Annotated in this window: 59 protein-coding genes and 1 pseudogene (1 of these 60 only partly in view); 33 read left to right on the plus strand and 27 right to left on the minus strand. The window is 61.0% G+C overall.

Annotated features, from left to right (window positions below):
• From ASD02_RS39515 to ASD02_RS05620, 3 genes and pseudogenes are all read left to right on the plus strand, one after another.
• Positions 1-440, plus strand: a 440-nt coding sequence (locus tag ASD02_RS39515) for a porin (protein ID WP_244494177.1), incomplete at both ends; no start/stop codon positions are given.
• A gap of 1 nt (position 441) precedes the next feature.
• Positions 442-708: pseudogene (locus ASD02_RS39520) on the plus strand (porin); the annotation flags it as partial.
• A gap of 279 nt (positions 709-987) precedes the next feature.
• Positions 988-1,920: a site-specific integrase gene (locus tag ASD02_RS05620; RefSeq protein WP_082555454.1), complete on the plus strand. Its 933-nt coding sequence runs from the start codon at positions 988-990 to the stop codon at positions 1,918-1,920.
• A 295-nt stretch (positions 1,921-2,215) separates the two neighbouring features.
• Here the strand turns inward: ASD02_RS05620 and ASD02_RS05625 are convergent, their stop codons facing one another.
• Both ASD02_RS05625 and ASD02_RS05630 read right to left on the minus strand, forming a co-directional pair.
• Positions 2,216-2,494, minus strand: a complete 279-nt coding sequence (locus ASD02_RS05625) for a hypothetical protein (RefSeq protein ID WP_057220281.1) — start codon at positions 2,492-2,494, stop codon at positions 2,216-2,218.
• A gap of 103 nt (positions 2,495-2,597) precedes the next feature.
• Entirely contained in the window at positions 2,598-3,701 is a 1,104-nt protein-coding gene (locus tag ASD02_RS05630) for a DUF475 domain-containing protein (RefSeq protein ID WP_057220282.1), read from the minus strand.
• A gap of 449 nt (positions 3,702-4,150) precedes the next feature.
• On the opposite strand from ASD02_RS05630, the gene ASD02_RS05635 reads away from it, so the two are divergent.
• The 3 genes from ASD02_RS05635 to ASD02_RS05645 all read left to right on the plus strand — a co-directional run bounded on the left by ASD02_RS05635 (position 4,151) and on the right by ASD02_RS05645 (position 6,453).
• A complete protein-coding gene (locus ASD02_RS05635; protein ID WP_057220283.1) occupies positions 4,151-5,059 on the plus strand; it encodes a DMT family transporter in 909 nt (302 codons plus the stop codon).
• 91 nt (positions 5,060-5,150) lie between these two features.
• The gene (locus tag ASD02_RS05640; RefSeq protein WP_057220284.1) at positions 5,151-5,546 is read left to right on the plus strand and encodes a VOC family protein; all 396 of its coding nucleotides are present in this window, start codon (positions 5,151-5,153) and stop codon (positions 5,544-5,546) included.
• Positions 5,547-5,676: 130 nt separating this feature from the next.
• Complete coding sequence (locus tag ASD02_RS05645) at positions 5,677-6,453, plus strand: ABC transporter substrate-binding protein (RefSeq protein WP_057220285.1); 777 nt, start codon at positions 5,677-5,679, stop codon at positions 6,451-6,453.
• 139 nt (positions 6,454-6,592) lie between these two features.
• Here ASD02_RS05645 and ASD02_RS05650 read toward each other — a convergent pair whose 3' ends face one another.
• Both ASD02_RS05650 and ASD02_RS37965 read right to left on the minus strand, forming a co-directional pair.
• Positions 6,593-7,051 (minus strand): GNAT family N-acetyltransferase, encoded by a 459-nt coding sequence (locus tag ASD02_RS05650; protein WP_057220286.1) that lies wholly within the window; start codon positions 7,049-7,051, stop codon positions 6,593-6,595.
• 66 nt (positions 7,052-7,117) lie between these two features.
• Entirely contained in the window at positions 7,118-7,264 is a 147-nt protein-coding gene (locus ASD02_RS37965; RefSeq protein WP_156408360.1) for a hypothetical protein, read from the minus strand.
• A 113-nt stretch (positions 7,265-7,377) separates the two neighbouring features.
• Here ASD02_RS37965 and ASD02_RS05655 point away from each other — a divergent pair, with 113 nt between their 5' ends.
• The 7 genes from ASD02_RS05655 to ASD02_RS37970 all read left to right on the plus strand — a co-directional run bounded on the left by ASD02_RS05655 (position 7,378) and on the right by ASD02_RS37970 (position 14,738).
• A complete protein-coding gene (locus ASD02_RS05655) occupies positions 7,378-8,082 on the plus strand; it encodes an acyltransferase (RefSeq protein WP_162255898.1) in 705 nt (234 codons plus the stop codon).
• A 215-nt stretch (positions 8,083-8,297) separates the two neighbouring features.
• Entirely contained in the window at positions 8,298-9,338 is a 1,041-nt protein-coding gene (locus ASD02_RS05660; RefSeq protein WP_057220287.1) for a Gfo/Idh/MocA family oxidoreductase, read from the plus strand.
• 4 nt (positions 9,339-9,342) lie between these two features.
• Positions 9,343-10,356, plus strand: coding sequence for an NAD-dependent epimerase/dehydratase family protein (locus ASD02_RS05665; protein ID WP_057220288.1), 1,014 nt, complete (start codon positions 9,343-9,345; stop codon positions 10,354-10,356).
• Complete coding sequence (locus tag ASD02_RS05670; protein WP_057220289.1) at positions 10,353-11,501, plus strand: DegT/DnrJ/EryC1/StrS family aminotransferase; 1,149 nt, start codon at positions 10,353-10,355, stop codon at positions 11,499-11,501. Before ASD02_RS05665 ends, ASD02_RS05670 begins: the two co-directional genes overlap by 4 nt.
• Positions 11,501-11,992 carry an acyltransferase gene (locus ASD02_RS05675; RefSeq protein ID WP_057220290.1) on the plus strand — a complete coding sequence of 164 codons (492 nt, stop codon included), beginning with the start codon at positions 11,501-11,503 and terminating at the stop codon, positions 11,990-11,992. The genes ASD02_RS05670 and ASD02_RS05675 overlap by 1 nt, the downstream gene beginning before the upstream one ends.
• Positions 11,989-13,104 carry a DegT/DnrJ/EryC1/StrS family aminotransferase gene (locus ASD02_RS05680; RefSeq protein WP_057220291.1) on the plus strand — a complete coding sequence of 372 codons (1,116 nt, stop codon included), beginning with the start codon at positions 11,989-11,991 and terminating at the stop codon, positions 13,102-13,104. The genes ASD02_RS05675 and ASD02_RS05680 overlap by 4 nt, the downstream gene beginning before the upstream one ends.
• 2 nt (positions 13,105-13,106) lie before the next feature.
• Positions 13,107-14,738 carry a glycosyltransferase gene (locus ASD02_RS37970; RefSeq protein ID WP_057220292.1) on the plus strand — a complete coding sequence of 544 codons (1,632 nt, stop codon included), beginning with the start codon at positions 13,107-13,109 and terminating at the stop codon, positions 14,736-14,738.
• Positions 14,739-14,927: 189 nt separating this feature from the next.
• Here the strand turns inward: ASD02_RS37970 and ASD02_RS05690 are convergent, their stop codons facing one another.
• From ASD02_RS05690 to ASD02_RS39140, 5 genes are all read right to left on the minus strand, one after another.
• Positions 14,928-15,131 carry a hypothetical protein gene (locus tag ASD02_RS05690; RefSeq protein WP_057220293.1) on the minus strand — a complete coding sequence of 68 codons (204 nt, stop codon included), beginning with the start codon at positions 15,129-15,131 and terminating at the stop codon, positions 14,928-14,930.
• 481 nt (positions 15,132-15,612) lie between these two features.
• Entirely contained in the window at positions 15,613-16,845 is a 1,233-nt protein-coding gene (locus tag ASD02_RS05695) for a type II toxin-antitoxin system HipA family toxin (protein WP_057220294.1), read from the minus strand.
• Positions 16,845-17,222 carry a helix-turn-helix transcriptional regulator gene (locus tag ASD02_RS05700; protein WP_057220295.1) on the minus strand — a complete coding sequence of 126 codons (378 nt, stop codon included), beginning with the start codon at positions 17,220-17,222 and terminating at the stop codon, positions 16,845-16,847. The genes ASD02_RS05695 and ASD02_RS05700 overlap by 1 nt, the downstream gene beginning before the upstream one ends.
• A gap of 161 nt (positions 17,223-17,383) precedes the next feature.
• Complete coding sequence (locus ASD02_RS39135; RefSeq protein ID WP_200951657.1) at positions 17,384-17,536, minus strand: hypothetical protein; 153 nt, start codon at positions 17,534-17,536, stop codon at positions 17,384-17,386.
• A gap of 176 nt (positions 17,537-17,712) precedes the next feature.
• The gene (locus ASD02_RS39140) at positions 17,713-18,069 is read right to left on the minus strand and encodes a hypothetical protein (RefSeq protein ID WP_200951659.1); all 357 of its coding nucleotides are present in this window, start codon (positions 18,067-18,069) and stop codon (positions 17,713-17,715) included.
• A 94-nt stretch (positions 18,070-18,163) separates the two neighbouring features.
• Between ASD02_RS39140 and ASD02_RS05710 the strand changes: the two genes are divergently transcribed.
• Positions 18,164-18,913 carry an SDR family oxidoreductase gene (locus ASD02_RS05710; protein WP_057220297.1) on the plus strand — a complete coding sequence of 250 codons (750 nt, stop codon included), beginning with the start codon at positions 18,164-18,166 and terminating at the stop codon, positions 18,911-18,913.
• Positions 18,914-18,935: 22 nt separating this feature from the next.
• Here the strand turns inward: ASD02_RS05710 and ASD02_RS05715 are convergent, their stop codons facing one another.
• On the minus strand, positions 18,936-19,799 hold the full coding sequence (locus ASD02_RS05715) for a LysR substrate-binding domain-containing protein (protein ID WP_057220298.1): 864 nt from the start codon (positions 19,797-19,799) through the stop codon (positions 18,936-18,938).
• A 105-nt stretch (positions 19,800-19,904) separates the two neighbouring features.
• On the opposite strand from ASD02_RS05715, the gene ASD02_RS05720 reads away from it, so the two are divergent.
• On the plus strand, positions 19,905-20,315 hold the full coding sequence (locus tag ASD02_RS05720; protein WP_057220377.1) for a 4-oxalocrotonate tautomerase family protein: 411 nt from the start codon (positions 19,905-19,907) through the stop codon (positions 20,313-20,315).
• A 71-nt stretch (positions 20,316-20,386) separates the two neighbouring features.
• On the opposite strand, the gene mmsB is transcribed toward ASD02_RS05720, so the two are convergent.
• From mmsB to ASD02_RS05740, 4 genes are all read right to left on the minus strand, one after another.
• Entirely contained in the window at positions 20,387-21,283 is an 897-nt protein-coding gene (mmsB, locus tag ASD02_RS05725) for a 3-hydroxyisobutyrate dehydrogenase (RefSeq protein ID WP_057220299.1), read from the minus strand.
• A 55-nt stretch (positions 21,284-21,338) separates the two neighbouring features.
• Complete coding sequence (locus ASD02_RS05730; protein WP_057220300.1) at positions 21,339-22,403, minus strand: enoyl-CoA hydratase/isomerase family protein; 1,065 nt, start codon at positions 22,401-22,403, stop codon at positions 21,339-21,341.
• 12 nt (positions 22,404-22,415) lie between these two features.
• A complete protein-coding gene (locus ASD02_RS05735; protein WP_025429054.1) occupies positions 22,416-23,558 on the minus strand; it encodes an isobutyryl-CoA dehydrogenase in 1,143 nt (380 codons plus the stop codon).
• Positions 23,559-23,680: 122 nt separating this feature from the next.
• Positions 23,681-25,099, minus strand: a complete 1,419-nt coding sequence (locus tag ASD02_RS05740) for an XRE family transcriptional regulator (protein ID WP_057218849.1) — start codon at positions 25,097-25,099, stop codon at positions 23,681-23,683.
• 141 nt (positions 25,100-25,240) lie between these two features.
• On the opposite strand from ASD02_RS05740, the gene ASD02_RS05745 reads away from it, so the two are divergent.
• The 6 genes from ASD02_RS05745 to ASD02_RS05770 all read left to right on the plus strand — a co-directional run bounded on the left by ASD02_RS05745 (position 25,241) and on the right by ASD02_RS05770 (position 32,974).
• Positions 25,241-26,773 carry an acyl-CoA carboxylase subunit beta gene (locus tag ASD02_RS05745; protein WP_057220301.1) on the plus strand — a complete coding sequence of 511 codons (1,533 nt, stop codon included), beginning with the start codon at positions 25,241-25,243 and terminating at the stop codon, positions 26,771-26,773.
• An 11-nt stretch (positions 26,774-26,784) separates the two neighbouring features.
• Positions 26,785-27,075: a hypothetical protein gene (locus ASD02_RS05750; protein WP_025429057.1), complete on the plus strand. Its 291-nt coding sequence runs from the start codon at positions 26,785-26,787 to the stop codon at positions 27,073-27,075.
• A gap of 21 nt (positions 27,076-27,096) precedes the next feature.
• Positions 27,097-29,109 (plus strand): acetyl/propionyl/methylcrotonyl-CoA carboxylase subunit alpha, encoded by a 2,013-nt coding sequence (locus ASD02_RS05755; RefSeq protein ID WP_156408361.1) that lies wholly within the window; start codon positions 27,097-27,099, stop codon positions 29,107-29,109.
• A 179-nt stretch (positions 29,110-29,288) separates the two neighbouring features.
• Positions 29,289-31,427: a methylmalonyl-CoA mutase gene (gene scpA, locus ASD02_RS05760; protein WP_057220303.1), complete on the plus strand. Its 2,139-nt coding sequence runs from the start codon at positions 29,289-29,291 to the stop codon at positions 31,425-31,427.
• Between the two features lie 208 nt (positions 31,428-31,635).
• Positions 31,636-32,217 carry a VOC family protein gene (locus ASD02_RS05765; RefSeq protein ID WP_057204634.1) on the plus strand — a complete coding sequence of 194 codons (582 nt, stop codon included), beginning with the start codon at positions 31,636-31,638 and terminating at the stop codon, positions 32,215-32,217.
• A 28-nt stretch (positions 32,218-32,245) separates the two neighbouring features.
• Positions 32,246-32,974, plus strand: a complete 729-nt coding sequence (locus tag ASD02_RS05770; protein ID WP_057220304.1) for a glutathione S-transferase family protein — start codon at positions 32,246-32,248, stop codon at positions 32,972-32,974.
• Positions 32,975-33,020: 46 nt separating this feature from the next.
• Here ASD02_RS05770 and ASD02_RS05775 read toward each other — a convergent pair whose 3' ends face one another.
• Positions 33,021-33,653 carry a hypothetical protein gene (locus tag ASD02_RS05775; protein ID WP_057218861.1) on the minus strand — a complete coding sequence of 211 codons (633 nt, stop codon included), beginning with the start codon at positions 33,651-33,653 and terminating at the stop codon, positions 33,021-33,023.
• Between the two features lie 33 nt (positions 33,654-33,686).
• Positions 33,687-35,081: a selenium-binding family protein gene (locus ASD02_RS05780; protein ID WP_057220305.1), complete on the minus strand. Its 1,395-nt coding sequence runs from the start codon at positions 35,079-35,081 to the stop codon at positions 33,687-33,689.
• Positions 35,082-35,328: 247 nt separating this feature from the next.
• Here ASD02_RS05780 and ASD02_RS05785 point away from each other — a divergent pair, with 247 nt between their 5' ends.
• A complete protein-coding gene (locus ASD02_RS05785; protein WP_057220306.1) occupies positions 35,329-36,618 on the plus strand; it encodes a hypothetical protein in 1,290 nt (429 codons plus the stop codon).
• Between the two features lie 133 nt (positions 36,619-36,751).
• Here ASD02_RS05785 and ASD02_RS05790 read toward each other — a convergent pair whose 3' ends face one another.
• The 6 genes from ASD02_RS05790 to phnF all read right to left on the minus strand — a co-directional run bounded on the left by ASD02_RS05790 (position 36,752) and on the right by phnF (position 40,645).
• A complete protein-coding gene (locus ASD02_RS05790) occupies positions 36,752-37,282 on the minus strand; it encodes a dihydrofolate reductase family protein (protein ID WP_025429065.1) in 531 nt (176 codons plus the stop codon).
• A gap of 215 nt (positions 37,283-37,497) precedes the next feature.
• Positions 37,498-38,037, minus strand: coding sequence for a hypothetical protein (locus tag ASD02_RS05795; RefSeq protein WP_057220307.1), 540 nt, complete (start codon positions 38,035-38,037; stop codon positions 37,498-37,500).
• Between the two features lie 13 nt (positions 38,038-38,050).
• Positions 38,051-38,644, minus strand: a complete 594-nt coding sequence (locus ASD02_RS05800; RefSeq protein ID WP_057220308.1) for a hypothetical protein — start codon at positions 38,642-38,644, stop codon at positions 38,051-38,053.
• Positions 38,641-39,240, minus strand: a complete 600-nt coding sequence (locus ASD02_RS05805; protein ID WP_057220309.1) for a hypothetical protein — start codon at positions 39,238-39,240, stop codon at positions 38,641-38,643. The genes ASD02_RS05800 and ASD02_RS05805 overlap by 4 nt, the downstream gene beginning before the upstream one ends.
• Before the next feature lie 119 nt (positions 39,241-39,359).
• Positions 39,360-39,812: a hypothetical protein gene (locus ASD02_RS05810; protein ID WP_057220310.1), complete on the minus strand. Its 453-nt coding sequence runs from the start codon at positions 39,810-39,812 to the stop codon at positions 39,360-39,362.
• A 101-nt stretch (positions 39,813-39,913) separates the two neighbouring features.
• Positions 39,914-40,645, minus strand: a complete 732-nt coding sequence (gene phnF / locus ASD02_RS05815) for a phosphonate metabolism transcriptional regulator PhnF (protein WP_156408366.1) — start codon at positions 40,643-40,645, stop codon at positions 39,914-39,916.
• Positions 40,646-40,735: 90 nt separating this feature from the next.
• Between phnF and phnG the strand changes: the two genes are divergently transcribed.
• The 11 genes from phnG (at position 40,736) to ASD02_RS05870 (ending at position 51,155) form a co-directional block, all read left to right on the plus strand.
• Positions 40,736-41,203 (plus strand): phosphonate C-P lyase system protein PhnG, encoded by a 468-nt coding sequence (phnG, locus tag ASD02_RS05820; RefSeq protein WP_057220312.1) that lies wholly within the window; start codon positions 40,736-40,738, stop codon positions 41,201-41,203.
• Positions 41,203-41,811: a phosphonate C-P lyase system protein PhnH gene (phnH, locus tag ASD02_RS05825; RefSeq protein WP_057220313.1), complete on the plus strand. Its 609-nt coding sequence runs from the start codon at positions 41,203-41,205 to the stop codon at positions 41,809-41,811. The genes phnG and phnH overlap by 1 nt, the downstream gene beginning before the upstream one ends.
• 3 nt (positions 41,812-41,814) lie before the next feature.
• A complete protein-coding gene (locus tag ASD02_RS05830) occupies positions 41,815-42,921 on the plus strand; it encodes a carbon-phosphorus lyase complex subunit PhnI (RefSeq protein WP_057220314.1) in 1,107 nt (368 codons plus the stop codon).
• Positions 42,918-43,796, plus strand: coding sequence for an alpha-D-ribose 1-methylphosphonate 5-phosphate C-P-lyase PhnJ (locus tag ASD02_RS05835; RefSeq protein ID WP_057204658.1), 879 nt, complete (start codon positions 42,918-42,920; stop codon positions 43,794-43,796). Before ASD02_RS05830 ends, ASD02_RS05835 begins: the two co-directional genes overlap by 4 nt.
• Positions 43,793-44,569 (plus strand): phosphonate C-P lyase system protein PhnK, encoded by a 777-nt coding sequence (gene phnK, locus ASD02_RS05840; RefSeq protein ID WP_025429075.1) that lies wholly within the window; start codon positions 43,793-43,795, stop codon positions 44,567-44,569. Before ASD02_RS05835 ends, phnK begins: the two co-directional genes overlap by 4 nt.
• Positions 44,570-44,634: 65 nt before the next feature.
• Positions 44,635-45,342, plus strand: a complete 708-nt coding sequence (gene phnL, locus ASD02_RS05845) for a phosphonate C-P lyase system protein PhnL (RefSeq protein WP_057218883.1) — start codon at positions 44,635-44,637, stop codon at positions 45,340-45,342.
• Positions 45,339-45,953, plus strand: a complete 615-nt coding sequence (locus ASD02_RS05850; protein ID WP_057220315.1) for a DapH/DapD/GlmU-related protein — start codon at positions 45,339-45,341, stop codon at positions 45,951-45,953. Before phnL ends, ASD02_RS05850 begins: the two co-directional genes overlap by 4 nt.
• 547 nt (positions 45,954-46,500) lie before the next feature.
• Positions 46,501-47,319: a peptidylprolyl isomerase gene (locus ASD02_RS05855; RefSeq protein WP_244494178.1), complete on the plus strand. Its 819-nt coding sequence runs from the start codon at positions 46,501-46,503 to the stop codon at positions 47,317-47,319.
• 86 nt (positions 47,320-47,405) lie between these two features.
• A complete protein-coding gene (locus ASD02_RS05860; protein WP_244494179.1) occupies positions 47,406-48,359 on the plus strand; it encodes a HupE/UreJ family protein in 954 nt (317 codons plus the stop codon).
• An 83-nt stretch (positions 48,360-48,442) separates the two neighbouring features.
• Entirely contained in the window at positions 48,443-50,377 is a 1,935-nt protein-coding gene (locus tag ASD02_RS05865) for a DUF3604 domain-containing protein (protein WP_057220318.1), read from the plus strand.
• A 229-nt stretch (positions 50,378-50,606) separates the two neighbouring features.
• Entirely contained in the window at positions 50,607-51,155 is a 549-nt protein-coding gene (locus tag ASD02_RS05870; RefSeq protein ID WP_057220319.1) for a GNAT family N-acetyltransferase, read from the plus strand.
• A 106-nt stretch (positions 51,156-51,261) separates the two neighbouring features.
• On the opposite strand, the gene ASD02_RS05875 is transcribed toward ASD02_RS05870, so the two are convergent.
• From ASD02_RS05875 to ASD02_RS05895, 5 genes are all read right to left on the minus strand, one after another.
• Positions 51,262-52,980 carry a dihydroxyacetone kinase family protein gene (locus tag ASD02_RS05875; protein WP_057220320.1) on the minus strand — a complete coding sequence of 573 codons (1,719 nt, stop codon included), beginning with the start codon at positions 52,978-52,980 and terminating at the stop codon, positions 51,262-51,264.
• 13 nt (positions 52,981-52,993) lie between these two features.
• Entirely contained in the window at positions 52,994-53,932 is a 939-nt protein-coding gene (locus ASD02_RS05880; protein ID WP_057218896.1) for a sugar phosphate isomerase/epimerase family protein, read from the minus strand.
• Positions 53,933-53,973: 41 nt separating this feature from the next.
• Entirely contained in the window at positions 53,974-55,512 is a 1,539-nt protein-coding gene (locus ASD02_RS05885; protein ID WP_057218898.1) for a tripartite tricarboxylate transporter permease, read from the minus strand.
• Between the two features lie 34 nt (positions 55,513-55,546).
• Positions 55,547-56,047, minus strand: coding sequence for a tripartite tricarboxylate transporter TctB family protein (locus ASD02_RS05890; protein ID WP_057218900.1), 501 nt, complete (start codon positions 56,045-56,047; stop codon positions 55,547-55,549).
• Between the two features lie 98 nt (positions 56,048-56,145).
• On the minus strand, positions 56,146-56,340 hold the 3' portion of the coding sequence (locus ASD02_RS05895; protein WP_057218902.1) for a tripartite tricarboxylate transporter substrate binding protein. It continues 792 nt past the right edge of the window; only the last 195 of its 987 coding nucleotides appear in the window; its start codon lies beyond the right edge, outside the window — the gene reads right to left on this strand; the stop codon is at positions 56,146-56,148.

Below are 56,340 nucleotides of genomic sequence, written 5' to 3' on the forward strand. Positions count from 1 at the left end.
GCCGGTTTCTTCTACAACTGGTGGGATAAGGGCATCAACGGCGAAACCGACACGCTCGGCAACGTCACCGAGTTCAACTCGATTGCCTACCTCTATGATGGCGGCACCTTCCAGGCCGGTATCTCGATTGACGAGCTCGAAGGCTGGTCCACCAAGGCAAACGGCGTTGGCATCTCCGGTATCGTCTCGGCTTCGCTCGGCGGCGTTTCCTTCGACCTGCTCGGCGGCTACGACACCGAGTTCGAAGAAGGCGCGGTCCGCGGCTTGCTCTCGGCTGACCTCGGTCCGGGCGTCTTCCAGCTCGCTGGTATCTGGGCTTCGAACCCGAACGCTTACTGGGCTCAGTCTGAGTGGAGCGTTGCTGCTTCGTACCGCTTCAACGCAACCGACAAGCTGGCGATCACTCCTGGCGCTCAGTACTTCGGTAGCCTGCAGGATTCNTACTGGGCTCAGTCTGAGTGGAGCGTTGCTGCTTCGTACCGCTTCAACGCAACCGACAAGCTGGCGATCACTCCTGGCGCTCAGTACTTCGGTAGCCTGCAGGATTCGCTCACCAGCTTCGGCGGCGACGATGCATGGCGCGCTGGCGTAACGGTTGACTACAAGATCACCGAAGGCCTCGCTACCCGCGTATCGGTTCAGTACGAAGATGAAGACAACGGCGACGACCAGGTATTCGGCTTCGTCCGCCTGCAGCGCGACTTCTAATCTGANGGCCTCGCTACCCGCGTATCGGTTCAGTACGAAGATGAAGACAACGGCGACGACCAGGTATTCGGCTTCGTCCGCCTGCAGCGCGACTTCTAATCTGACTTAGTCAGGTTTGATATCAGGCCCGCAACTCACATTCGAGTTGCGGGCTGTTGCTGTTTAGCAACGTTTGCATCTCGTCTCGGCACAGGACGATGTCCAGACACCAAGCGCCGGCTTGAAAGCCGTCGGTTTATCGGTCTCACTCCGGCGTCAGTCGGCAAGGGGATCGGCGAGTTGGGGAAGGATGCTGAAAAACAAGCGGGCGACTTCGACTTCCCGAACCTAAGTAGCGGGTACGAAGTCCACTACAGTTTTAGCCCGCGGGGTCCGAGCGGGGTGGTTAAGGACACCACGCTCGCCGAACTGCTTCAGCGTTATGCCGACATTCTGTGGGAGGAAGGCAACCACAAATACAATGTGAAAGCCTTCATCGGAGAACTCGACGAGATATTGCTCGCTGCTCGCTTCTCTACTTTCTCACAAGACATGCTCGACAACCTGATCGGCGCTTTACGCAAACGTCGCAACAGCAACGCAACCATCAACCGGAAGATGGCGGCGCTAAGCAAGTTGCTGCGGAAAGCGTACAAAATGGGCGACATCTACAGCTTGCCGGAGTTCAAGCGCCAGAAAGAAAGAGCGGGCCGCCTCCGCTTTCTCGAACCGGACGAAGAAGAAGCGCTGTTTCGCGAAATCGGAAACCGCTCAGACCTCTATTTAAAACTATCCATATTCCTCGTCGATACCGGCGCACGTCTCGGCGAGACCATCGCTCTGAAATGGAATGACGTTCACCAGGGCCGGGTGACGTTTTGGGTAACCAAATCTGGTCGCAGTCGAACTGTACCCCTAACCGCCAGAGCCAAGCAGGCTCTTAATGCCCTGGTGGATCGATCTCCCGGTCCATTCGCGTCCATTGACCAGCAAAAGTATCGCGCCGTTTGGAATGACGCAAAAACAGCAGCCGGACTGGGGGACGAGGCCGATATCGTACCGCACGTCTTGCGCCATACTTGCGCGTCACGCTTGGTGAGAGGCGGTATCGATCTCAGACGCGTTCAGATGTGGCTGGGTCACCAGACCCTCGAGATGACGATGCGTTATGCTCACCTGGCATCCCACGATCTGGACATGTGTGTACCCGTCCTTGAACGCCATATTACATGAGCGAGTTCGCCCAGCCGTCCTAGTCTGGGGTTGACGATAACAGTCAGAACAGTCCTGATTCTGACCTAAAGTCTAGATTTCTAACCACCGGGTTCGGGCCAGTGGAGACCAAATTGCTGCATTTGCCCCGCCCTCTGCAACCCCGGCCAGCGCCGGGCGGGGCAAATGCTCCCAATGTTCACCACATACCCACCCGATGGCACAACAATCCAAATCCCGCGTAACGGCTCAGCGGTGGTCTCCCTTCAATCGCTGAGCGCTCGGCACGGCGGAGGCTTTCGGCGTCGACTGTAAACTAGTCAGTGCGTTTTTTGCCATACACTAGGAAGTCCCTGATCCGCTGCCGCAGGATGCGGCCCCATGGCACCTCCGCATCGATCACTCGATAGCCGGCCTGTGTCAGCGAAAAGCGGACGCTGCCGTCGATCTCGCGTCTTGTGATGTATTGCATATTCAAGGCGCGAAAGACGGCGGCATGAAGCTCTTGCGGCCAATCGATATCATCGGCCGGCACCCGATGGGCGCCCGCCCGGTAAACCTCTTCCAAGACCCGCTTCAGATCGCCTGAAATCATCAACCGGTTATCCAGGGAACTTGCCGACCCGGCCCTTCCATGCAAGAGGCCCCGGTGCACGTGCACCGGGGCCCAGTTTAAGAGCAGCTATGGTCGAAGCCGTTTATGCCTCGACGCGTCCTTGGCCGTGGCTTGTTTCACCACCCAACTCAGCCTCACGCTCCCGCTTGTTGTAGCGGATCGAGGACCAGAGCGAGATACCGATCAAGGCAGCGCCGCCGAGGCCGGTGATCACCTCAGGGATGTGCACCAGCGTCTGGAAGTACATCACCACCGAGAGGATCAGGATCGCGTAGAATGCGCCATGTTCCAGAAAGCGGTACTCGTTGAGCGTGCCCCTCTCCACCAGCATGATCGTCATCGAGCGCACATACATCGCGCCGATGCCAAGGCCGATGGCAATGACGAAGAGGTTCTGCGTCAAGGCGAAGGCGCCGATAACGCCGTCGAACGAGAAGCTCGCATCAAGCACTTCGAGGTAAAGGAAGGCACCGAAGCCACCCTTTGCCGCTGCACTCATCGTCTGCTGCGACGCGTCGAGCAGGCCGCCGACGACCTCGACGACGAGGAAGGTCAAGAGGCCGTAGATGCCTGAATACACGAAGGTATGCGCCTCTGCCGGATCGAGCAGGGTTGAGAAGCCAAGGATCAGCGCCAGCACGAAGGCAATTTCGATGCCCTTGATCGTGGCGAAACGCGCCATCTTGCTTTCGACCCAGGCGATCCAATGCACATCCTTCTCATGATCGAAGAAGTAGGTGAGGCCCACCATCATCAGGAAAGTTCCGCCGAAAGCTGCGATCGGCAAATGCGCATCATTCATGATGCGGGCATATTCTTCGGGCTTGCTTGCCGCCAGAACGATCGCATCGATCGGGCCGATACTCGCCGCGATGACGACGATGAGTAGCGGAAAGACAATACGCATGCCGAAGACGGCGATGATGATACCCCAGGTCAGGAAGCGGTGCTGCCATTCCGGGGTCATGTCCTTCAGCTTGTTGGCATTGACGATCGCGTTGTCGAAGGACAGCGAGATTTCGAGAACAGCCAACACGGTGCAGATGAAGAATACCGCGGCCATGCCGCCGATCGTGCCGGTCGACTGCCAGCCGAGCCAGGCGCCGAGCACCAGGCCGATCGCGGTGACGATGAATGCCCATTTGAAATAGCCAATGGTGCTCGTGTGCGTTTGAGGCTGCGTCATCGACGGACCTCCTTCGCGCGCACGACACCCGGTTCGGAGAAGAAGTGGGGTTTGGAAACAAAAACACGCACGGCCGAAAGGGCACATGCGTTAGGCATGAGATCAGTTTTCATGGTAGCTAATCCGCCGGCTTATTTGCTGGCGGTACCGACATCACGAGAGCGCCGTAAAAACTCTCGCCAGAGGGGCCCGGCACCAGTGTTCATCCCGCGGTCCGATGTCTGGACGGCAGGATCACCCCTTAAGTAGCAGCGCCGCGCGTTACGTCAAGGGGCAACGCCATCTCTCACAGAGTGAACTGGTGTTCCAGGATTGAAATCATTCCAAGCAGATTGACGGACGGTCCGGCCGGAATCATTCGTAAAACTTATCGTCCCATTCGAACAGCACGATGGATCGGCGTGCCGGAATGTGTCAAAGGCACGCGAACACGTTTGAAAGCCGCTCCCATGACTATAATAGCCGCCTCCGCAACTGCGCCGAATGCCGCTCGGACCGGTGTCATCATCATGCTTCTCGGCATGTTGATGTTCTCGCTCAACGACGTCATGGGCAAATGGCTGGTGGCGACCTATTCCGTCAGCCAGTTGATGGTCATTCGCAGCATTGCAGCCCTGCTCGTGCTTTCGCCGTTCATCCTGAAACGCGGGCTGCGTTCGATGTTGAAGGTCGAGCGGCCGTGGCTCCAGGCGCTGCGCTCGCTGCTTTTTGCCGTCGACGCATCGGCCTTCTATTTCGCCGTCGCCTACATGCCGCTCGCCGACACCATGACCTATTGGCTGGCAGCGCCAATCTATGTTGCCGCGGCCTCGCCGTTCCTGCTCGGCGAGAAGGTCGGCTGGAGGCGATGGACAGCGATCCTCGTCGGCTTTGCCGGCGTCGTAATCGCGCTCGAACCGTCAAAAGACACCTTCAGTCTGCCGGCGCTGATCGCCCTTGTCGGCAGCGCCGCCTTCGCCTTCGCGCTGATGCTCGGCCGAACGCTGCGCTCGACCCCGGATACGACACTGGTCTTCTGGCAGGTGATCGGCGCGCTGGTCTTTTCCCTGGTCGGCGTTGCCGCCAACCCAGCCGGTTGGGCGCCCGTCGATGGCGAGGCGATCCTTCAGCTCGGCATGCTGGGCATCGTGGCGATGCTCGCGCACATTCTGGTCAACCGTGCGCTGAAACTCGCGGATGCGGCAACGGTGGTGCCACTACAATACACGCTGCTGCTTTGGGCCGTCGTCTTCGGCTGGTGGTTCTTCGGCGACACGCCACGTCCGACCGTCATCATCGGCGCCGGGCTGATCGTCGCCTCGGGTCTCTTCATCTTCTTCCGCGAACAGCAGTTGAAGAAGCGTGGCCGAACCATCTAGCCATTGGACGATCGGAACTTCTGGACGAAGGGTTCCATCCTTCTTCGTCCTCTGCTACCTCGCACGCGTCTCAAAGCTGAAGGAGGCTCACTTGGCCAAAGCAATCCATTCGATGATCCGGGTGCTCGACGAGCAGAAGTCCCTGGATTTCTACAGAGTGGCATTCGGGCTTTCCGTAGCCGAGCGGCTCGATTTCGAAACCTTCACGCTTGTTTATCTCAGCAATGAAGAGAGCCAGTTCGAGCTCGAGCTGACAATCAACAAGGATCGAACCGAGCCCTATGCGCTCGGCGATGGCTACGGTCACCTCGCTTTGTCGGTGAGCGATCTCGACAGCGAGCACAAGCGATTGACCGATGCGGGGCTTGGTCCGAACAAGATCGTCGAGTTCAATCGAGACGGCGCACTTCTGGCGCGGTTCTTCTTCATCATCGATCCGGATGGCTACAAGATCGAGGTCCTGCAGCGCCACGGCCGGTACAAGTGATCGTCCGATGGCGGTCATGATCAATCGAAACAATACCGATTATCGCGCCTATCTATTTCGCTTATAGGCGGACCGGACTTAGTGTTCTCCCGGAAGCATCAAGAATGATGCGCTAACAAGGGGAACACGGATGAAGAAACAGATTGCAGCAATGATGCTGGCTGTCATGGCGACGGCAACGGCGGCGACAGCCGCTGACAAGATCAAGATCGGCACCGAAGGCGCCTATCCGCCCTTCAACTTCGTCGATTCCGCCGGCAAGATCGGGGGCTTCGATGTCGATATCGGGCTGGCGCTTTGCGAGCGCATGAAGGCCGACTGCGAGGTTGTCGCGCAGGATTGGGACGGCATTATCCCCGGTCTACTCGCCAAGAAATACGACCTCATCATCGCGTCGATGTTCATCACCGATGAACGCAAGAAGCAGGTCGCCTTCACCAACCCCTACTATCTTGCTGCCATGACGCATGTGGCGCCGAAGGGCGCCGGCATCACCACATTTACCAATGAAGCCCTTAAGGGCAAGGTGATCGGCGCCCAATCGGGCACCACGCAGGCCGATTTTATCGCCGCCACGTATCCGGACGCCGAGATCAAGCTCTATCCGACCCAGGATGAAGCCAATCTCGACATGGTCAACGGCCGTCTCGACCTGCAGGTCGGCGACATGCTGCCGCTTCTTGATTGGGTGACGAAGAACGACGACGGCAAGGCTTGCTGCGAAATCATCGGTGAACCGATCACCGACAAGAAGTTCGTCGGCGACGGCGTCGGCATCGCGGTGCGTCAGGACGACAACGACCTGCGTGAAAAGCTCAACAAGGCGCTCGACGAAATCCGCGCCGACGGCACCTACAAGAAGATCAACGACAAGTACTTCACCATCGATGTCTATACGATGAAGTAGGCCAAACGTGATTTCACCGGCCGCCGCCAGGGCGGTCGGTGCTAGCTGCGCAAAAGCGAGCCGTGGTTTTGCGACAACGACATGCGCAAAAGCAAAAGCTTAAGACACTGTAAGCAATTCTGAAATATCGCGACGGGCTTTAGGCTTCGGGACACCAGACCAACAGGCAAAACTCGTCGTCATCCTGCTGCGCGGCCTCGACGAAGTCGCATCGTTGGAAACAGGCTAGGCTTGCCGCATTGTCGATCTCGATGTGGGCATGAAGCTCGGCGAAAGCGCGCGCTGGTCCACTCAAGAACGCAAGCAGGCTGCGTTTACCGTAGCCCTTCCCTCTTAAATCCGGCCGCACGGCCAACTCGATGTGGCCGACGCCATCCTCATCGCGGTCCACCTGGATTTCGGCAAGCATTTCTCCTCCAGGCTCGGCCGCAACCCAGCACTGCGCGTTGTCGCTCTCTTTTACATGCGCGAACCAGTCATCGGTCGGGTAGGAGAGGAAACGGCTGGTCTCAGCGTCCGCGAACCAGGAGCGATAGGTTCCGAGGTCCGCACGCGCGAACCGCCGAAAGATGATCTCCGGCGCCGGTTCATCTGTCATTCTGCTGCTGCTCCTTTTCCGGTTGATACCGGCCGAGCGCCTGCTGGAGCGCGGCCGGCCCTGTCGTCACTCGGCCGTAGCTTGCTGCTGGCGTTCGACGATGGCCAGGAAATCCGGATCCGCGCGAGCGCTTTCAGGGCCCAAATACCCCTCGAGCCACTCGGCTTCGCCATCCCAACCGCCGTCGACCAGTTGGCGTCGATGCGACGACACCGTCAATACCCGAGAGTTTTCGTGAGATGTCCTGTCAAATGAGTTGGCAGAACGCTCACATGCGATATCAATGCTGTCTGCCGACTCCAACAAGAAATGCCGCGAAAGCCACGATGCCGAACCAAGTTCTCGACGACCTTGCCGCCTTGCTCAACAGGCCAGTGGACGACCTTCTCCGCTCAATCCCCCAATTGGGAGACGATGCCTCCCGCGCTCTGCTCGAACAACTGCTGCCGCTCATGGCGACACCGTCAAGACCACCAGGTCCATCCAGTGTGGATGTCTTCAGCAGCGACGACGCGCGACTTCGCGCGCAGATTCTGACTTACCACGCGACGGAACTGATGACGGATCGCGAACGCGCGCAGTTTCTCGGGTTGCCCAATGGTTGCAGGATCCGCGAACGTGCGAAAATCCTGGCTCCTGAAAAACTCGAATGCGGGGAAGATGTCTGGATCGGGGAAGGCGCCGTACTCGATGCCCAAGGCGGTCTGGAGATAGGAGACAATACCCAAATCGGGCTCGGCGTCATGGTCTGGAGCCATACCAGCCATCGACAGGCCACCAGCGGTGAAACGGGATCATCCCGCGACAAGATTGCCTATCGGCGTACGAGCATCGGCAGTAACTGCTTCATAGCCGGACCCTCCGTCATAGCACCGGGCGTAACGATAGGAGACAGGGTGATTATTTCCCCCCTCACCTTCGTCGACCGAGATGTCGCCAATGATGAAGTTCTGAGTGGCCCGCGGTCTTTGAAGAAACTGGAAGAACGCGTTGCCGCCCTGGAGGCACAACTGGCAAGCCAAAAGAGCTAAGCGCCCGACAGGCGATACACGCTCCAGGCCTACGCGCTGGTCTTGCCCGTCAGCGCGAAGGCAGGGCGTCCCGAACTACGCTCCGGATCCTGTGCATCGGCAGTTTCCACCTTGCCCACCAGCATGGCAAGGCATCGCATCGGCCCTACCCACGTCAGGCCCAAGCAAGCTTTCCTCGCAATATGAACCTACGCGGTTGCTTGAGAGGAATCAGCATGATCAGGGTCGCACTTTGCGGGATGGGGTATTGGGGGCGGAATCTTTTTCGGGTGCTATCGAGCAACCCGGGCATTGAACTCGCTGCCGTCGTCGATCCGAAACCGGAACTCGCAGACAAGCTTCGCCAATCGCACCCGCAGATCGTCGTTCACGCCGATGCCAGCGCCGTCATGGCAGATCCGACGATCGATGCCGTCGTCATCGCGACGCCGGTATCGTCGCACTACGATCTGGCGCGCGCGGCCCTTGAGGCCCGCAAGCACGTCATGGTCGAAAAGCCGATGTGCGCGTCCAGCGCCGAGGCGAGCGACCTTGTCGCACGCGCCGAGGCTTACGGGCTGACCCTGATGGTCGACCACACCTTCCTCTTCCATCCGGCGGTCCTTAAATTGGCGGACCTCGTGCACTCAGGCGCGCTCGGCCACGTTTCCTATTTCGATTCCCAGCGCATCAATCTCGGGCTCTTCCAGCCCGATGTGAACGTCCTCTGGGACCTCGCGCCGCACGATCTGTCGATCCTCGACTTCCTCTTCGGTATCGAGCCGGTTGACGTTGAGGCAACAGGTTACTGCCACGTCAATCAGGGTTCACCTGACATCAGCTACCTCACGCTGCATTATCCCAATTCGATGGTTGCCCATCTCAATCTGAGCTGGATGTCGCCGGTCAAGCTTCGCCGCGTGGCGATCGGTGGCAGCGAGCAGATGGTCGTCTGGGACGATCTCAACCGTGACGAGCCGCTGAAGATCTACGATTCCGGCATCACTTTCCATTCGAAGCAGGAACGGGATCTCATCCTGCCGAACTACCGGATTGGATCCGTGTCTTCACCGCGGCTAGCCACATCCGAGCCGCTCGTCGATGTCATCGAACACTTCCGGCAATCCATCACCAAACAAGTCACCTGCAAGACAGACGGGCGCCTTGGCCTGCGCGTCGTGCGCACCCTGGAGCGCGCGCAAGCCGCACTTGACCTTAGCCTTCGGCGCGTCCGTGGGTTCATGCCCGTCTCCATCAACGCTGTAGCCGCGGAATAAGCCAATGCAGAACACATCATCGTCCGAGACCGTCAACGCGCTCAAAGGCAAGCGCATCCTGGTAACGGGAGGAGCCGGCTTCGTCGGCTCGCACATCGTCGATCAGCTGATGCAGCAAGACGTCGCAAAGGTTGTCGTCATCGACAACATGGTGCGCGGCAGGCTCGCCAATTTGGCAGCGGTCGCCCACCCCGATCGCCTCGAAGTCATCAATGCTGATATTCGCGACCGTGAGCTGCTCGACGGCTTGATCGGCAACAGCGATGTCGTCTTCCATCAGGCAGCACTTCGCATCACCCATTGCGCGGCCGAGCCACGTCACGCTTTCGAAGTGATGGGGCAATCGACATTCGATCTGATCGAGTCCTGCGTGAAGCACCGCGTCGAAAAGCTCATCGCCGCCTCTTCGGCCTCGATCTACGGGCTTGCCCCGGAGTTCCCAACGACCGAAGCCGCAGCGCCCTATTCCGACCGGACGCTCTATGGTGGACTTAAGCTTCTTAACGAAAGCCTGCTTCGTTCGTTCAACGACATGTTCGGCCTCAACTACTGCGCCCTGCGTTACTTCAACGTCTACGGTACGCGCATGGATATCCACGGTCGCTACACCGAAGTGCTTATCCGCTGGATGGAGCGCATCGCTGCCGGACAGGCGCCAATCATCTTCGGCGACGGCCTGCAGACGATGGACTTCATCGATGTCCGCGACGTTGCACGCGCCAATATCGCAGCGGCGCTCTCCCCGGCATCCGACCAGGTCTATAACGTTGCCTCGGGCGAAGAAGTGTCGCTCAAGCAACTCGCCGATGCGCTGCTGAAGACGATGGGACGGCCAGACCTGTCGATCGAATACATGCCGGCTCGAAGCGTCAATCCGGTCGAGCGACGCCTTGCCGACCCGAGCAAGGCAAAGGAGCAGCTCAGCTTCGAAGCGACGATCAGCCTCGAGCAGGGACTTTCCGACCTTGTCGAGTGGTGGCAGCAGGAACGCGCACTCTCGATGGAGGCAGCGCAATGATCCCACTGATGCGTCCTCTTGTCGGCCAGGCTGAAGCTGACGCTGTTGCCGCGGTCATTGCCTCCGGATGGCTGACGCAGGGCCCCCAGGTTCTTGCTTTCGAAAACGAGTTTGCAGCCATGACAGGCGCTGCACATGCTTGTGCGGTGTCGAACTGCACGACTGCCCTGCATCTGGCGCTGCTGGCCGTTGGCGTCGGTCCGGGCGACGAAGTCATCACCGTCAGCCACAGCTTCATCGCCACGGCCAACTCCATTCACATGTGCGGTGCAACGCCAGTGTTTGCCGATATCGGTCCTGATGGTTTCAACATCGATCCGAACGCAATCGCAGCCCTCATCACGCCGCGCACGAAGGCAGTGCTATGCGTCGACCAGATCGGCATGCCCTGCGACCTTCCGGCGATATGTGAAGTTGCCCGCGCCCATGGCCTGCGGGTGGTTGAGGACGCGGCTTGTGCGAGCGGGGCGGAAATCCAGGCCAACGGCACCTGGACCAAGCTCGGCGGCACGTTCTCCGATGTCGTCTGCTTCTCGTTCCATCCCCGCAAGATCCTGACCACGGGGGAAGGCGGCATGATAACGACGAATGATCCCGAAATCGACGCACGCTGCCGCCTGCTTCGCCAACACGGCATGAGCGTTTCGGATCTTGCCCGTCATAAGTCCAACCGCGTCGTGACCGAAACCTACGACGAATCCGGCTTCAACTACCGCATGACCGACATGCAGGCGGCCGTCGGGCGCGAACAATTGAAGCGGCTGGACAGTATTGTTGCCGAGCGCCGTGCCTTGGCGCGACGCTATGCGGAGCAATTCAGTGAAATCGTCGACGTCACTGTACCGGCCGAACCCGGTTGGGCGCGCTCGAACTGGCAGAGCTACTGTGTTGGCCTGCCTGAGACGGCGGATCGCGACGGCGTCATGCAATCCATGCTGGACAAGGGCATAGCGACCCGCCGAGCGATCATGTCGAGCCATCTCGAAAAGCCTTGGCAAAACGCTCGCCACGGCGGGTTGGAGCGATCGGAGAAGGTGAGCCGCACCCATCTGATCCTTCCGTTGTTCAACGGCATGACGGAAACCGAGCAAGACATCGTGGTCGACGGTCTAAAGACGTCGCTCTCCGCGCAAGGATTGAATTGATGCCGGTCGCCGACACTGTTGTCCTGGGTGAAAACGTCGTCATCTACCATCCGGATCTCGCCAATCTCTATGGCTGCAAGATCGGAGATGGCACACGTGTCGGCACTTTCGTCGAGATTCAAGCCGACGTCGAGATCGGTGCAAACTGCAAGATCCAGTCGCATTGCTTCATCTGTTCAGGTGTCACCATCGAAGACGGCGTCTTCATCGGTCACGGCGTGATGTTCACCAACGACCGCTACCCGCGCGCGATCAATGACGACGGCAGCCTGCAATCGGCAGCCGATTGGACCTGCCTGCCGACGCGCGTTTCCAAAGGCGCCTCGATCGGCAGCAACGCAACGATCCTGCCGGACCTGGTCATAGGTCAATACGCCTTGGTGGCCGCTGGTGCCGTCGTCACCCGCAGCGTCCCGGACCACGCAATCGTCGCCGGCAACCCCGCCCGCATCGTCGGCTCAACTTCCCCTTCGCAACGGACACCCGCATGAACGCGCACGCCTCAGTACCTTTCGTCGATCTGTCGATCCAGTGGAACCAGATCCGTGCCGACGTCATGCCCGACGTCGAACGGCTGTTTGAGGCAAACGCCTTTTGTCTGGGGCCATGGGCCACCGAGTTCGAAAAAAGCATCGCCGACTATCTGGGTGCGCGACATGCCGTGGCTGTCAGCAGCGGCAGCGCCGCTCTGCACCTGGCGGTCATCGCCGCCGGAATTCGTCGTGGCGACAAGGTGCTCGTGCCTGCCCATACGTTCATCGGCACAGTATGGGGCCTTCTTTATGAAGGTGCTATCCCGATCTTCTGCGACGTGGAAGCGGCCACCGGCACCATTGATCTTGCCGATGCCGAACGCCGGCTCGACGACGGCGTCAAAGCCATCATCCCGGTGCATCTCTACGGGCAGCCTGCCGACATGACAGCGACGATGGCGTGTGCTCGCCGGCACAATCTGACCGTCATCGAGGATGTCGCCCAGGCGATCGGTGCGCGCCATGGCGGCCGCAGCCTCGGGACGATCGGCGATCTCGGTTGCTTCAGCTTTTATCCCGGCAAGAACCTCGGCGGCGCCGGTGAAGGTGGTCTCATCGTCACCAATGACGACGAGCATGCCAAGGCGCTGCGGGCGCTCAGAGACCATGGTCAATCGCAGCGGTATCTGCATGAACGGATTGGCTACAACTACCGCATGGACGGCCTCCAAGCGCTTGTTCTTGGCCACAAGCTCGGTCACCTCGACGCCTGGACGGATCAACGGCGCGCAATCGCAGCGCGTTACAAGGACACTCTTGCGGCAACACCGTTGATGCTGCCGGAGATCGTGCATGGCGATCACGTCTATCACCTCTACGTGGTGCGCACCGAACGTCGCGACGCGTTGAAGGCTTACCTCGATGGGCACGGCATCCAGACGGGTCTGCACTACCCCATCCCGCTGCATCGGCAGCCGTGCCTGCTCGAAATCGCTGCGGGGCAATCGAACTTCCCTGTCGCTGAAGAATTCGCATCCCAGGGTCTGTCGCTGCCGATGTTCGCCGGTATGCGCGCCGACCAGCAGCAACGCGTCATTGACGCCGTCCTTGCATTTTTCGACGGAGAGTAGCCATGGCTGAGACAGCACCGCGCCGCAAGGTTCTCTGCGTACGACCGCGACCGAACCCGAACACCGCGCCTATGCTTGCAAATGTCGTCGATGAATGGGTGCATACGCTAGCGATGCATTGTGATGTCAGCGTCATCGAACAGGACTTCGATCTTGCCGAGGTCTACGAGCAGCTGAAACCCGATTTCCTGATCTTCGATTCCGTGCATTGGGGCCGACCGCACCGGTTGAATATCGCCAACGCACAAGCACACCCGCATGTGCCGCGTGCGCTCTATCTCAACTGCGACCCGCACGACCCGATGCGACCGCTGATACTACAGATGCTCGACAACTACGGCATCGACACGGTTTTCTGTACCGGCAACGAACAAATCCAGCATATGCCGGAACTGCTGCGGATCGCCTCTTTCATACTGCCAAAATTCATAGATCCAACCGTCTTCCAGGACTACAAACTCGACAAGATAATCCCGGTCACGGTCTTCAGCGGGCATCTTTTCCCGAGTTTCTATCCTTGGCGAGCGCAGGTGACGGAAGAGATCCAACGCCTCTTCCCAACCTTGGTGTATACGCATCCCGGCTACGACAAGAACCATCAAGCCCCCTTCGAGGTTCGTGACGAGAAATACTCTCAGCTGATTTCGCAGAGCTATTTCTCCATCGCCGACACGACACGGATGGACTACGTCGTTCGCAAGCATCTGGAGATTCCCGCATCCGGCGCCATTCTCGTCGCGCCGGAATCGGAGCCCTTGAAGGAATATGGCTTCGTCGATCTTGAGAATTGCGTGCTCGGCTCCGGCCGCGAACTTTATATCAAGATCAATGCTATCTCCCGCAGCCCCGACCTCTATTCCTACATCTGCAAGCAAGGGCACGACCTCGTCCATAGCCGCTACACCCGGCAACACTGGACGCACATGCTTGACTGGTTCGAATGCCGCATCCGGCTGCAGCCCGGCGAAATCGTGCAGCAGCAGGCCAAATTCGGATCGTTCGAAAATGTCAAAGCGGCTTCCGGCGCGCCGTGGATTGCCGACGCTGTCATATTCGACAGCCCGATGTCGGCCGTGCTGCGGTCGGCGCGCGACACGATCCTCTCGGGAGAAGACCTTGCATCAGCCAAGGCAGCTCTCAACGACCTGACCACCTGGATCGGCCATGTTGCCGAGCCCTGGCTCCTGCTGGGTGTCATCTCGCTTATCGAGGGGGACCTGAACCAGGCGGCCCTTTGGCTCAGCCGCAGAGGCAATGCCCAGGGCCAATCGGACCCGGAACTCGGCCGCCTCGATCCGGTCGAAATCGCCTGGCTGCTGATGCTGGCCGAACTGCTCGAAGACGAGGGCCTTCGCGACCTGATGCTGGAGCGTGCGCTTGACGCTCCCCACCTCAGCATCCGGCGCATGCAATGGCTATGGCGTGACGATGCAGATGAACAGGTTGGCGAAACGACCGGTGTGGACGGGTTCGAACCTGGGGACTGCCTGTCGATCCATTGGCTCGGCCAGGAAACTCTCGCAACTTGGATTGCCCTTGCCGAGCGCGTACTGGCTGCCAATGGCAGGGCAGATCGCATTCGCTACGGTGCTGTTCTTGACGGCCGGTCCAAGATCATGCTCGGGACAAGTTAAATTGAGGCGAAGGGCGGCCATTGATAGCAACGGACTCATCGCGATCACGGCCCCGATCGAGGCTGGCCTCCGCTTGTCTTTCGATCCCTTGATGAACACTTCGCGTTCGGCAACCTCGACGCGCTGGGCGAAGGCGCGCAGGGGATCGCGGCGGTAGTCGCCGCCGTCGATGCGCATCCGCTTGCGGGTTCAGTGGCGGCGATTCTCTGCACCATCTGCGTGGAACGCATGCTGCCGGACATATTGGTCCGGCACGCAGCGTTCATCAACGAACGCAGAAGAGAAGACGAGGAGCGAGAGCGCCGCCATCGAGACGCCGAAGCCCGGCGCCGACGTGAGGAGGCGTTCAATAGTCGCGAGAAACGCCGCATGGAGTTTGTGGATGCGGTTCATGAGCACCGACCCATCGGGACAAGTTGACCGCGGCGCTGACTCATCTCGAAAGTACGACGTCCGAGGATGCGGCGAGAGTAAGCGCAATGGCGACGTGGATCCGGCAGCGCCTGAAGCAGATTGACGCCCTTGTCAGACCCCAATTCCTTGATATTTCAGCGAGATCATCCAAGGTTAATTTCGCTGTGCCCGACCCTGAAACGGAAACCGATAGCGGCAGTGGCTAATTTGGTTCTTCGCCTCCCATCGACCTTCATCTTTGGTCGATCGATAACGAAATGGAGTTGGCCACAGCGTGCGCGCCACTGGAATGGGCTTACGCCGCAGGGTTGTTGGTTGAGAAAGATCAGGCGGATAGGCGAATTATTACGCATGTGAGATGCGTGATAATCAGAACTAATACAGATCATATTCTCACGGTTCACAGACGAAATATGTCATATATGACAAGATATCGGAAGATATCGCGCATATATGAAGCTTAAATAGCGAGCGCTATCTCAGTCTGGTCGTTCATGAAGGCCGGCTCATATTGCCGCGCCAAAGCCCCGGAGACGCCCACCTGTCGAAGTGCCTCACGCCATTCATCGGAAATACGCCGCGCTGTCTCGCGGATCATTTGGTGAGCGTCCTCTTCGGCGATCTCGAAGAACTCGCAGGCTTCCAACGCCAGACGGATCGACCGATCGTGCACGCCACCTTCCAGTATCGCCGTTTCGAGATGCGGATTGCGGTCAGGCGCGGGGTTCACATCGAAAACCGGAGACAATCGCCAGCGGCCGGCCCCCACATAGAGGAAGCCGTGATTCTTCAGATGGTCATCCTTGTTCGATACGAGGATGGTGAAGATCAGGCGCAGAAAGAGTTCGCGGAAATCGGCCTGCGGATCAGCGGCATTTGCCCGCATGAAGTCGATGATCTCCGAATAGGAACCGAGCTCTGTCCCGGTCTTCCCCAAAGCGGTGCGGGCCGAGATGTAGGGAATACGTCCTGTCCCGCGCCTGTCGAACCGCCGGATCAGAGCGACCGGGAATGGCGTGTCGGCGAGCTCCAGCCTGACTTCCGGAGTGCGGATGCCGCAGGCCCGGGCGAGGCGGAGGGTGGCGACCTCGACGCACTCGATCGGCTGTTGGTCATGAACCGAGGTGAACTTGGCGAGCCAGAGCGTCTCGCCATCCCGGACATTGGCCTTGGGCCGCGCGCCGCCCGAACCGCCCGCACCGGCGAGCGCCTGCATGTCCTCGGTGGATATCTCCTTGCCCTGCTCATAGGCCCGAGCGATGGCGGTGATAGCCTCCAGATCGACAAGGCGCGGCACTGTGTCGGCCGCGCCCCCCCGGAGGATTTCTCCCCTATCATCCACAAACCGCAGCGCGCCTTGTCGGCAGACATCATCGGAGAGCGTCAAATACCCGAATTCGGAAAGGCCGTTGCCATAGGTGCGTTCGAGAAGCCTGCGGCCCCAACTATCCGGCGCGGCGTCGGCGAAGACGCCCGCCAATGCGTCGCGCATGTTTCCGGGCTGACCAGATGTGTGAAATGGCCCAGCTTCAAGCGGAAAGGTTGGCTGCACGGCAAAGGCGCGGGGATTGTCGATCCAGGCGGGATCATAGGCAAAAGTCGAGAACTGCCGCGGCCCGGCCTGCGTGAAACGCAGCTGACCAACGGGTGTCAGGCTCTCGCCAAGAACGACATGGGCGTTGAAGTCGGGCATCAGAATGACGCGCCGTCCGGATCGACGGCATCCGGATCATCCTGTGCCGTTTTACCCTTGGCCTTCTGTCTGCGCAGTGCGGTCGCAAAAGACCGTCCGCGACGCGGCTGGCGTTCGGCGGTCAACGCTAGACCCAGATCATCCTTGCGGATGTCGACCAGGTCGGCCAGCCGGTCAACAAGACCAAGCACAACCAGGATATCGGCGAGCGTGCCGATTCCGACACCAGGATCCCCCTTCTCGAGGCGCGAGACGGTGCTCGGTGACGTGCCCGCACGCACCGCCAGATCGGCAACGGCGATGCCGCGCCGCAAACGAGCGCCCCGCACGTCGTGTCCAAGCCTTTCGAGGGCGGACTTTGTTTTCGGCGATCCCATAGCAACGATCCAGATACGATGATAAAATAGCAGTATCACATCATATATGACCAATTACTGAATTCAACAAGGTGCCGTGGCTCGGTTTGGCGGCCGACTAGGCGACGTGCTGACCCCTTCCACGTCGATGAGGCGGAGGTGAGGCGCCATGATTGACTGGCTTAGACATCAGGCAAGCATGCACGTCCCGCCTGGGACCAGTCAGGGCCAAATAAAACCCGGGGCCAGTCGCCGGCCACAATAAGCAGCATCGCCACGGCGACGATGATCTGCACGGTTCGCAACGTGATGTTTTGCAGGACAAGCTTGCCCACGAACGATCCGGCGAACGCGCAAACCGTACCTACTGCAACCGGCGCAAGCAGTTCCTGCTACTGAATAAGGTGCTCGGATAGGACGCCCGTCCCGTAGGTGATCAACCTGACTGCATCGACGATGACCGCCGAGACAACGCCCGTGGCGACGAACGCCTCCTTCGTCAGGTCGGCTTTCAGCAGAAAGCGGAACGTAGTGCCTCTTGATTGTCGGAGAGACCGCCGAAGACCCCCGACAGCACGCCTCCAAGTGGCAGCCGGTGCGACGGGAAAGCCAGTGTGTGGAGACGCGGCCACAGTTCCAGAATGCGGATACGACGATCAGCGCCCGATGACGGCCTTGACGACAGTGATTTCATAGGTCGATCGCCGAGCGTGTAGCTCGCAAGAGCCGGCATCTTGTCGGACCGGGTGAGCAGGCTTGCTTCGACAATGGCAGCGACGGCCGCCGGAAGACCGAACCGCGCCACGACCGGCCAACGCCCGCACCGCTCGATCGAGCACTGACCGGCGACGCACCTTGTCGCCGTCAAACCTCCAGGTTGGCTGACACGACAACACGCGCTAAACGTTGGATGTCGAGACATGGCGTTGTTTCGACCGCGATGACAAGTCACCGAGGTACATATGTTCGATCTCAACGGCAAATCAGCTCTCATCACCGGCGGTGGCCGCGGACTTGGCTTTGAGATGGCAAAGGCGCTTGCCAAGGCGGGCGCATCGGTGGCGATCAATGGCCGGAATCGCTCGGCATTGGAGGCGGCGCGCGGACAGGCCGCGAGTGAAGGCATCACGCTTGATACCGCGCCCGGCGACGTGGCGGCAGGTGTAGACGAGATACTGGCCGCGGCGACAGGCAGTACCGGAAGGCTAGATATTCTGATCCACGCCGTCGGTGAGCGCGACCGCCGCGGTACGCACGAGATGGATGCTGCCGGCTTTGCGGCCTTGATCAACACCGATCTGACTGCTGCCTACGGGATGGCGAAGGCAGCGCTGCCCTATCTCCGGCAATCGGACACCGGACGGCTGATCTTCGTCACCTCGATCGCGGCCTTTGCAGCCCGCGCCGGCGACCCTGCCTATACTGCGGCGAAGGGCGGGCTTGAAGCATTGACGCGATCGCTTGCGGTCGAACTCGGCTCGGACAGCCTGACGGTCAACGCGATCGCGCCCGGCTGGTTTGCAACGGAAACCAATGCCGCGCTTGCCGCCGATCCCGTGTTGCAGCAATTCGTTGATGTCCGCATCCCATTGAAGCGCTGGGGCCGGCCGGAGGAGATCGCACCTGCCGCCGTGTTCCTCGCGTCACCAGCCTCGAGCTTCGTCAACGGCATCACCTTGACGGTCGATGGCGGCATGACGGTTCAGATGTAAGCCGCGGCACTCGAAGCAACGATCAGGACGCAGAAACCGCTTTTGAAAGTCCGTCGCCAAGAAGGCTCGCCAGCGTGGTCGCGGCCTTTTCGGCGCCGGCTTTGAGACGCAGGCTGAACTCGGCATCGGGCAAGGCCGGCAGCGCCAACCCTTCGGGCGCAATCGCCACACCCTCGCCGACGAAGCGTTCGGTTCGCGCCGTCAGCGCGATGCCGCCGCGGACCGCGGCGCGAAGCCCGGAGAGGCTCGGGCTTGTCGCAGCTATCCGGTAGGGCCGGCCACTTCCCTCAAGCGCATCGACGGCGGCTGAGCGGAAGCCGCAGGGCGGATCGAGCACGGCAAGCGGCAATTCCTCGTCGACAGGCAGGACGTCCGGCGACGCTGATAGCCAGACCATCGGTTCGCGCAACACTGCGACTTCGTCGCTCGCCGCGCTTTGCCGCATGACGATCATCACGTCCACAGCGCCCTGATCATATTGGGCCACGAGCTCTTTCGAACGGCCGACCCGCAGATCCAACCGCACCCGCGGATGCGCGCGTGCAAACTGTTGCAACAGCGTCGGCAACGTGCTGTCGGCAAAATCCTGGGTGCAGCCGAGCGACACGCGGCCGTCGGTACGTGCCCCCTTGAGGCTGAGCCACGCGTCACGGTGAGCGTCGAGGATCTTGCAGGCATGCACGACCACATCTTCGCCGGCTGGCGTCAGCACCCGGCCGCGCCCGGACGGCGCCAGCAGCGCTTCACCGATCATGGCCTCCAGCCGCTGCATCTGGGCAGTGACCGCCGAAGGGGTTCGACCGACGACCGTGGCTGCATGAGCCAGCGAGCCGCTTTCGGCAAAGGCCAAGAATGTGCGCAACAGGTCAGGATCAAGCGTCTGCATAACTTCATGATAATCGAACTATTAATCAAAAACAATTCGATTTATTTTCACCAATGGAACTGCGAATTTGGCTTCAACACCAACCGACACTTGAAGGAGCCAACCATGCCTATCATCAATGTCACCGTCACCGGTAAGGCCGACCCTGCCCTGTCCCAGCGCATCGCCGCCGTCGTCAGCGAGTTGACGGCCACGCATTTGCGCAAGGATCCGACGATTACGGCCATCGTCGTCAACTATGCCGATCCGCTTCACTGGTTCGCCGGCGGCCGCTCGCTTGCAGAACAGGGCGCCAACAGCTTCTGGCTTGATATCAAGGTTGTGGACGGCACCAACACCAAGCAGGAGATGGCAAGCTACCTTCAAGCGGTCTTCGCCGGTTTTCAGCAGTTGCTCGGCAACGTGCATCCGGAAAGCTATATCCTCGTGCACGAAGTCTCGGCTGCCGCCTATGGTTTCGAAGGCAAGACGCAGGAGTTTCGCTACATCAGCAACCAGCTCAAAGCGGCAGTTTAGGCGCAACGTCTGGGATGGCCAAAAGTATACGGCGTCGGCTCACATCGACGCCGTATACCGGTTACACCCGGTCAGCCGGGCTTTGCTTCCTCATTGCCGCGCAGCAGATGAATGAGCGCGGAAAAGTCTTCGCCACCATGGCCGAGTTTCTCGAACATGGAATAAAGCTGCGCTGCCTGGGCGCCCATCGGCGTCGAGGCGCCGCTTGTGCTTGCCGCCTGCTGCGACAGCTTCAGATCCTTCAGCATCAGGCTTGCTGCAAAACCGGGCTTATAGTCGTTGTTGGCAGGTGATGTCGGCACCGGCCCTGGTACCGGGCAATAGGTCGTCAGCGACCAGCATTGACCGGACGAAGTCGACGCAACATCGAACAATGCCTGATGCGACAGACCGAGGCGCTCGGCGAGCACAAAGGCCTCGCAGACGCCGGCCATGGAAATGCCGAGGATCATGTTGTTGCAGATCTTTGCCGCCTGGCCCGCACCGACGTCACCGCAATGAACGATCTTCTTGCCCATGGCGTCGAGCAGCGGCTTGCCGCGGGAAAAGGCATCATCCGTACCGCCGACCATGAAGGTGAGCGTGCCGGCGGCGGCCCCGCCGGTGCCACCCGAAACGGGCGCGTCCAGCGACAGGCATCCGGCCTTGTCGGCAAGCGCATGCGCCTTGCGGGCGCTGTCGACGTCGATGGTCGAACTATCGATCAGCAAAGTGCCGGGGTCGACGAAGCCGAGCAGTTCATCCCAGACATAGAGCACATGCGCGCCAGCCGGCAGCATGGTGATGACGCATTCCGCCTCGCGCACCGCATGCGTGATCGAACCTGCAACCGAAACACCCGTCTTTGCCGCAGCGTTGCGCGATGCCTCCGACAGATCGAAGCCGGTCACCGCGTGGCCGGCCTTCACCAGATTGGCGGCCATTGGGCCGCCCATGTTGCCAAGCCCGATAAAGGCGATCGTCGTCATCTTCACTCCTCCTGAATTGCAATTCGACCGACGCCAACCGGAGCGACTGGCTCCCTCAGGCGACAAACAATGGCAGGTGATCTCGGTTCGTAAATTGCGCGCGCTTCTCTTCCGTCACATCGGAAAGGCCCACCGACCATCTCGGGTTGCGGTCCTTGTCGATGACGGCGGCACGTACGCCCTCATAGAAATCGGGATTGGAGAGCATGCCGAGCGTGGCCGAGTATTCCCGCTCGAGGCATTCATTGAGCGAGGCGCTCTTGCGTCCGGCACGCAGGAGATCGAGCGTTAGTGCCATGCTCAGCGCCGAACGCGAGCGAAGCAGCGCCAGCGTTTCCCTGCCGAAGTCACTGTCTTCCGCCTCGAGCGCGGCAAGGATCTCCTCGACCGTATCGAAGGCGAAACACCGGTCGATTGCCTTGAGATGCGCCGCGAGCGCAGATGGCGGAACCTGCTCGGCCACCCCTTGAATTGCGGCATCGACATCCGCGGCCTTGGCTGAAGGCGGCAGCGCGGCAAGGGTCGAGAACAGCTCGTCGAGCTTGGCGGTCGGCACATAATGGTCGGCAAGGCGCGCATGGATTGCATCAGTGGCGCCGATGTCGCGGCCGGTAAGCCCGAGATAGGTGCCGAATTCGCCGGGCGCGTGCGGCAGCAGCCAGGTGGCGCCGACATCCGGGAAATAGCCGATGCCAGTTTCCGGCATGGCAAGCCGGGTGCGCTCGGTGACGACACGGTGGCTGCCATGTGCCGAGATGCCGACACCGCCGCCCATGACGATGCCGTCCATGATGGCAACGTAGGGCTTCGGGTAAGCGGAAATCCGGCTGTTGACGATGAATTCCTCGCGCCAGAACTGTGCGCCTTCGGCCGGCCGCTCGCGCCCGCTCTCATAGATCATGCGGATGTCGCCGCCGGCGCAAAGCCCGCGTTCGCCTTCGCCGGTCACCATCACGGCCGCGACAGAAGGATCGCTCTCGAACTCGGTCAGCGCTTCGGCGATCAACCGGATCATCGGAACGTTGAGGCTGTTCAACGCCTTCATGCGATTGAGCCGGATGCGGCCGATTGCGCCCTGGCGTTCGACGATGACTTCCGGTGCTACCGCCTGCATTTCCATGAAAAGCCCTTCCTATTTCCGGCCGAAGATCGAGCGCGCCACGATAAGCCGCATGATCTCGTTGGTACCCTCGAGTATCTGGTGCACTCTCAGGTCCCTGACAATCTTCTCGACGCCGTAGTCGGCGAGATAACCATAGCCGCCATGGAGCTGCAGCGCGTCGTTGGCGACGGCAAAGCAGCGATCGGTGACGAAGCGTTTGGCCATGGCGCAAAGTTTCGTCGCCTCGGGGTCTCCAGCATCAAGTGCCGAGGCCGCGCGCCAGAGGAAGGTACGGGCGATTTCGAGATCGGTTGCCATATCGGCGAGGCGAAACTGCAGTGCCTGGAACTCGCCGATCGCCTTGCCGAAGGCGCGACGTTCCTGGACATAGGCGAGTGCCCGGTCGAAGGCGGCCTGCGCACCGCCGAGCGAGGCTGCGGCAATGTTCAGCCGGCCGCCGTCAAGCCCGCCCATAGCGATCTTGAAGCCGTCGCCCTCGGCACCGAGGCGGTTTTCAGCGGGGATCCGCACGCCGTCGAGCATCACGGCGCGGGTGGGCTGCACATGCCAACCCATCTTCTTCTCGTTCGCGCCGAAGGTGAGGCCGGCCGCATCCTTTTCCACCACGAAGGTGGAGATGCCCTTCGGCCCGTCCTCGCCGGTTCTCGCCATGATCACATAGAGGCCGGACACACCGGCACCGGAGATGAACTGCTTCTGGCCGGTCAGCACGTAGCTGTCACCGTCCTTGACAGCCTTGGTCTTGAGTGCTGCCGCATCCGAACCGGATCCCGGCTCGGTCAGGCAGTAGCTCGCCAGCGTCTCCATGGTCAGCAACTTCGGCAGCAACCGATGGCGCTGCTCGTCGGTGCCATAGCGGTCGATCATGCCGGCGCACATGTTGTGAATGGAAACGAAGGAGGCAACCGCCGGGCAGCCGGTTGCCAGTGCTTCGATGATGATGGCGGCGTCGAGCCGTGTCAGGCCGGTGCCGCCGACATCGTCGCTGATATAGATGCCTGCCATGCCGAGGGCGGCTGCGGCCTGCAGCTTATCGACCGGGAAATGCTTTTCCTGATCCCACTCAATGGCGTGAGGCGCCAATTCGTCGCGAGCGAAGTCGAGTGCCATCTGGCGGATGGCTTCCTGTTCCTCTGACAGGTGAAAATCCATATGCATGTCCTCCCTGACCGCATATTGAACGATTGGGGCTAGTTACACCAAATTCCGTACAGGCACAGGTGCAACTTCTCACAGGTTCTGTTCAAAAACGAACAGATCCCTGCCAAAGTCCATTAGCTTTCACTCAGACGATACGGCAGAGCGCCGCGCAAGTCATGGTCGACGATCAGTCTTCGCTTCAATGGTGGTACGGCGCGGCTGGCGCATTTCGTGCGCTCGCAGATTCGGCAGGATATGCCGATCGGATCGAACGCCGCGCGGTTGCCGAGATCGAGATCGTCGGCATAGACGAAGGCGTCAGCATAGGAGATCTCGCAACCGAGCGCCAAGGCGTAACGCGGCTGTGCGGCGCGGAAGCCGCCACCACCCTTGGTGATCTGCGTTGCAAGGCAAAGGTAGCGCACACCATCAGGCGTCTCAGCGAGCTGACGAATGATGCGGCCGGGCGTCTCAAACGCCTGATGCACGTTCCAGAGCGGACATGCTGCACCGAAACGGGCAAACTGCAGCTTGGCCGCACTATGGCGCTTGGTGATGTTGCCGGCCCGATCGATGCGGGCAAAGAAGATCGGCACGCCCTTCTGGCCCGGACGCTGCAGCGTCGACAGCCGATGACAGACCTGCTCGAGCGACGCACCGAAACGCGCCGCCAGCAGCTCGACGTCGTGCCGGAGCTCGCGCGCCGCCTTGTGAAAGGCCTGGTAAGGCAGGATCAGCGCACCGGCGAAATAGTTTTGCAGCCCAATGCGACAGATCTCGTAGGCTTCCTCCGTGCGGAAACCGGCGCCGCCGGCCACCCGGTCGATCTCTTCTCGGGCGTGCAACTGAGCGATCTGTAGTGCAATCTGGAAATCGCGTGTCGCGGCCGGGGCATAGGGGTTCAGCGTCAACAGACGGGCACGCGGATCGTAGCGCCGGATCGCCTCGTCGCCGGCCGCACCCCGCAAGACACGCACGCCGTGGCGCTGCTCGAGATAGGCGGCCAATGCTGCATGGTTGTCGCCCTCACCGAGCCCGAGTTCGCCTGCAAGTCGCTCGGCGAGAACGTCGATGTCGTGGATATAGTTGTCGACGAAGTGGAAGAAGTCGCGAACTTCTTCATAGGGCGTCGTCTCCACCGAAGACCCGCCGCGGCCGATGGTATCGTCGATGCTGGCCAGTTGCTCGCTGTTGCGGCGATAGGCCTGGTGACAACTGATCAGCGCATGCGCTAGCCCCGGCGCATTCTGGGTGATCAGCTTCAATTCCTGCAGGCTCGGCGAATAGGTCTCGAACAGCGGATCGCTGAGCGCTTCCGACAGGGCAGACAGCAGCCTGTCGCCCTCCCCGGTCGAAAGTTCGGCAATATCGATCTGAAACTTTTCGGCAAGGGCCAGAAGAACGGAAGCCGATACGGGCCGCTGGTTGTTCTCTATCTGATTGAGGTAGCTGGTGGAGATGCCGATGCGCTCGGCGAATTGCCCCTGCGTCGCCCGGTTTGCATCCCGAAGTTCCCTGACCTTGCGGCCGATATAGAGTTTGCCGATCGCCATGTTCGCAACTTTGCAATTTACATTTCGCAATATTCTCTATTTCACATTTGCACATGAACGGGCGTTTTACCATCCGTCCTTCGAGGCTATTGCGAAGCGACAAACGCCTCTGCACAATCACGGAAAAACCGGGAGGGAATTATGCGCGCCATACTTGAACAGGTCGAAGCTCGCCGGGCGGAGGCAAGAGCCGGCGGCGGCCAGCGGCGCATCGACGCCCAGCACGGCAAAGGTAAGCTGACGGCACGCGAGCGCATCGAGGTTCTGCTCGATGAAGATTCCTTTGAAGAATACGACATGTATGTCACGCATCGCTGCGTCGACTTCGGCATGGACAGCCAGAAGGTGGCCGGCGACGGTGTCGTCACCGGCTGGGGAACGGTCAATGGCCGGCAGGTCTATGTGTTCTCCCAGGACTTCACGGTGCTCGGCGGCTCGCTGTCGGAAACCCACGCGCAGAAGATCTGCAAGATCATGGATATGGCAGTCAGGAACGGCGCGCCGGTCATCGGCCTCAACGATTCAGGCGGTGCGCGCATCCAGGAAGGCGTCGCCTCACTTGCAGGTTATGCCGAGGTCTTTCGCCGCAATGCCGAGGCATCGGGCGTTATCCCGCAGATCTCGGTGATCATGGGCCCCTGCGCCGGCGGCGCCGTCTATTCGCCGGCAATGACCGACTTCATCTTCATGGTGCGTGACTCATCCTACATGTTCGTCACCGGCCCCGACGTGGTGAAGACCGTCACCAACGAAATCGTCACCGCCGAAGAGCTTGGCGGCGCCGGCACGCACACGAAAAAATCCTCCGTCGCCGACGCGGCCTACGAAAACGACATCGAGACGCTTGAGCATGTGCGCCTGCTCTTCGATTTCCTGCCGCTCAACAATCGCGAGAAGCCACCGGTCCGGCCATTCCACGACGATCCGTCGCGGCTGGAACGCAGGCTGGACAGTCTCATCCCCGACAGCGCGGCAAAACCCTACGATATGAAGGAACTCATCCTTGCGCTTGCCGACGAGGGCGATTTCTTCGAGCTGCAGCAGAGTTTCGCCCGCAACATCATCACCGGCTTCATTCGGATGGAAGGCCAGACCGTCGGCGTCGTCGCAAACCAGCCGATGGTCCTTGCCGGCTGCCTCGATATAGATAGTTCGCGCAAGGCGGCCCGGTTCGTCCGGTTCTGTGACGCCTTCTCGATCCCGATCCTGACCCTCGTCGATGTGCCGGGCTTCCTGCCGGGCACCGCCCAGGAATATGGCGGCGTCATCAAGCATGGCGCCAAACTGCTTTTCGCCTACAGTCAGGCAACCGTACCGATGGTGACGCTGATCACGCGCAAGGCCTATGGCGGCGCCTATGACGTCATGGCCTCCAAGCATATCGGCGCCGACGTCAACTATGCCTGGCCGACCGCCGAGATCGCGGTGATGGGCGCCAAGGGCGCGACCGAAATCCTCTACCGCTCCGAACTCGGCGACGCCGAGAAGATCGCGGCGCGTACGAAGGAATACGAAGAGCGCTTCGCCAATCCGTTCGTCGCCGCAGAACGTGGTTTCATCGATGAAGTGATCATGCCGCACTCTTCGCGCCGCCGCATCGCCCGCGCCTTTGCCTCGCTTCGCAACAAGCAGGTCGATGTCCGCTGGCGCAAGCATGACACGATCCCGTTATGATGGAGGCAATCATGGAGCCGGAACGCGAACGCATCATGACACCGGAAGAGGCCCGCCGCGACCATCGCGAGATGCTGCGCTACCTGGCCGTCAACGCGCTCTATGGCCTTGCGACCGGCGCGACCGTCGCTGGCGTGCTGATCTGGCTCAACATCGGCGCGGTCGGCACCCATATCGCCCGCTCCACCAGCCCCATCCTCGCCACGGCCATGGTTGTCGTGCCGTTTGCGCTGCTCTTCGGCGGCGCCGTTGCGGCATCGTCGATCGCGCTCCTGCCCTATCGGCGCAAATTCAAACGCTGACGCGACACCAAGGATTTGAAAGTGAAACGCATGTTCAAGAAGATCCTCATCGCCAACCGTGGCGAAATCGCCTGCCGCGTCATCAGAACCGCGAAGAAACTCGGCATCGCCACCGTCGCCGTCTATTCCGACGCCGATCGCGATGCCATGCATGTGCGCATGGCGGATGAGGCCGTGCATATCGGCCCCTCGCCCTCGGCGCAGTCCTATATCGTCATCGACAAGATTATCGATGCTATCCGCAAGACCGGCGCCGATGCGGTTCATCCCGGCTACGGCTTCCTGTCGGAAAATGCCGCCTTCGCCGAAGCGCTCGAAAAGGAAGGCGTTGCCTTCATCGGCCCGCCGGTTGGCGCAATCCGGGCGATGGGCGACAAGATCACCTCGAAGAAGCTTGCGGCCGAAGCCGGCGTCTCCACCGTTCCCGGTCACATGGGCTTGATTGCGGATGCCGATGAGGCCGTGAAGATCTCCGGATCGATCGGCTATCCCGTGATGATCAAGGCGTCGGCCGGCGGCGGCGGCAAGGGCATGCGCATCGCCTGGAACGACCAGGAAGCACGCGAAGGCTTCCAGTCCTCGAAGAACGAGGCGAAGAACTCGTTCGGCGACGACCGGATTTTCATCGAAAAATTCGTGACCGAACCGCGCCATATCGAAATCCAGGTGCTCGGTGACAAGCACGGCAACACGCTCTATCTCGGCGAGCGCGAATGCTCGATCCAGCGCCGCAACCAGAAGGTCATTGAGGAAGCCCCCTCGCCGTTCCTGGATGCCGCCACCCGCAAGGCCATGGGCGAACAGGCGGTGGCGCTGTCAAAGGCCGTCGGCTATCATTCGGCCGGCACGGTCGAGTTCATCGTCGATGGCAATCGCAACTTCTATTTCCTTGAGATGAACACCCGCCTGCAGGTGGAACACCCGGTCACCGAACTCGTGACCGGCCTCGATCTTGTCGAGCAGATGATCCGTGTTGCGGCTGGCGAGAAGCTCACCTTCGGCCAGGCGGATGTGAAGCTCAATGGTTGGGCGGTTGAGAGCCGACTCTATGCCGAAGACCCCTATCGCAACTTCCTGCCCTCGATCGGCAGGCTGACGCGGTATCGCCCGCCTGTGGAAGGTGCAAACGACGACGGCACAGTGATCCGCAACGACACCGGCGTCTTCGAGGGTGGCGAGATCTCGATGTATTATGATCCGATGATCGCCAAGCTCTGCACCTGGGGACCGGACCGCCTGACGGCCGTCGAGGCCATGGCGGAAGCGCTCGACCAGTTCGAGGTCGAAGGCATCGGTCACAACCTGCCATTCCTGTCCGCCGTGATGCAGCAGCAGCGCTTTCGCGACGGCCGCCTGACGACCGCCTATATCGCCGAGGAGTTTGCCGACGGTTTCCATGGCGTGACGCCGGACGAAGCATCGGCGCGCAAGCTGGCGGCGATCGCCGTCTCGATCAACCAGGTCCTGCAGGAACGTGCCAGCCAGATTTCCGGCACGATCGGCAACCATCGTCGCATCGTCGGCTACGATTGGGTGGTCAATCTTGCCGACATGGACTTTGCGTTGACGTCAGGCGCTTCGGCCGATGGCGCCTATGTCCGCTTTGAAGACGGCACGTCCGCCTCAATTGCCGGCGACTGGACGCCGGGCCGCACGCTCGCCACCTTCAACATCGACAATCAGCCGATGAGCGTGAAGGTGGAACTGACGGGTACGGCGATCAGGCTGCGCTGGCGCGGCATCGACGTGATTGCCCGGGTCAGGAGCCCGCGTGTCGCCGAGCTCGCCAAACTGATGCCGAAGAAGCTGCCGCCGGACACCTCCAGGATGCTGCTCTGCCCGATGCCCGGCGTCATCACCTCGGTCACGGTCAGGGCCGGCGATACCGTGGAAGCGGGCCAGTCGCTGGCGATTGTTGAAGCGATGAAGATGGAGAACATCTTGCGCGCCGAGAAGCGCGCCACCGTCAAGCGCGTGGCCGTTATCGCCGGCGCAAGCCTCGCGGTCGACGAATTGATCATGGAATTCGAATGATGGTTGCTGTGCAATTACGTCTTCACCCTCATTCCTGTGCTTGTCGCGGGAATCCAGCAGCGCCGCTTCTGCTGCGCACGAAATCCGTTCTTGCACGCGAGAGACATCGCGTGACTGTATCCCTGTGACAGGCACAGGGATGAGGTCCGAAAGGTGCCCTTTGGGCCAAGGAGTTACCGATGAGCGATAAGACCGTGAAAGATTGGGAAACCCTCGCCGAGCGCGAACTCAAGACGGCGCCGGGAAATCTTGCCTGGCAGACGCCGGAAGGCATCGCCGTCAAGCCGCTCTATACCGCTGACGATCTCGATGGCATCGGCCATCTCGGCTCATTGCCCGGCTTCGCGCCATTCCTGCGCGGCCCGCGCGCGACGATGTATGCAGGTCGGCCCTGGACGATCCGGCAATATGCGGGATTCTCGACGGCAGAAGCCTCGAACGCCTTTTACCGCAAGAACCTCGCCGCCGGTCAGAAGGGCCTTTCGGTTGCATTCGACCTTGCCACCCACCGCGGTTACGACAGCGATCATCCGCGCGTCGAGGGCGATGTCGGCAAGGCGGGGGTGGCGATCGACAGCGTCGAGGACATGAAGATCCTGTTCGATGGCATTCCGCTGGAGGAAATGTCGGTGTCGATGACCATGAACGGTGCTGTGATCCCGATCCTCGCCTCCTTCATCGTCGCCGGCGAGGAACAGGGCGTTTCACGCGACAAGCTGTCGGGGACCATCCAGAACGACATCCTCAAGGAGTTCATGGTCCGCAACACCTATATCTACCCTCCGGAACCCTCGATGCGCATCGTTGCCGATATCATCGAGTATACGGCAAAGGAGATGCCGAAGTTCAACTCGATCTCGATCTCGGGCTATCACATGCAGGAGGCGGGCGCGACGCTGGTGCAGGAGCTCGCCTTCACGCTCGCCGATGGCCGCGAATACGTGCGCGCCGCCCTTGCCAAGGGCCTGAACGTCGACGAGTTCGCCGGTCGCCTCTCCTTCTTCTTCGCCATCGGCATGAACTTCTTCATGGAGGCCGCCAAGCTTCGCGCAGCGCGGCTGCTGTGGACGCGGATCATGACGGAGTTCGAGCCGAAGAAGCCGTCGTCGCTGATGTTGCGCACCCATTGCCAGACATCAGGCGTCTCGCTGCAGGAGCAGGACCCCTACAACAACATTATCCGCACCGCCTTCGAGGCGATGTCGGCAGCCCTTGGCGGCACCCAGTCGCTGCACACCAATTCCTTCGACGAGGCGATTGCGCTGCCGACAGAGTTTTCGGCGCGCATCGCCCGCAATACCCAGCTGATCCTGCAACATGAGACGGGCGTCACCAAGGTCGTCGATCCGCTGGCGGGCTCCTATTACGTCGAGAGCCTCACCAACGAGCTGGCGGAAAAAGCCTGGGCGCTGATCGAAGAGATCGAGGCGATGGGCGGCATGACCGAGGCGGTCAATGCCGGACTGCCGAAACGGCTGATTGAAGAGGCGGCCACCCGCCGGCAGGCGGCGGTCGACAAGGGCGAAGAAGTGATCGTCGGCGTCAACAAATACCGTCTCGACAACGAAGAGCCGATCGACATCCTGGAGATCGACAATACCGCCGTGCGTGCCGCCCAGATCCGCCGGATCGAGGAAACCAAGCGTCGGCGCAATTCGCAGGATGTGGCAAAGACACTGGCCACTATTACCGAATTTGCCCGCACCGGCGACGGCAATCTGTTGGCCGCCGCGGTCGAGGCGGCCCGTGCCCGGGCAACCGTCGGCGAGATCTCTGACGCGATGCGCGCGGCCTTCGGCGACCATGCCGCAACGCCCAAGGTGGTCAGCAAGATCTATGGCAAGGCCTATGAGGGTGAGCCCGAACTGGCCGTGCTCACCGAACGGCTGGGCGAGGTCTCGGACAAGCTCGGCCGCAAGCCGAAGATCATGGTGGCAAAGCTCGGCCAAGATGGCCACGACCGGGGGGCCAAGGTGATCGCTTCGGCCTTTGGCGATATCGGCTTCGACGTTCTGGCCGGCCCGCTGTTCCAGACCCCCGAAGAGGCGGCCGACATGGCGTTTGCCAGCAAGGTCAACGTCATCGGCGTGTCATCGCTTGCCGCCGGCCACAAGACCCTGATGCCGCAGCTTGCCGATGCGCTGAAAAAGCGCGGCGGCGAGGATATCATCGTCATCTGCGGCGGCGTCATCCCGCGGCAGGATTACGAGTATCTGATGGATAACGGCGTGTCCGCCGTCTTCGGCCCCGGCACGAACGTCCTTGATGCCGCCCGCGCGGTGCTCGACCTGATCGAAGGCAAGCGTCGAAACATTTGAAGCCTGACTGCACCGGGATTCCACCGGTGCCTGCTTCAAAGGACGGGCGCGACTGCGCACAATAGCAGTCCATCCAGTCCGCTCCGGTGTTCGACAAGCAAGAGCCGAAGTCGAAACGGGTGTAACATTGCTGTCTGGAACCCGAGCGGCGCGCACAATTGTCCAAGGACCGTTTTTCCGCCGGGGTTCAATCTGCGGGAGGACGGCAATGCGCAAACTTCAATCGCAAGGGGTCCATCACATCACGCTCGTCGGCGCGAACCGCCAGACGTCGATCGACTTCTGGGAGGGCGTGCTCGGCATGCCCTTCATCTTCGAGCAACCGAACCTCGACAGGGCGGCGGAAAGCCATCTTTATTTCGATCCGGGCGATGGCCGCCTGATCACCGTCTTCACCGACGAGGCCCGCAAGCCCGATCCCGATCGGACATCGACGGATATCGGCTGCGTGCATCACATCGCTTTCGCCGTCTCGCGCGCGACGTTCCAGCAAGCGGTCGACCGTCTCAACGAGCGGGAGATCCGCCATAGCGGCGTCAAGGATCGCGGCTTTATGGATTCGATCTATTTCGAGGACCCACTTGGCCTGTTGATCGAGCTTGCGTCCTATCGGTTCGAACCGCCGGCCGGCCACACTCATGCCGAGGTGCTGATGGAAGCGCACCGGATTCGCGTCGCCCGCAGCGAATACGCCATCGCCGAGGAGCATCTCGCCGATGCCATCGAGGCCCTGGTCGAGCGAACCCGGCCTTCATTGTCAACCGATCGGGTGCCCAGGAATCCGTACTGAGCACCCCCGCGAAAAGGGAGGAACACTCGTGTCTGCAATCAAACTCAATGTCATCAAGCCCAGCGTCAACAACCTGACGGCCCGCGTGTTCGTTCGCGCCGCAGGTCTCGATTTCAGCGAGCATGACGTTTATGGGCTTACGCGCTCGGCCGAGTATATGGCGAGGGCGCCTTCGCACCTGACGCCGATGATCGAAACGGCGGATTTGCCCAAGGGCGTACTGTGGGAAAGCTGCGCGATCATGCAGTATCTCTGCAACAAGCACGGGCTCAACGACTTTTATCCGAAGGATCCCGAGGCGCGCGCAATGATCGACAGCGCCATGTTCTACCTGATCGGCACCTTCTATCCCTATCTCGCGCGCGCCACTTATCCGGTGCTCAAGTTCCCACAATATCCAGGCGAAGTCGGCTATAGTGATGCAGACGCCGCCACCAAGGAACATGCGCGCAAGCAAGCTGCGGAGGCGCTGGCCGAACCGCTCGAAGTCTTCCACACGTTCTATATGGGCGAGAAACCCTTCATCGGTGGCACCAAACCGTCGATTGCCGACATGAGGCTTGCAGCGACGCTCGAGTTCCTCGCGGTAATCGACTATTCCCTGCCGGCCTGGGCGGCAACCTATATGGCGGCGATCGAGAAATCGCTCGGCAACGCCTACTCCGAACCCGCCGCCGATGTTCGCGGCTATATCGACTACGTGAGAGCCCAGAGGCAAGAGGAACTGACAGGAAATAAACGTGATCGAATAGAATGAGTGAGAGCGGATGCGGGAGAAGAACCGCAATGGCCGCATCGGCCGTTCATTGAACAAGAAGCGCTATGCCGGTCGCGCCGAGCGCCAATGTCCAGAGACGATCGAAGTTGATCCACGCTGAGCGCAGGGCCGCAAGCCCCAGCCACTCGAAGACGGCGAGCGCGACCGCCGCGATGACCGCGAGCATGACGCCGCTATGCACCGCAAGGGCGGCAAGCGCGACCGGGAGTGAGCTCGCCATTGGCATTGCGAGGTCGCCGGAGCGATCGGCCAGACAGATGCTGAGCATTGCAGGCACCAGCATCAACCCCGCCCCGTGGCTCGTTGCCATCAGGAAGGACCAGAACGCAAGGCCGGCCATGCCGGTTCGCATTCCCACTCTGACGCGTTGGCGGTGTCCGTAAACGGCGCCGTAGGCGGCAAGGCCAAGTATGAGCGAGGCGGCGGCAAGCCTGAAGCTGTCCAGATCCAGGGCTGCGCCGAATGCGATGACCACCACCAACACGGTCGCGATGGAAATCGCATGGCCAATCGCAATGGGAACAAGGGACAACCAGACGGTCCGCCGGCTCTGGCGGTGAAGCCCCAGCGCCACGGCGAAGAGCCAGCCCATCGCCGGATTGAGACCGTGAAAGGCGCCGAGGCCGGCAAGTGAAAGCCATGGCCAGAAGGTCGTCATTCGCCATGGTAGGGCCGCACGCCCGCACCCTCCTCACGGATAACAATAGGAATCGGACGAGCAGTCCCCGCCTTCCAGGCGAACCTGATGCGGGCGATGGCCTTTCGGCCAATCGACGAAGAAATTCTCGTCAAACGCGATTCCGCCGCCCTCATTGACATCCAGCTTGACCATCCACCCGTCGATACCGTCGGGATAGAATTGCGGGTCGATTGCGCCATAGAGCGAATTGGTGAAATAGACCCGCTTGCCGTCCCGGCTGATCTCCACCATCTGCGGCCCGCCGTTCAACGCTCCGTTTGCAGCCTTCGGATGGGTCGCTCGTGATACGATCCCACCGATGCGCACTCGGCCCGTCTCCTTCGGGGCGAATGGGTCGGAAACATCATATTGGATCATGTCACCGGTGCCCCAACAGGAAACATAGAGGAACCGATCGTCCATCGACAGGTCGATGTCCGTGACGAGCGGTGCGACCGCGCCGAAGCCCTTGAGCACGGGCGGCAGGAGATCCGGATCGGCGGGCTCTGCCGGGATCTCAATCACCTTCTTGACCGCCCATTGGTCTTTGTCGCGATACCAGGTCCAGATCGATGCCGAGAGGTCCTTGATGCTGATGACACAGCCGACGAAACCGTAGGCCCTGGTCGGATCGTGGGCCGGGCGCAGTTCAAAGATGAGTTGGTGCTCCTCGCCGAGGTCGATCTCCTGCAGGTGCTTGCGTTTGTGCAGATCCCAGAAGTGCAGCCTGCGGCCGTATTTCGAACCGAGCAACACTTCCGGAACCAGCCCGTTCTCGAAGGTATCCGGCGTGCCCCATTCGCTGGTAATCAGCGTGTCGTGACCGAGATGCCACCAGAAGTCATAGGCGAGCTTCTGCGGTCCACGATCCATTTCCCATTGGCCGAGCACGTCGAAACTCTCGTGATCCAGCAAGAAGATGCCGCCGGGCGCATTACCGTCGCGGTCGGCGAGCGCGTTGACGTAGATGCCCTCGGGGCCGCAATGGATGGTGTGCAACCGCGAATAGTTCGCCTTTTCGGCAATTTCGGAAGGCTCGATCACGCGGATGATCTTCGGATTGCGCGGGTCCGGCTTGGTGTCGATGATGTGGAGCCGCGAAGATCTCAACCCCGGGACTACGAGATAGCGACGCTCGACATGCGGGTGCGGCGCATTGGGGCAAAGACAGGAGGAGCAGGCGTTCCAGCCGAAATGATGGAGCTCGTCGCCAACGTTCGGCATATCGACCTGTGCAACGATTTGCGAATAGCTCGGTGACGTCGGGTCGACATCGACCACGGCGATTGCATCCGGCCTCGCTCGCTCAGGATCGAAGGCTGCGACATAGGCCAAGGTTTCCTTGGGAGCCTTGGCCGCCATGCGTGGTGAAGGATAAAAAGAAGGATCGGGTCGCCACGTCGCCATTTCCATTCTCCCTGGAGAATTCCCAATGCGTGGATCCTGATGCAGCCTTTGGTGATGCGGCAAAAACGCGTCGGAATTGCGGCGCATTGCCTCATTTCCTCAAAAGGAGCGACGCGGCTACCTGTCGGGCATTGCATCGATCATCGCCTGGGGCTTACCGCCCCCGCTTGTCGCCCCATCTTCTGTCGGGTTCTTGGTTTGGGGCGCCATGGTTGTGCTCTGACCAAAGTGCACTTATGTTCTGGTCATGACGTCGATAGCAGATGCGCTCGGTCCCATTGGCCTCATGGGACGTTTGCTTGCCCGCTTTTGGCCGCAACTGCTCCTGATCGGGGCGGTAGGGTATATCGTGCGAGACCTGCTGCTGCGTGCCGCGGTCGAGGTGGGTTTGCGCCACCCGCTCGGCGGCATGGTGGTGCTGTCGCTCGTCGTCCTTGCCAAGCTCATCATCGTGGTCCTGATGTTTCTAGCCCTGCGTCCGGGATTGCCCGCGCTGGAATCGCTCCGGCAGACGAAGAGCGCGCCGGTCTCGCCAGGCAAATCTGGCAGCAACGATCGGCGCTTGCTGGCCGTAACCGCCGCAGCGATCTTGCCTTTCTTCGCCTACTACGCGGCGTGGGGCTTCCTCGGCAACACGGTGCGTGAATATTCCCGGCTGGCGCTCGACAACGTCGCCTTCGGCGAGAAGGCCGAATTCTTTAACATCCTCAGTTCAAGCGGCCTGCTCCTGTCCATCGCTGTTTGCTGGGTGGTGCGCTGGGTCGCCAAGCGCATGAGCAAAAAGAGCGAGGCGCCAGCTTGGCGCTTGATTATCGTTGCCGCCGACGCAAGCTGGATCTTTATCGGTCTTTACGGGCTCTCGATTTGGAAGGATGAATTCATCACCTGGCTCGGCGCCGGCAAACTGCTGAGCACTCTTGATTGGGGCAACAGCTTGCAACTGATCGGCGTTGCCTATGCCGCGGAGAACTTCATACCCGTCGAATTTCGCAAGCCCGACTGGCTGGCGCAGGCGCAGAGCCTGTTCTTCTACGCCCTCTTGCCGATGGTCTGGCTAGTGATGGCGGCAATCATCAACGGCTATGAACTTTCCGCGGCCGGTCCCCGCACCATGCCGGCACGGACCAGCGCACGGAGCTGGCGCAAATGGCTCATCGATTTTCTCGAACACTTCGTCAGCGACTATCGCTCGCGTTATGGGCCGGTCTGGACCTGCCTGAAGCTGACACTCGGCGCAGGGCTTGCAACCTTGCTCACCTTCATCGTCGCCTATCGCCTGATCGGTTGGCTTGGGGCCTGGCTTTGGTTTGCAACAACGCGCCTGCTCGGCGTCGAAGAGTTCGCGACCTGGGAGTTTGTATTCAGCATCCTGGTCGTCTTCATCGGCAGTCCCAGCGATCTCGACGGCGGCATCTTGCTCGATGCCATGCGCATCTCGCTGCTGGCAGCCATGCTCGAACGAGCCATTTCGCAGGCAACACCTGCGGCGGCCCCTACAGCGCCGCGCGTCGTATTAGACGCGCAAAGGTCGCTGTAGCACTTCGAATTGCTGCGGGCGTGCAATCCTATCGTCGCACCTGATGTCCGATCTTCGGCTAGCGACGAAAGTGGAAGCTTGGCCCAAAGCGGGCCTGACGCGTCGACGCGAACCTGTCGGGCGAGTTGCGTGATTAGGCAGGAACGTAGGTCAACCTGATCACGTCATCGCCAATCAGATCGCTGGCCACAAAACGAAGCGGCGGCCGGGGGCCGGCGAAGAATGGCTTGCCGTGACCAAGCACGACGGGGTGGAAGTAGAGTCGATACTCATCAATAAGACCAAGGCCAGTCAGGCTTCGTGCCAGGTCTGGTCCGGAAACTGCAATCTCCCCAACGAGCTGGGCCTTCAGCCCACGGACCACCGCCTCGACGTCATCCTCGACGAGTGTGGCGTTGGGGCCGACCGACTTCAACGAGCGCGACACGACCCACTTCGGTTGGCGCCGCCACGCCGCCGCGAATTCGCGTAGCTCCGCACTCCACTCAGGACGGTCTTCGTCCCAATAGCGCATGACCTCGTACATGCGGCGACCGTACACACTGCCGGTCACGTCGCGCACATGCTCTATCCAGTGGCGAAAGAGCGCGGGACCTGGCGCAAACTCCTGGTGGTCGACGTAGCCGTCGAGGGACAGGTTCATTCCGAAGACAAGCTTCGCCATGCTGTAAGATCTCCGATCCAGGGTCTTCAGAATAACTTCGGGCGCCGTTACGCAAAAGTAAGGATGGGCGCAAACTGTTCGCCGCCTTGTCGGTGTGATGAATAACCAAAACGGTTCGCTGCGACATTCGGATCTGCTTCCGGGCAGGATCGGAACGCCCTTCCATCACCGGGACGGAGGTTTCTGCGTGGGTGACAGGCGTCAGATTCTATCCCCTAGCTACGCTTCCACTTGAAAACGAGCGTGCCGTCGTCTGCTCCCAAAACCTCGACCACGAGCGAAAGATCGCTTGCCTTGGCCGGCACCATAAAACTTTCCGCCATTCTGACTGTGCCGCCGTTTCCGGCATTTGCAAATGCGAGGCTAGAACAGCGCGGGCGATCCGCCACTTCGGGATACATCTCGCGCACGATTGGTTCCGTCAGCATCAAGGGCTCGAAGCGCCGCCCCTCCGCATCCACCAGCCGAACGCGGCACGCACTCTCAGCCAGCATTGCCAGATCTTTCGGTTCGCTCTCGAATTCCGCCAGAACAACGCGCGCGTCATCAGATGGACCGGGCAGTCGTTTCAGATCCGCAAGCTTCCATTGCCCGCCCGCATAGGGCTGGACCACACCGCTTTCGACGATGATGTCGCGCTTACCGGAAAACAAAGGCATCTCACGCAAACTATCCCAGGCGTGGACCACTATCGCCAATGGCAGCACGGCGACGAGTGCCACGAGGCAGGTCCAGAACAGGCGTCTTTCGCTCATGACCTGCCTCTCGTCATTTTGCAGCCAGCGTCCACGGCATGCTGCCGCTGCCGCGCGCAAGCGTGATCGATGGTTTGATTTCCAGTGGTGCCTTCTGGTCGAGCGCGATCCAAAGTTCTTCGCCGAGAGGGGTCAGACCAGAGCGCGCGATGAGCAGACGACCGCCGCTGATCGCCGTTTCGGGCAACTCGAATGCTACGAGCACCGGCTTGGGCAAGCCCGGCTCCAGTCGCTCCGTCGGCAGATAGCCACGCATGGTCGAGAAGCGTTGACTAAGGGCATAGCGGATTCCGCTTGGCGACAACCATCCCGCTGATAGCAACGTCAGGCTCTCTTTCTTGGCAACCGCTGCACCTTCGATGACCAACCAGACACCCGAGCTTGAATAGTCGCGCACCCGTCCGAAGCTCTCGGTCTTGAGCGCCCGCGCCAGATGCACATTCGCGGCACCATAGGCAAAGGCATGGCTTTCCACCCGCTCGCCCGCTTTGCCACGGATCGCAATCGGCGACGTGATATCGCCATAGCCCGGCGTGTTGTGCTGCATGGCGTAGAGCACGAGAGCGCCAAGTCCGAGCAACAGGATTGTACGCAACCCGGCGATCATCGCACTGCCTCGTCCGTTTGCCCGCTTACGGCCAGTTCGACGATGGCGGCCTTGCCGTCATCAAACCATCCGGGCGCGCCATAGAGATTGTCGCGCGGTTTGTAGATCTGCTTGGCGACCGAAAAGCGCAGCGCCTTCGGGTTCGGCAAACCCTCCGGCCATTCCCAAACAGCGATGAGTTTCTCCGGCATGCCAGGGTTGATCGCGCTCGCGATCCATTTGTCACGGGCGAGGTAGTAGACCGGCTCTGGAAGTTGGACCGACATCGGCGTCTCGATCGAGACGAGCTGCATGAACGCATTGCTTGTCGCGGCCGAGCGATTGTCGAGTTCAAGGTCGACCGTCAGGAACCGCTTGGGGTCGACTGGCTTGGTTCCCGTAGGGGGAACTTCCGCCATCGAGGCATTGTTTATCGCGATAACCCAACGACCTGCGTCGATTGGCTCGCCCATCCTGGCAAGCTCAACGGGAGCGGGATTGGCCGCCTGATAGACTGCGGTTGCGAAGGAGGCGGCCGCAGCCGCCATGCCTCCGATGCCCGTCACGAGCATCGCCAGAAGACGCCGCTTCAATTTCGACCGTCGCGCGATCGACATCGCACCTCCGCCCAGGTTTGACCGCTCCTGCAACCGCAAGATAGTATGGCTTGGCCGAGAAATCAAAGTTCTCGGGCTTTTCAGCAGTCCCCATCGCACTACGGCAGGCACCGCCGAGATCATTCTTCACTTATCTTGATCTTGCGGACCTTTCCAAAACTCTTGTCTAAGGCGGGCAGCCGCCTCTCGTAGTTGACCTTGACATGGGGGGACGCACCGTGGTCGCTCTCCTTCATCAGGACGACGACCAGCCGACTGTCTGCGAGGGAGAGATGCACCTCAAACGGTTCATCCGCCTGTTTGGCGCCGATGTTAGGCCGCCATCGCCCAGTTCCGCTGGCGTAGGATGTCGGGCCGTAACTGTTGGCAGTCACAACTGCCGACCAGCCCGCTTCGCTGACAACGGTAAGGACAGTGCCGTGCCGAACAACGCTGAGGCAGCCTTGGCAGCGTATGAGCGTCGCGCCCACTTCGCGCCAGAGCCCAGAAATTCCGCCATCGTCCGCCCGCACGGATTGCGCCGCCAGCAGCAAAGTACCGATCAAAACCAGTAAGCCTACACGTCCGCTCACCGAAGCTCGTCTCCACCAATCCGTTCAGACATTTCCTATTGGTCGACTGGGCACGAAGATCAACTTTTGCAGGCAAAAACGAATTAACGCAACCCGGCAGATTACGTTTCGATCCGCAATTTCATTCGGTCGGCGGCAAAACAGCTGCGGGAATACTCCACGGGCTTGCCGTCGAGGTCCGCATTGACCGACTGCGCCTCCAGGACGATCGCACCAGCCGAGAGTTTCAGCATCGAGAGTTCGTCGCTGTCGGCATGGCGGGCGACGATCTCGGTCGAAACGCGCACGTAGTCGTCAAGGCCGTGGGCGGCAAACGCTTTGGTTACGGAATGCCGTTGCTCGAACTCTTCCGCCATGCGGGGAAACCGGGCGGCGGGATAGTAACTTGACGAAACGGAGAGCGGACGGCCATCGCCGCTGCTGACGGTGCGCAATTCGATCACCGGTTCACCCGGCGCGATACCCAGTGCCGAGGCAATGTCGCCAAATGCCTTCAGTTCGGCATGGCCGAGCAGGCGGGTGCCGATCTCCTTCACCTGCCGGCCGAGACCCTGCGAGAAGCGGGTGCGACGCGAGATTGGATAGCTCACCCTCTCCTTGCGCTCGATCATCGTACCGCGGCCCTGGACGGCACGAACCAACCCTTCCTCGGCAAGGGCTGCCAGTGCACTCCTGACGGTGTGCCTGTTGACGCCAAACTCGCCCGCAAGCACCGTTTCGGGCGGCACCATGCCGGCAGCGTCGTAGTCGCCATTGCTGATCGCCAGCCGGATCCGGTCTGCGATCTGCCGCCAGAGTGCGACCCCTGTCTGCCGTTCAACCGCTTTTCGCATTGCCATGTCACAAGCCTGTCATTTGCGGACGCTAAGGAAAAGTATAAGATGTGCACTTGTCTAGATCAATAGACATTTGAGGTGAAAATGATGGATGCGAAGCTGAAACAGGAAAGTCCGCCGGAGATGGCGCGCAGGGAAGGCATGCGGCTGCTGGCCCGTGCGTCTTCGGAAGAACTCATGACGGCATGGGAGGCACTTGCCGACAAGCCTGATGTGTCGCCCGTGCGCGGACCGGAAACGGGCTTGGTCATGGTTCGCGGCCGCATCGGCGGCGGCGGCGATGCCTTCAATCTGGGCGAGGCAACCGTATCGCGCGCGACGATCCGGCTTTCGACCGGCGAAATCGGCCATGGCCAGTTGCTTGGCACCGACAAGCAGCGCGCTCGCCTTGCCGCAATCTTCGATGCGCTCTTCCAGCGTGAAGCCGACCGCCCAGCCGTCGAGGCGCTTCACCGCGCAGTTGCTTCGCGCATCAAGGCGGAAGATCGCCGCACGGCAGAGGAAACCGCCGCGACACGCGTCGACTTTTTCACCATGGTTCGCGGAGACGACTGATGGCCAGCCAATCGCAAATCTATGCCGGCGCCTTTGCCGACCCGGTGTTTTCCGCCCAATCCGTATTCAAGAGCCTGATGGACGGCTTTGCCCGCCCGGGGCAGATCATCCGCCTGGAGGCGTCGAGCATCCCGCCGGCGCCAATGGGCGCGGCTGCCGGAGCCGTGGCCTTGACGCTGTGCGATCACGACACGGCAGTCTGGCTCACGCCCGCCCTTGGCAAATCCGCAGTACCGCAGTGGATCGCGTTCCACACCGGCGCACCGGTGACGGACACCAAAACCGATGCACGCTTTGCCTTTGTCGAGAAGGGCGCGCCGGTGTTGGGCTTCGACCAGTTTTCGCTCGGCACGCAGGAATATCCGGATCGCTCGACGACGCTCGTCATCGAGATCGAAGCGCTGACCGGCGGCGAAACGCTGACCGCCCGCGGACCTGGTATCAAGGACGACATCACCATTGCGGTGCGTGGCCTGCCTGAAGTCTTCCTCGACTTCTGGAGCGCCAACCGCGCGATTTTCCCGCGCGGCATCGACCTCGTGCTGACGGCAGGCGACAGCGTTCTCTGCCTGCCACGCACGTCAAGACTTTCGCGACAGGAGGTTTAACCCATGTATGTTGCAGTGAAGGGCGGCGAAGCCGCCATTGCCAACGCCCATCGCCTCCTCGCCGATCGACGCCGCGGCGACCGCACGTTGCCATCGATCACCATCCAGCAGGTCGTCGAACAGCTTGGCCTTGCCGTCGACCGCGTCATGGCCGAAGCCTCGCTTTACGACCGCGAGCTCGCAGCCCTTGCCGTGCGTCAGGCGCGCGGTGACATGATCGAAGCAATTTTCATCCTGCGCGCCTACCGCACGACGCTGCCGCGCTTCGGCTATTCCGAGCCGGTCGATACCGCGACCATGAAGGTCGAGCGCCGCGTCTCGGCCACCTACAAGGACCTGCCCGGCGGACAATTGCTGGGCCCAACCTTCGACTACACCCATCGTCTGCTCGACCCCTCGTTGATCGCCGACGCGGCGGTCGAGGAACCGGCCGTCAAGGAGCCGGGCGAACATGTGATGCGCGTCTCCGACATTCTCGACGGCGAAGGGCTGATCGAAGGCGACGGCCGCATGCCCGAAGGCCATGTCATGGGCGACCTCACCCGCGAGCCGATGGAATTTCCAATGGCCCGCGACCTGCGCCTGCAGGCCCTGGCACGCGGCGACGAGGGCTTTCTGCTGGCGCTCGCCTACTCGACCCAGCGCGGCTATGGACGCACGCATCCCTTCGTCGGCGAAGTCCGCATCGGCGAAGTCGAAGTCGAACTGGACCTGCCCGAGCTCGGCTTTGCCGTCTCCCTCGGCGTCATCCGCGTCACCGAGTGCCAGATGGTCAACCAGTTCATGGGATCGGCGAAACAGCCGCCGCAGTTCACCCGCGGCTACGGCCTCGTCTTCGGCCAAAGCGAACGCAAGGCCATGTCGATGTCGCTCGTCGACCGCGCGTTGCGCACCGACGAATTCAGCGAAGACATCGTTGCGCCGGCGCAGGACCAGGAATTCGTAATTTCTCATGCGGACAACGTGCAGGCGACCGGTTTCGTCGAACACCTGAAGCTGCCGCACTATGTCGATTTCCAGGCTGAACTCGACCTCGTTCGGCGCATGCGCCGCGACTATGACGCTGCCCGCGCCGGCGGCCAGGACGGCATGAAGGAGGCCGCCGAATGACCGACCTTGCCACCTACAACTTTGCCTATCTGGACGAGCAAACCAAGCGGATGATCCGCCGCGCCATTCTGAAGGCGATCGCCATCCCAGGTTACCAGGTTCCCTTCGCCTCGCGCGAAATGCCGATGCCCTACGGCTGGGGCACCGGCGGCGTGCAGGTTACCGCGTCGATCCTCGGACCGAAGGACGTGCTGAAGGTCATCGACCAGGGCGCCGACGACACCACCAACGCCGTGTCGATCCGCGCCTTCTTCCAGAAGGTCGCCGATGTCGCAGTGACGACGAAGACTAAGGAAGCAACCATCATTCAGACGCGCCACCGCATTCCCGAGGAAGGCCTCAGGGAGGGCCAGACGCTGGTCTACCAGGTACCGATCCCGGAGCCCCTGCGCTTCCTCGAGCCGCGTGAGACCGAGACCCGCAAGATGCACGCGCTCGAAGAATACGGGTTGATGCATGTGAAGCTCTATGAGGACATTGCCCGCAACGGCCATATCGCCACCACCTATGCCTATCCGGTGAAGGTCGAGGGTCGCTACGTCATGGATCCCTCGCCGACGCCGAAGTTCGACAATCCGAAGATGCACATGTCGGAAGCGCTCCAGCTTTTCGGCGCCGGCCGTGAAAAGCGCATCTATGCGGTTCCGCCCTATACCGAGGTCGTCAGCCTCGATTTCGACGATCACCCGTTCGAAGTGCAGAAGTTCGACAAGCCCTGCGCCCTCTGCGGCGCCGAGAACGTCTATCTCGACGAAGTGGTGCTCGACGACAAGGGCGGACGCATGTTCGTCTGCTCCGACACCGACCATTGCGAAGACCGCCGCGACTGCGGCCATGCTGGACACATGCTTGCCCGCCAGGAGGCTGCAGAATGAGTGCCGTACCGCTCCTTAAAGTCAACGACGTCTCGAAATTCTACGGCAGCCGCATCGGATGCCGAAATGTCTCCTTCGATCTTTTCCCCGGCGAAGTGCTGGCGATCGTCGGAGAATCCGGCTCGGGCAAGACGACGCTTCTGTCCTGCCTTTCGACCCGGTTGATGCCGACATCCGGCATCGTCGAATACCATATGCGCGACGGCCAGTATCGGGATCTCGCCCGCATGGGCGAGGCCGAGCGACGCTTCCTGATGCGCACCGACTGGGGCTTCGTCCACCAGAACCCGGCCGATGGCCTCAGAATGACGGTCTCGGCCGGTGCCAATGTCGGCGAGCGCCTGATGGCCGTTGGCGACCGGCACTATGGCAACATCCGTGCTGCCGCCAGCGACTGGCTGGAACGCGTCGAGATCGGCATCGACCGCATCGACGACCAGCCCCGCGCCTTTTCGGGCGGCATGCGCCAGCGCCTGCAGATTGCCCGCAATCTCGTCACCTCCCCTCGCCTCGTCTTCATGGACGAGCCGACCGGCGGCCTTGACGTTTCGGTGCAGGCTCGCCTGCTCGATCTCGTGCGCGGGCTTGTGCACGATCTTGGCCTTGCCGCCATCATCGTCACCCACGATCTCGCTGTCGCACGGCTTTTGTCGCACCGCATGATGGTGATGAAGGACGGCGCCGTCATCGAGCAGGGGCTAACCGACCGCGTGCTCGACGATCCGCGCGAGCCCTATACCCAGCTCCTCGTCTCCTCCATCCTGCAGGTATGACGCATGATCCCGAAAAGTGAAAATCGGTTTTCGATCAAGATCATGCGCAAAGGAAAGTAAGAACCATGGCTACGCCCCTTGTTGTTTCCGAAGTCGCAAAGAGCTTCACCATGCACCTGCGCGACGGCGTGCGCCTGCCCGTCGTCGCCAATGTCTCCTTCTCGGTCAAATCAGGCGAATGCGTCGTTCTCGGCGGCCCTTCGGGCGTCGGCAAGAGTTCGATCCTGAAAATGCTTTACGGCAATTACGGCGTCGATGAAGGCCAGATCCTGATGGAGCACGACGGCAAGCTGGTGAACCTCGCAACCGCCGAACCGCGCACCGTGCTTGAAGTCCGGCGCGCAACGCTCGGATATGTCAGCCAGTTCCTGCGGGTGGTGCCGCGTGTCTCGGCGCTCGATATCGTCGCCGAGCCGCTGCAGGCGCGTGGCGTCGCCATGGAAGATGCCCGCGCACGCGCCGCCGAGCTTCTGTCGAAGCTCAACCTGCCTGGGGAATTGTGGTCGTTGCCGCCCGCGACCTTCTCTGGCGGCGAGCAGCAGCGCGTCAACATCGCCCGCGGCTTCATCACCGACCACAAGATCCTGCTTCTCGATGAGCCGACGGCTTCGCTCGACGCGAAAAACCGTGCGGTGGTCGTCGAGATGATCGCCGAGAAGAAGGCGAAGGGAACGGCATTGATCGGCATCTTCCACGATGAGGAAGTCCGCGACGCGGTGGCTGACCGCATTCTCGACGTGTCGGCCTTCTCGCCGCGAAAGGCCGCCGCATGAGCCAGAAACTGGGGCTCGAGCCTTTCATCCACCCGACCGCGAGCGTCAACAACTCGACGCTCGGCCGCTATACCGAAGTCCAGGAGCGCTCGCGCCTGGAAGAGGTCGAGTTCGGCGACTACTCCTACATCATGCAGGACGGCTCGATCTGGTGCGCGACGGTCGGCAAATTCGTCAATATCGCTGCCGCGGTGCGCATCAACGCCACCAACCATCCGACCTGGCGCGCAACGCTCCATCACTTTACCTATCGCGCTCCGAACTACTGGGACGATACCGAAGTCGATCACGATCTTTTCGCCTGGCGCCGGTCGAACCGGGTGACGATCGGCCATGACGTCTGGATCGGTCACGGTGCGACGGTGCTGCCAGGCGTCAATGTTGGCAACGGTGCGGTGATTGGGGCCGGCGCTGTCGTCTCCAAGGACGTAGCACCCTATACGATCGTCGGCGGCGTGCCGGCAAAGCTCATCCGCGATCGGTTCAATGCCGGTATCGGCGAACGGATGGACAGCCTTGCCTGGTGGGATTGGGACCATCAGCGCCTGCGCAAGGCGCTCGACGATTTCCGCGAACTGACGGCCGAGGAGTTTCTCGTTCGCTACGCCTGAGCACGCCGACATCAGCGCCGCAGTTGGGGCCGAGGCTGCCCCCTCGGCAGAAACGCCTCGAAAGGCCGGATTGGGTGGGGGGTTGCGGACGCTAGGGAGCGTCATGCGAAGTTGGCTGTTCGCCGTCGAGCGCGCATTCTTCAGTCCTGGATTGCAAACTAACTGATTGCAACTACTATATATCGCCCAGAATTACAAAGCTTACCGGGGGTAAGGACAATCATTTCACCGACAAAGAAAGCCGACAGGCATCTGCAAGTTAAACCGCAGTGCGCGATAGGAATATACACTATGCAAGCGGGATAAAGCCATGCGAAGTGACGTAAACATCACATCGAATACATATTGCAGATTATGCCGTTCCTGGCGCATAAATGTCATCGGCACCGCCCTGGAAAAAAGTGGCGGACGTTGGTCGAATAGAGGAACTGCACTGACCTTGTGACTTTGAATTTTCTTCTCTGCCACTCACCGGAAGGAACACGGAGCTGGCTGTATGAAGTTGCTCAGAGAACCTCTACTGCATTTCGCCGTCGCCGGCGCTGTCATGTTTGGCGGCTACTCATGGTTGCATGACAATCGGGCGCAGGACGGGGCTGAACCTGTCCGCATCGGCGAGGGCGACATCCGATGGCTGAGGCAGACGTGGTCGAGCCAATGGTTACGTGATCCGACCGCCGGCGAGTTGAAGGGAATGGTCGACGGTCTCCTGAACGAAAGGCTTCTGGCACGAGAGGCCAAGGAGATGGGCCTCGATCAGGATGACACCATCATCCGCCGCCGCCTGGCGCAAAAACTCAAATTCATGATTGAGGACACCGCCCAACTGGCTGAGCCGACTGAGGCGGAACTGCGGAAATTCTACGCCGCCAACTCGTCGCGCTTCGAGACGCCTGGCAAGTTGTCGTTCAAGCAGGCCTACTTCAGTCCCGAGCGCCGCGTTGACGCTGCGGCAGACGCCAAGGCGGCGCTCGCCAAATTGAACGGCGGCGACGTCGAGCCGGCGGCAGGCGACCGGCTGCTCCTCGGGAACAGCTTCGACGATGCAGACGCAGCGGCTATTTCGGCCATGTTCGGTGCCGATTTCGCGCACGACGTCCTGGCACTTCAACCGGGCGGGTGGAGCGGACCGGTGAAATCCGGCTATGGCTTCCATCTGGTGTTTGTCACACAGCGCGCGTCGGCAACTCCGAAACCTTTCGAAACGGCGCGGGACGCTGTCCTCGCAGAGTGGCGCAGCGCGAAGCAAGCCGAACTTACCCGCAATTATCTCGCCGAGCTTCGCAGGAAGTATGGAGTCGAACTGGATGACGGCGTGAGCGCGACTCTGGGTTCCGAGCCCGCGTCGAAGGCGGCTGCGAAATGAGCGGGCGACCCCGCCCATCCATGTTCGTGCGAGAGGCTTGCTCCGCAGCCAGGTTGATTTGGCTGGTTGCACTTACGGTGGCTGCCATGCTGTTCTCGGAGGTCGCCTTCGCCCATGAAGTACGCCCCGCCTACCTCAGCATCCGGGAAGAAGCGCCGAACGAGTTGCGCGTGCTCTTCAAGACGCCCATGCAGGGCGATGCGCGGCTGGCGCTGAAAGCCTTGTTTTCCGGCAAGATCGAGATGATGACCCCGCTCGTCTCGCATCCGACCGGCGATGCGATGATACAGACCTGGCGCATCCGAACCCTGGAGCCGCTCGCCGGCCAGACGGTGCTGATCGACGGGTTGCAGAACACCATGACCGACGCCCTGGTCCACCTGGTGCTTGCCAATGGCAACACCTGGACGGCTCGGCTGACACCCGGCACGCCATCTGCGCTGATACCCGCATCGCAAAGCACCTGGGGCGTCTTTACCACCTATGTTCGTCAGGGCATCGAGCACATCGCGTTTGGCTTCGATCACCTGCTCTTCGTCGCCGCTCTGATACTGATCGTGCGCGACTGGCGCAGGCTGGTGAAGGCGGTTACCGCCTTCACCGTTGCTCACTCGATCACGTTGACCTGCGCGACGCTCGGCTGGGTGACACTACCATCGCGACCAGTCGAGGCGATGATCGCCATCAGCATCGTCATGGTGGCGGCAGAGATCGTGCGCATGGAGCGTGGCCAGACCAGCCTTGCGATCACCAGTCCATGGATGGTGGCCTTCGCCTTCGGGCTGCTGCATGGTTTCGGTTTCGCTGGCGCGCTTGTCGAAATCGGCTTGCCGCAAGGCGACATTCCGCCGGCATTGGTGGCGTTTAATTTCGGGGTCGAACTTGGGCAACTGGCGTTCATCGGAGCATTGCTGACGCTGGCGCATGTTGTCCGTCGCTTTGCCGCAATGCCGCGCGGGGCAGCCGTTGCCTCGGCGTATGCAATCGGGATTGTCGCGGCATTTTGGTGCGTCCAGCGGCTTGACGCCATGTTCCTGTAGGGCAGCGCAAGCAGTGAAGTTCTTACAGTTCGTTGAGTAGGAAAGATGAGAGCGAGAAGTTAACCGTCGATCGGGAGGATGTCATGCGCGTTTTGATGCCTTTGGCCGGATTGGCCTTGGTTGCGACCACGGCGTTTGGTTACCCCACACTGGCACAGGAAACCATAGATAAGGGGACGCTCGATCCCAATATGGTCGACACACTCTTCCCGAAGCCGGGGTATTCGCCTTACGCCGGCAATAGGTTCCCGTCCCGTCCGCTGTTTGGCGATACGCACCTGCACACGTCTCAGTCGTTCGACGCCATCGCCTTCGGCAACTCCCTCGGACCGGAGGAAGCCTATCGCTTCGCACGCGGCGAGGAAGTCATCTCCTCGACCGGTCAGCATGCACGATTGAGCCGCCCGCTTGATTTTCTGGTCGTGTCCGATCACGCCGAGAACATGGGCACGCTGGGCGAAATCAAGACCGGAAACCCGACCTTGATGAATGATCCTGAACTGAAACGCTGGAACCAGATGATGGCAGCCGGCGGTGACCAGGCGATGAACGTCTACTACGAAATCATGGCGAGCGTCGGCGGTGGAGGCAAGCCTTTGCCGGCTGCGCTTCGTTCGGACGACCTGACGCGGTCGGTATGGCAAAAGAACGTCCAGGCTGCGGATAAATACAACGATCCCGGCACGTTTACTGCATTGATCGGCTATGAATGGTCATCCAACACCGGCGGCAACAACTTGCATCGGGTGGTCGTCTTCCGCGACGGCGCGGAAAAGACAGAGCCGATCCTGCCATTCTCGTCCTTGCAGAGCGACAATCCGGAAGACCTATGGAAGGCTCTCCAAAACTACGCGACGAAGACCGGCGGCAGCGTGCTCGCCATCCCTCATAACGGCAATCTGTCGAACGGCCTGATGTTCCCGTTGATCAATCCCGTCGGAGGAAAGCCTATCACCGCGGAGTCTGCGCGCACCCGGGCAAGCCTTGAGCCGCTGATGGAAGTTACCCAGATGAAAGGCGACGGGGAGACGCATCCTACTCTGTCGCCGACTGACGAGTTCGCCAACTTCGAGCGGTGGGATATGGGCAACCTCGACCTGAGTGCGGCGAAAACTCCTGATATGCTGCAGTTCGAGTATGCGCGCTCGGCCCTCAAGAACGGCCTGAAACTCGAGAAAGAGCTTGGCGTGAACCCGTACAAATATGGATTGATCGGATCGACGGATTCCCACACGTCGCTCGCCGCGGTCGAAGAGAACAACTTCTTTGGCAAACTCCCTGCGGCAGAGCCGAGCGCCGGCCGCGCGACACACCCAATCGCCAAGTTCGGCGACAAGGAGGTCATGGGCTGGGAAGTCGTTTCGAGCGGCTATGCTGCCGTCTGGGCGATGGAGAACACGCGTGAAGCCATCTTCGACGCAATGAAGCGTAAGGAGGTCTACGCCACCACTGGGCCGCGGATGCTGGTTCGGCTGTTTGGCGGATGGGAGTTCGCCGAGGCGGACGCCAAGACGCGAAGCCCGGCAGCGGTCGGATACGCCAAGGGTGTTCCGATGGGAGGCGACCTGCCGCCCGCGCCCGCAGGGAAAAAGGCTCCTACGTTTCTGGTGGCTGCACTGAAGGACCCGATCGGCGCGAACCTCGACCGCTATCAGATCGTCAAGGGCTGGATGGATGCGACGGGGCAATTGCACGAGCAAGTCTATGACGCCGCATGGTCCGGAGAACGTAAGCCTGGCGCTGACGGCAAGCTGCCGCCTGTGGGAAACACGGTTGACGTCGCCGACGCCACCTGGACCAATACCATCGGCGCGCCAGAATTGATCTCGGTCTGGACCGACCCCGCCTTCGACCCGGCCCAGCGCGCCTTCTACTACGCTAGAGTGCTAGAAATTCCGACGCCGCGCTGGACGGCCTACGACGCGAAGCACTTCGGCGTCACCATGCCGTCCGAAGTGCCAATGACGTCGCAGGAGCGGGCTTACACGTCGCCGATCTGGTACAATCCTGCGGGCTAGGCGAGAAGGTTGATACGCGCCCCGCGCGCAACGACTAGCAAAGACTGGCCTTTGCTACGGACATCAGCGAAGTTAGGTAGCAAATGCCACCACCGACCACGATGCGGCGTTGGCCGCTTTGCGCCAACACCGGTCATTGATTGCCAAAGTCTCGATCTGGTTTTAGCCTCAAGAAGCCCCACGTCTGTGACCATCTTAGAACTACGATTCTGAATCTATGGATATTTTTATGACTGAGAAATATCGACTACCCGAGACGTTCAACACCGAACGCTTCTTTGTCCGAAAGGCCCAGGCATCTGATGCGGCGTCGGTTTTCGAAGGCTGGGCCACTGACGTGGACGTTACTCGCTACCTGGTCTGGAGGCCCCACTCCGACATTTCGCAGACTACCGCTTTTCTGGAGCAAGCGGAGCGAGAGTGGGATGCCGGGACAAGTTTTCCATCTCTGATTGCCCTGCGTACAGCGCCAGAGCAGATCATTGGAACGGTGGAGCCGCGCGTAGCTTCCGGGCGGGTATCATACGGCTGGATCGTTCGCCGGGACCACTGGGGACAGGGGGTTGCCACAGAGGTTGTTAGCTGGTTGTTGGAACATGCTCTCGCGCACCCAACTATATTTCGAACAGAGGCGACTTGTGACGTCGTCAACATCGCGTCGTCGCGCGTGATGGAGAAGGCTGGCATGGCCCGTGAAGCTGTTCTGCGCCGCTATCTTCTTCATCCAAACGTCTCGAATGAAGCAAGAGACGCGTTGCTGTATTCTAAGGTCCGCTGACGGCGAACGACCGGTTTGGGCCAGGCGCAAGACCAAGACAACAAAAAGGGCGCGGTTGGGAGGACCCGCGCCCTTTTTTTTGCGAGGAGTGGACCGGACGGCGTTATCAGGCGTCGACGGCTTCCTTCAGAAAGTCGGCGGCAACGCGAGCTGTCAGCGCCAGCGACACCGCGCCTGCATCCGGATGGCCGATGCTCTTTTCCGCAAGCGGCCGCGCGCGGCCGAGTTTCGGCGTCAGGCTGGACGTGGCGTCAGCCGCATCGCTGGCAGCCTTGGCCGCCGCCTCCCAAGCCTTGTTCAACGACTTCAGTTTTTCAAATTCCCGCTCCAACGTGTCGACGAACGGCACGAGGGCGTCGACCAAGGTCTTGTCGCCGACGCGGGCGCGTCCGAGACGGGTGACGCCGTCGAGCGCGAGCCGCGCACCTTCTATGATGGCCGCATCCGCAGGCTTGTCGTCGTCGGAAAATGCGTTGCTCCAGGAGCGAAGAAGCAGGCCCCAGATTGCGCCCGACGTGCCGCCCGCGCGATCGGCCCAGGCATCGCCCGCCGTTGCCAGCACACTGGCAGCGCCTGCCCCAGCCGCTACCGCAGAGTTCGCGGCCTCCTGGGCCGCCGCAGAGCCCCGGCGCATCCCCTGGCCATGGTCGCCGTCGCCGGCAAAGGCGTCGATACGGCCGAGTTCGTCTTCAGCTTGCTTCAGGGCATCGGCAACCTTGCCGATCAACCGGGCAATGCACTTACCACTTTCCCTGGAGGCCTGCGACGCAGGCGCGAAGGTCGCGGGACCATCCTCATCGGAAATCGTATCGGTCGCCGGCTCCGCGTTGATGATCGCGCCCTTGCGCAGCACCGGTGCATCGCATGGCGCACGCCAGTAGGATTCAAGCTCTTCGTCGAGCCAGAGCAGTGACAGCGAGCAGCCCTGCATGTCCAGGCTGGTGACGAACTCGCCGCATTCCGGATCGACGATTTCGAGGCCAGCCGCCTTCAATTCCTGTTCGACGGCGACCCAAAGAACGAAAAGCTCTTCGTACTTGGTCGAGCCCAGTCCGTTCAGCACCGGCGCGACCTTTGCCGTCCCGGCCGGACGTTCGGCCAGCAGTTTGCCGACAAGCAATTTCGCAAGCTCGGTTGCCGTTACGACCTTTTCTTCGCTGATGCCCGGCTCGCCGTGAATGCCAAGACCGAGCGCCATTTCGCCCTTCGGAACCGTGAAGAGCGGACGGTTCGCGCCCGGCAGGGTGCAGCCGCCGAAAGCGACCCCGAAGGAGACGGTGCGATCATTGGCAAGGCGGCTGACGCGCTCGACCTCGTCCAGCGACAGACCGGCTTCGGCCGCAGCGCCTGCAATCTTGAAGACCACGAGATCGCCGGCGATGCCGCGGCGCTTAGGCGCCGTTTCAGCGGCAGCGCTGGCAACATCGTCAGTCACCGGCACGATGCGCACGTCGATGCCTTCGGCCCGAAGGCGTTCGGCGGCAACGCCGAAATTCAGCACGTCCCCGGCATAGTTTCCGAAACCGAGGAGAACGCCGCCGCCCTGGTCGGCATGACGGCAGACACGCGCGACGGCAGCGGTCGACGGCGAGGCAAAGACGTCACCGGCGACGGCAGCATCAGCCATGCCTGGGCCGACATAACCTGCAAAGGCCGGATAATGGCCGGAGCCACCACCGATAACGACGGCGACCTTGCCCTTCGGCACCTTGGTCGAGCGCACGACGCCGCCCTTCACCAGGCGGACATTGCGGGCATAGATGGAGCTGAAGCCGGCGAGCGCGGTTACGGCGAAATCTTCCGGTGCGTCAAAGATCGTGGTCATCGCTACTTGTTCCTTAGTCGCGAGGCAGAATGCGCCTCAGATAGTCCCGATTGGTTGCGCTGACGGAAAGGCCATCGCCACCGTAATGCTCGCAGAGGAACGGGCTCTGGAACCCGTGCGAAAGCGCCATGCGAATGGCGGAACGGTAGTTGATCACGCCGAACTCCAGCGGGGCTGGATGGGTCACGATCAGCCCCGAAGTTTCGTCCTCGGTGCGGTTGTAGTTCTTGACGTGCCAGTATTTGGCAAAGGGTGCAACCTTCGCCATCATTTCCTGCCAGTGCTCGACTGGACGATGCAGGCGGATCAGGTTGCCGAGGTCGGCGTTGATGCCGACATTCGCAAGACCGACGTCGGTAACGAAGCGCACCGCGCTATCGGCGGAACCTATGTACGTGTCTTCATACATCTCGAGCGCCAGCTCGATGCCGAGTTCTTCGGCATGGCGGCCGAGCTCGCGGATGCGCGAGACACCCTTCTGCCAGATGGCTGCGTCATCAGGGTTCTTGACGCCATCGACTGTCCAGAACCACAGCGCCTTCTTCTGCGCATCGGTCAACGGACCGAAGAACCCGAAGGAGACCGAACCTGCCCCGATCGCCGCAGCCGTATCGATGACCCGATGACCATAGGCGAGATACTCGTCGCCATGAACCGGATCGATGACGCTGCGACGCGCAGTCGAGATCCCCGGCATCGTCAGGCCGAGATCACGCGTCAATGCGACGAAGCTCTCGAGCCGAGCCGGTGACAAATCGGCAAGACGGATCCAGCTGTCGGTCGGGTCGAGCTCAGTGAAGCCGGCATCGACGACGTCATCGAGTGTCAGTGCCCATTCCTCGACCGACTGGTCCTGAACCGAGCGGCCATCCGCCAGGATGTTCGGATACTGGATCATGGCGGCCGCGATAGGCCAGGTGTCACGGTTCCATTTGCGCGGCGCGTTTGCCATGGCGTTTCCCCAATTTTTTGAAGTTTGGTGCGGCGGCTCCGTCAAGCCGCCGCGCTACCGTCGCCCTGCGATGTTGCATCATCGCCCTTGCGCTTGCGAACCAGGCCGATCAGTCCGAAGACGACAGGCGACAGCAGCATTGCCAGGCCAAGCGCCATCAACGACGAAACCAGCGCATTTGACCAGAAGATATTCAGCGATCCGCTCGACAGAAGCATCGACTGGCGGAAGGCATCCTCGGCCTTGTCGCCGAGCACCATGGCGAGAACCAGGGGCGCCAGCGGATAATCGAGCTTCTTGAAGACGTAGCCCAGCACGCCGAAGCCGATGACCATGAAGATATCGGAGACGGAATTGGCCACCTGATAGGCACCGGAGAAGATGACCGCGACGATGATCGGGCCAATGATCGAGAACGGTACGCGCAGGATCGAGGCGTAGAGCGGCACGGTGGCGAGCACCAGGATGACGGCGACGACGTTGCCGAGATACATCGAGGCAATCAGACCCCAAACGAAATCGGGCCGGTCGGTAAACAGCATCGGACCGGGCGTGAGGCCCCAGATCATCAGGCCGCCCATCATGACGGCAGCCGTGGCCGAACCGGGAACGCCGAGCGCCAGCATCGGTAACAGTGCCGAAGTGCCGGCCGAATGGTCGGCGGTCTCCGGTGCTACGATGCCGCGCGGGTCGCCCTTGCCGAACTTCGACCTGTCGCGCGCCGAACGACGGGCGACGCCATAGCTCATGAAGGAGGCTGCGGTCGGCCCGGCGGGCGTGATGCCCATCCAAATGCCGATGATGGTCGAGCGCGCGATCGTCAGCCAGTAGCGCGGGATCTCGACGAGGGTGCGGCCGATTTCGGCGAGCCTGACACGCGCCTTGATGCCTTCGAAGCGCAGGCCCTCTTCCGTCGTCAGCAACAGTTCGCCGATGCCGAAGAGACCCATGACGGCGATCAGGAAGCTGACGCCCTTGATCAGGGTCGGGATGTCGAAGGTCAGGCGCAGATCGCCGGAGATTGTATCCATGCCGACGGATGCGAGCGCAAAACCAACCATCATCGACACGAGCGTCTTGAACGGCGATTGCGCCCCCATCGAGATGAAACTTGCAAAGGCGAGGAAGTAGACCGCGAAATATTCAGGCGAGGAAAAGCGCAGCGCGAAATTCGCAACCCAGCCCGACAGCAGCGTGATCATCACCACGCCAGCAAGGGCACCGATGCCGGCCGAGACGAAGGCCAGCGTCAAGGCGCGGCTCGCCTGCCCTGCCTTGGCCATCGGGTAGCCGTCGAACGTTGTCGCGACCGACGAGGGTTCACCTGGAATGTTGAACAGGATGGATGTCGTCGAGCCGCCAAACAGCGCCCCCCAATACATGCAGGAGAGCAGGATGATGGCGGAGATCGGATCCATGGAGAAGGTCAGCGGCAACAGCAGCGATACGCCGTTGGGCGCGCCGAGGCCGGGCAGAACACCGACGAGAATGCCGAGCGTGACGCCGACCATCATCAGCAGGATATGATTCCAGCTGAGGATGTGGCCGAAGCCATCGATCAGAAGACCGATATTTTCCATGTCATTCCTCCCGGGGAAACTTTAGCGGTTGGGATCAATAGATCCCGAACCAGGCCTCGACCGGTCCCTTCAAAAGCGGAACCTTGAAGCCGATCTCGAATACGATGAAGAAGAAGAGCGAAACGGCAACGCCGGCCGGCAGTGCGATCCACCACTTGTAACGCCCCTGGAAGAGCATCGCGCCGGCGATATAAAGTGCGGTCCCGACATAGAGCCCGAGCCAAGCGGAGACGCCGGCAAAGGCGACAAGAGGCAAGAGGAATGAGGCAACGACGCGGGCGCGGGCACCGTCGATGAAGATATCGCCCGTGCCGCGATGCTTCACGAATGCACCGATCGCATTCGCAACGCTTCCCAGAATGATCAGAACGCCGATGTAGAAGGGAAAATAGCCGGCCTCGGGGCCGAAATCGCTCCACCCGGCGCCGACATCGGAGGCGCCATAGCAGACGGCTGCGCCAAAGATACCAGTCAACGCGGCAACGCCAAGCTCCACCGCGAAGCGGGAAAGCCCATTCGCACTGTTCTCACTCATGATCGTGACCTTTCAAACCGGTTGACGGGCGCTCCCCTTAGCGCGTCATGCTTGACGCGCGGCGCTGTCGAGGCGCCCGTCCCGATATATCGCCTGATTTAGTTGGCGAGCCAGCCTTCGCGCTTCAGAACTTCGCCGACTGCGGCGCCGTCCATCTCGATGGCGGCCTTGAAATCGTCGCCAGCGATGTAAGCGGGAGACTGCGAGGTATCGGCAAGATACTTCGCCCACTCCGGCGTTTCGGAAACCTTGCGCATCAGGTCCGCATAGAACTTGACGGCATCGGGTTCCAC

The sequence above is a fragment of the Ensifer sp. Root1252 genome (assembly GCF_001425885.1).
Classification (GTDB): domain Bacteria; phylum Pseudomonadota; class Alphaproteobacteria; order Rhizobiales; family Rhizobiaceae; genus Ensifer; species Ensifer canadensis.

Coding starts and splice junctions, on each gene's coding strand:
- ASD02_RS05665 (WP_057220288.1), top strand. CDS start 9,343: ATGCAGAACACATCATCGTCCGAGACCGTCAACGCGCTCAAAGGCAAG.
- ASD02_RS05835 (WP_057204658.1), top strand. CDS start 42,918: ATGACCGACCTTGCCACCTACAACTTTGCCTATCTGGACGAGCAAACC.
- ASD02_RS05870 (WP_057220319.1), top strand. CDS start 50,607: ATGACTGAGAAATATCGACTACCCGAGACGTTCAACACCGAACGCTTC.
- ASD02_RS05720 (WP_057220377.1), top strand. CDS start 19,905: ATGCCTATCATCAATGTCACCGTCACCGGTAAGGCCGACCCTGCCCTG.
- ASD02_RS05855 (WP_244494178.1), top strand. CDS start 46,501: ATGTTTGGCGGCTACTCATGGTTGCATGACAATCGGGCGCAGGACGGG.
- ASD02_RS05745 (WP_057220301.1), top strand. CDS start 25,241: ATGCGCGCCATACTTGAACAGGTCGAAGCTCGCCGGGCGGAGGCAAGA.
- ASD02_RS05670 (WP_057220289.1), top strand. CDS start 10,353: ATGATCCCACTGATGCGTCCTCTTGTCGGCCAGGCTGAAGCTGACGCT.
- ASD02_RS05875 (WP_057220320.1), bottom strand. CDS start 52,980: ATGACCACGATCTTTGACGCACCGGAAGATTTCGCCGTAACCGCGCTC.
- ASD02_RS05775 (WP_057218861.1), bottom strand. CDS start 33,653: ATGACGACCTTCTGGCCATGGCTTTCACTTGCCGGCCTCGGCGCCTTT.
- ASD02_RS05675 (WP_057220290.1), top strand. CDS start 11,501: ATGCCGGTCGCCGACACTGTTGTCCTGGGTGAAAACGTCGTCATCTAC.
- ASD02_RS05655 (WP_162255898.1), top strand. CDS start 7,378: ATGCCGAACCAAGTTCTCGACGACCTTGCCGCCTTGCTCAACAGGCCA.
- ASD02_RS05730 (WP_057220300.1), bottom strand. CDS start 22,403: ATGGAAATGCAGGCGGTAGCACCGGAAGTCATCGTCGAACGCCAGGGC.
- ASD02_RS05885 (WP_057218898.1), bottom strand. CDS start 55,512: ATGGAAAATATCGGTCTTCTGATCGATGGCTTCGGCCACATCCTCAGC.
- phnL (WP_057218883.1), top strand. CDS start 44,635: ATGGCTACGCCCCTTGTTGTTTCCGAAGTCGCAAAGAGCTTCACCATG.
- mmsB (WP_057220299.1), bottom strand. CDS start 21,283: ATGACGACGATCGCCTTTATCGGGCTTGGCAACATGGGCGGCCCAATG.
- ASD02_RS05695 (WP_057220294.1), bottom strand. CDS start 16,845: ATGCCCGACTTCAACGCCCATGTCGTTCTTGGCGAGAGCCTGACACCC.
- ASD02_RS05630 (WP_057220282.1), bottom strand. CDS start 3,701: ATGACGCAGCCTCAAACGCACACGAGCACCATTGGCTATTTCAAATGG.
- ASD02_RS05795 (WP_057220307.1), bottom strand. CDS start 38,037: ATGAGCGAAAGACGCCTGTTCTGGACCTGCCTCGTGGCACTCGTCGCC.
- ASD02_RS05625 (WP_057220281.1), bottom strand. CDS start 2,494: ATGATTTCAGGCGATCTGAAGCGGGTCTTGGAAGAGGTTTACCGGGCG.
- ASD02_RS05890 (WP_057218900.1), bottom strand. CDS start 56,047: ATGAGTGAGAACAGTGCGAATGGGCTTTCCCGCTTCGCGGTGGAGCTT.
- ASD02_RS05650 (WP_057220286.1), bottom strand. CDS start 7,051: ATGACAGATGAACCGGCGCCGGAGATCATCTTTCGGCGGTTCGCGCGT.
- ASD02_RS05690 (WP_057220293.1), bottom strand. CDS start 15,131: ATGAACCGCATCCACAAACTCCATGCGGCGTTTCTCGCGACTATTGAA.
- ASD02_RS05700 (WP_057220295.1), bottom strand. CDS start 17,222: ATGGGATCGCCGAAAACAAAGTCCGCCCTCGAAAGGCTTGGACACGAC.
- ASD02_RS05780 (WP_057220305.1), bottom strand. CDS start 35,081: ATGGCGACGTGGCGACCCGATCCTTCTTTTTATCCTTCACCACGCATG.
- ASD02_RS05660 (WP_057220287.1), top strand. CDS start 8,298: ATGATCAGGGTCGCACTTTGCGGGATGGGGTATTGGGGGCGGAATCTT.
- ASD02_RS05865 (WP_057220318.1), top strand. CDS start 48,443: ATGCGCGTTTTGATGCCTTTGGCCGGATTGGCCTTGGTTGCGACCACG.
- phnK (WP_025429075.1), top strand. CDS start 43,793: ATGAGTGCCGTACCGCTCCTTAAAGTCAACGACGTCTCGAAATTCTAC.
- ASD02_RS05850 (WP_057220315.1), top strand. CDS start 45,339: ATGAGCCAGAAACTGGGGCTCGAGCCTTTCATCCACCCGACCGCGAGC.
- ASD02_RS05680 (WP_057220291.1), top strand. CDS start 11,989: ATGAACGCGCACGCCTCAGTACCTTTCGTCGATCTGTCGATCCAGTGG.
- ASD02_RS05830 (WP_057220314.1), top strand. CDS start 41,815: ATGTATGTTGCAGTGAAGGGCGGCGAAGCCGCCATTGCCAACGCCCAT.
- ASD02_RS05805 (WP_057220309.1), bottom strand. CDS start 39,240: ATGTCGATCGCGCGACGGTCGAAATTGAAGCGGCGTCTTCTGGCGATG.
- ASD02_RS05785 (WP_057220306.1), top strand. CDS start 35,329: ATGACGTCGATAGCAGATGCGCTCGGTCCCATTGGCCTCATGGGACGT.
- phnF (WP_156408366.1), bottom strand. CDS start 40,645: ATGCGAAAAGCGGTTGAACGGCAGACAGGGGTCGCACTCTGGCGGCAG.
- ASD02_RS05765 (WP_057204634.1), top strand. CDS start 31,636: ATGCGCAAACTTCAATCGCAAGGGGTCCATCACATCACGCTCGTCGGC.
- ASD02_RS05800 (WP_057220308.1), bottom strand. CDS start 38,644: ATGATCGCCGGGTTGCGTACAATCCTGTTGCTCGGACTTGGCGCTCTC.
- ASD02_RS05635 (WP_057220283.1), top strand. CDS start 4,151: ATGACTATAATAGCCGCCTCCGCAACTGCGCCGAATGCCGCTCGGACC.
- ASD02_RS05735 (WP_025429054.1), bottom strand. CDS start 23,558: ATGGATTTTCACCTGTCAGAGGAACAGGAAGCCATCCGCCAGATGGCA.
- scpA (WP_057220303.1), top strand. CDS start 29,289: ATGAGCGATAAGACCGTGAAAGATTGGGAAACCCTCGCCGAGCGCGAA.
- ASD02_RS37970 (WP_057220292.1), top strand. CDS start 13,107: ATGGCTGAGACAGCACCGCGCCGCAAGGTTCTCTGCGTACGACCGCGA.
- ASD02_RS05715 (WP_057220298.1), bottom strand. CDS start 19,799: ATGCAGACGCTTGATCCTGACCTGTTGCGCACATTCTTGGCCTTTGCC.
- ASD02_RS05750 (WP_025429057.1), top strand. CDS start 26,785: ATGGAGCCGGAACGCGAACGCATCATGACACCGGAAGAGGCCCGCCGC.
- ASD02_RS05710 (WP_057220297.1), top strand. CDS start 18,164: ATGTTCGATCTCAACGGCAAATCAGCTCTCATCACCGGCGGTGGCCGC.
- phnH (WP_057220313.1), top strand. CDS start 41,203: ATGGCCAGCCAATCGCAAATCTATGCCGGCGCCTTTGCCGACCCGGTG.
- ASD02_RS05740 (WP_057218849.1), bottom strand. CDS start 25,099: ATGGCGATCGGCAAACTCTATATCGGCCGCAAGGTCAGGGAACTTCGG.
- phnG (WP_057220312.1), top strand. CDS start 40,736: ATGGATGCGAAGCTGAAACAGGAAAGTCCGCCGGAGATGGCGCGCAGG.
- ASD02_RS05880 (WP_057218896.1), bottom strand. CDS start 53,932: ATGGCAAACGCGCCGCGCAAATGGAACCGTGACACCTGGCCTATCGCG.
- ASD02_RS05645 (WP_057220285.1), top strand. CDS start 5,677: ATGAAGAAACAGATTGCAGCAATGATGCTGGCTGTCATGGCGACGGCA.
- ASD02_RS05790 (WP_025429065.1), bottom strand. CDS start 37,282: ATGGCGAAGCTTGTCTTCGGAATGAACCTGTCCCTCGACGGCTACGTC.
- ASD02_RS05860 (WP_244494179.1), top strand. CDS start 47,406: ATGCTGTTCTCGGAGGTCGCCTTCGCCCATGAAGTACGCCCCGCCTAC.